We start from the raw sequence: 56,074 nt of genomic DNA on the forward strand, positions 1-56,074 counted from the left end.
CAAGGAAGAGCGCGGCAACAAGGGCGCGGCGCTCACCACCTATCTGAGCCTTGCCGGCCGCTATTGCGTGCTGATGCCGAACACGAGCCATGGCGGCGGCATCAGCCGCAAGATCTCGAACGGCGCCGATCGTAAGCGCCTCAAGCAGATCATGGCCGATCTGGCGCTGCCCTCGACGATGGGCTGCATCGTCCGCACCGCCGGCCTGTCGCGCACCAAGACCGAGATCAAGCGCGACTTCGACTATCTCGCCCGCCTCTGGGACGAGATCCGCGAGAAGACGCTGAAGAGCGCGGCGCCGGCGCTCATCTACGGCGACAGCGACCTTGTGAAGCGCGCGATCCGCGACATCTACAACCGCGATATCGACGAAGTCATCGTCGAGGGCGACGACGGCTACAAGGCGGCGCGCAACTTCATGAAGCTGCTGATGCCGAGCCACGCCAAGCGCGTGCAGAATTATGTCGATCCGGTGCCGCTCTTCCAGCGCTTTGGCGTCGAGGACCAGCTTGCCGGCATGTACCAGCCGCTCGTCCAGCTGAAATCCGGTGGCTATCTCGTGATCAACCCGACCGAGGCTCTGGTCTCGATCGACATCAACTCCGGCCGCTCGACCCGCGAGCACAATATCGAGCAGACCGCCTACGCGACCAACATCGAGGCGGCGAACGAGATCGCCCGCCAGCTGCGCCTGCGCGACATGGCGGGTCTGGTGGTCATCGACTTCATCGACATGGAATCGAACGGCCATGTCCGGAAGGTCGAGAAGGCGATGAAGGAGGCGCTGAAGAACGATCGCGCCCGCATCCAGGTCGGCCGCATCTCTTCGTTCGGGCTGATGGAGATGAGCCGCCAGCGCCTGCGCACCGGGGTGCTCGAAGCGTCGACCAAGCCCTGCCCGCATTGCGAGGGCTCGGGCCTGATGCGCACAGCCTCTTCGGCGGGCCTGTCGGCGCTGCGTATGCTGGAGGATGAGGCGGCGCGGGGACGCGGCAGCCGCATCGTGCTGCGCGCAGGACGCGAGGCCGCCATCTACGTGCTCAACCGTAAGCGTCACGAGATCGCCGAGGTCGAGCAGCGCTACGGCGTCATGGTCGAGGTGCTGATCGACGAGAGCTTCGAAGGCGCCAAGATGAGCGTTGAGTCGCTCGGGCCGCCGCCGCTTCAGCGGCCGCGGATCGAGGCGCCTGTCGTCGACGAGGAGGAGGATCTCGCTCCGGAGGTCGACGAGGAGGAAGAAGAGGAAGAGGACGAAGAAGACGAGCAGGAGGAGGCCCGCGAGGAGCGGCGTCCCCAGCAGTCGCAGCAGCCTCGCGAACGCTCCGACGAGGAAGGCGATCGCGGCCGCAAACGCCGCCGCCGCCGCGGGCGCAGGGGCGGCCGGCGCAGGGAAGGCGAAGGCCGCGAAGAAGGCGGTCCTGAGCAGGGCGAGGCGGAGGTCGCGGCCGATGCGGCCGAGGTTCAGGCCGATCAGGAGCCCGGCGGCGAAGCGCCTGCCCCTGAACCTCAGCCGGACGAGGAGGGCGAGGATAAGCCGCGGCGCGGCCGTCGCCGCCCGCGTGCCCGCAAATCGGACGTCCAGCCCGAAGCGGTAACTGCGCCGGTCGCCGAAACGGCATCCGAGGCGGCGCCCGCTCCCGAGGCTGCGGCTCAGCCCGAACCCGAACCGCAAGTCGCAGAAGAGGCGCCCAAGCCGAAGCGGGCGCGGCGCCGCAAGGCGGATGCCGAGGCTCCGGCCGCGGAGGAGAGCGCGGCTCCGCAGGCGGCGAACGATCAGGATGGCGGTGAGCCGCCCAAGCCGCGCGGCCGCAGGCGCAAGGCTGCGGAGCCGGTGGAAGCCGCCGCCGCCCAGCCTGCCTCACCCGAAGCGCCCGTGCTCGCCCGCGAGAGCAACGGCGACACGTCTGCGGACGACGCCGCCGACGAAGGCGATGCCGGCCCGCCCCGCCGGGGCTGGTGGCAGCGCACCTTCGGCGGCTAAGATGTTGATCCTCCTCCCGCTTGGGAGCGGGAGGAGGACTTAATGGGGGGTTCAGGCGCGGTTGGAGAAAAGCGTGCGCATGGCTGAAGCTTCCCGACCGAGCCGCCGGATCAGCAACCTGCTCGCCCGGCTGGCGATGCTGATCGCCTTGAGCTTCACTGCGGTCTTGCATCCCGCGGCGGCCCAGTCGATCCTCCGCGATGCCGAGACCGAGGCGCTGTTCCGCGACATGTCGCGCCCGCTCATCGAGGCCGCGGGTCTGCGGCCCGAGAACGTCCAGGTCGTGCTGGTCGGCGACAAGTCGATCAACGCCTTCGTCGCCGGCGGGCAGATCGTCTACATCCATTCCGGCCTGATCACCGCCGCCGACACTGCCAACGAGGTGCAGGGCGTGATCGCCCACGAGCTCGGGCATATCACCGGCGGCCACGTGATCAGCGGCAGCGAGGGCGCCAAGACCGCGACCGGCATCATGCTGCTGTCGGTGCTGCTCGGCGCCGCTGCGATGGCGATGGGCGGGGGCGAGGCCGGGGCGGGCATCATGGCGGCCGGCCAGCAGGCCGCGCTCGGCAAGTTCCTCGCCTTTAACCGCGTGCAGGAGTCGGCGGCCGACCAGGCCGGCGCGAGCTTCCTCACCAAATCCGGGATCAGCGGCAAGGGATCGCTGTCCTTTTTCGAGAAGCTGCAGAACCAGGAGTTCCGCCTCGCCATCCCGCAGGAGGACAGCTACGCGCGCACCCACCCGCTGACCGGCGAGCGCATGGCGATGCTCGAAAATCTCTACCAGGCAGACCCCGCTTGGGAGAAGCCGACCGATCCGGCGCTCGAGGCTCGCTTCCAGCGGGTGAAGGCGAAATTGTTCGGCTACGTCGAGGATCCGAAGCGGACGCTCGTCAAATATCCGGAGACCGACAAGAGCATCCCGGCCCGTTATGCGCGGGCCTATGCCTGGCACAAAAGCGCCTATCCCGACCGTGCCAATGCGGAGGTAGAGGGCCTGCTCAAGCTCGATCCGCGCGATCCTTATTATCTCGAGCTCAAGGGCCAGGTGCTGCTCGAATCCGGCAAGCCCAAGGAGGCGCTGGAACCGCTTCGCCAGGCGATCGCGATTGCGCCGGACCAACCGCTCATCTCGGCCCTGTTCGGGCACGCCCTGATCTCGACCGAGGACAGCGCCAATTTCGAGGAGGCGAAGCAAGTGCTCCGCTCGGCCATCGGCCGTGACAACAGCAATCCGTTCGCCTGGTATCAGCTCGGCATCATCTACGACCGCGAAGGCGATCGCGCCGGGGCTGCGCTGGCGACGGCTGAGCGTCACAGCCTGCAGGGCAATGCGATGGCGGCGATGGCCAGCGCGCGGATGGCGATGGCAGGTGCGAAGCCGGGCACGCGCGAGTGTCTGAGGGCCACCGATATCGCAATGGCGTCGCGCGCGCTGCTCGAGCAGGACAAGTCGACCGCCAAGCAACTCGAGCGGTCCGACAAGCGCGTGCCAGCGGTGACCGCGTGCGGGGGCGCAGGATGAATCGTGCAGCCCTGCTCGCGGGTGCGGGCGGGATCCTGATCGGGGCGTCGGCCATGGTGATCGCCGGCGGCAGCGGTTTCGGGCCGCGCAGCGAGCGCGCCGAGATCGAGGCGATCGTCCACGATTATATCCTCGCCAATCCCGAGATCCTCCCCGACGCGATGCGGCGCCTTCAGGATCGCGAGGTCGCCAAGGTGGTGGACGCGAACCGGCAGGCGCTGGAGACGCCGTTCGGCGGAGCCTGGGCGGGGGCGAAGGATGCGGACGTCGTGCTGGTCGAGTTCTTCGACTATGCCTGCGGCTTCTGCCGCAAGAGCAATGCCGACGTCGAACGGCTGCTCGACGAGGACAAGAAGCTCAAGGTCGTTTGGCGCGAATGGCCGGTGCTGGGCCAGGACAGCCTCGCCGCGGCGGAAGCCAGCCTAGCCGCCGCGAGCCAGGGACGTTTCCGCGACTATCATGACCGGCTGTTCGCTCAGGGCCGCCCGACGCCCGGCGCTGTTGCTGCGGCCACGACTGGAGCCGGCGTCGCGCACGCCCATGCTTCGCCCGAATATCGCCGCGAGATCGAGAAGAATTACGAACTCGCCCGCGGCATCGGCGCGACCGGCACACCGACCTTCGTGGTCGGCAACAAGGTGCTGCAGGGCGCCGTCGGCTATGACGCGCTCAAGGCCGCGATCGCGGAAGCGCGTTCGAGCAGCTGATCAGCCAGCGCGTTTGTTTCGCATCGCCGCGACGATCTTGAGTCCTTCGCTGGCGACCAGACGATCGTATTCCTCGCTGCCGCGGGCAACGAGCGCGATCCGTTCTTCGGCATCGTGGTGGATGCCCCAGCCGAATCTCTTCGCCAGCGGAGATGCCCTGAGACAGGCCTGGGGCTTGGCGAAGAATGCCTCACGCTCCTCGGTCGTCCCCGCCAGTCCCTTTCGCTGTTTCTCAGCCTCGAACAGCAGATCGTCGCTGGTCATCGAATAAGGCGGCCGCTGCGCGAGGATTGCATGCTGGATGCCCGCTATGCCTTTCGTGGGCTCCTCGCCGATCTGGGCGGGACAATCCGCTGCGGCGGTGATGAAGGTGCTGCGGTAATTGGTGCTGCCCATCAGTCGTCGGAGCGTCCCTTGAAGCCTTGAGCCACTACATACCATTCGCTCGAGCCCTTGCGGCTGGCGGGCGGCTTGGCGTGCTTCACCGTTGCGAAGTTCTTCTTGAGCGCCGCCACGAGATCGTTGTCGGCGCCGCCTGCGAGCACCTTGGCGACATAGGCGCCGCCGTGGCGCAGCACTTCTGTAGCAAATAGCAGGCCCGCTTCGACCAGCGCCATCGTGCGGAGATGATCGGTCTGCGGATGGCCGACAGTGTTCGCGGCCATGTCGGACAGGACGAGGTCGGCAGGGCCGCCGAGTTCCTCCTTGAGCCGCTCGGGCGCGGCATCGTCCATGAAGTCCATCTGGAGGATGGCGACGCCGTCGAGCGGGTCGGTGGGCAGCAGGTCGATGCCCACGACGACCGCCTTGGGCGCCTTCTTGCGTACCACCTGGCTCCAGCCGCCCGGCGCGATGCCGAGGTCGACGACGCGCTGCACGCCCTTCAGGAAGCCGAACCGCTCGTCGAGCTCGATCAGCTTGTAGGCCGCGCGGGAGCGATAGCCCTCCGCCTTGGCGCGCTTCACATAGGGATCGTTGAGCTGGCGCTCGAGCCATTTGGTCGAGCCGACCTTGCGCCCCTTGGCTGTCTTGACGCGGGTCCTGAGGCCGCGATCCTGGCTCATATCTTGTGGCCGTCGCGGGCCATCAGCGAGCGCAGGATGCCTTCGCGGATGCCGCGGTCGGCGACGCCAAGGATCCTCGCGGGCCAGATGTCCATGATCGCCTCCAGGATCGCGCAGCCGGCAACCACCAGGTCGGCGCGTTCGAGGCCGATGCAGGGGAGGCCGGCGCGTTCCTCCAGCGTCATCCGCGACATCATGCGGCTGATCTCGCGCATCGATTCCGTCGGCACCATCAGCCCGTCGATCGCGCGGCGGTCGTAGCTCGGCAAGGCGAGATGGACGCTGGCGAGGGTCGTCACCGTGCCGCTGGTGCCCATCAGCCGCAGGTCCTGCTTGTCGCCGGGCAGCTGTTCGGCGAAGCGGCGGAAGGCGTGGCGCACGCGCTCACGCATGCGGACATAGGCCGCGAGATGCTCCTCCGCGCCCTTATGGTCGCGGCCTTCGCTTTCGGTCAGCGAGACGACGCCCCAGGGCGCGCTCCACCAGCTCTTGATGCGGGGCGTGGCGTCGCCGTCCGTGTCGACCAGCACCAGCTCCGTCGAGCCGCCGCCAATGTCGAAGATGAGGGCGGGGCCGTCGCCGGGCTCGAGCAGGCGGTGGCAGCCGAGCATCGCCAGGCGCGCTTCCTCCTGGGGCGGGATGATGTCGAGGGCGATGCCGGTCTCGCGATAAACACGCTCGACAAACTCGCGGCCGTTGACGGCGCGGCGGCAGGCCTCGGTCGCGACCGAGCGCGCGATCGAGACGCGGCGGCGCCTCAACTTGTCGGCGCAGATCGAGAGGGCGGACAAGGCGCGGTCCATCGCCGCATCGCTGAGGCGGCCGCTGCCGGCCAGTCCCTCGCCGAGGCGGACGACGCGCGAAAAGGCGTCGACCACGACGAAGCCGTCATCGACCGGACGAGCCACGAGCAGGCGACAATTGTTGGTGCCCAGATCGAGCGCGCCATAGGTGTGACGTGGACTGTAGCGCCGCTCGGGGCGGGCGGGGGCCGCATGGGCCGGCGTCGGTGCCGGGGCCTGCGGAGCCGTGGCGGCACCTTGCGCCATGCTCGTTCTACACTCTTATGTTCTCGTGAGGCGACGGGAGCCGCCTTTGACCTGAGGCCAAGCTACACGTAAGGCATCGGTGGGGCAAGCAGCGGGGGCCGCGGCGGCGTTGACACTCAAGGCCTCGCCGCCTATCTCGCGCGCCTCACTGCCCGATCGTCTAATGGTAAGACTACGGACTCTGACTCCGTCAATCGAGGTTCGAATCCTCGTCGGGCATCCATCTCCGGCACGTGAAGCGCCCATGTCCCATTTGGGATATGTCCCGCCCGCCGCTCTTCGCGCTATTCGCGCGTGCGAGATGAAGTTCGATGCGACGCACAAGGGCTACGGCATTCGGTTCCGGAAAAGCGACCGCTTGTACGCGTTGATCTTTCGGCCTGGCTATACGCGCCCGCTGAAGGACATTCCCGCCGCCGATCCGGACGAGGGCGACAGCATCCTGCTCGAGCGGGCGCATCAGATCATCGAGCGCGACCTGCGCCCGCAGGGGTAGATTTCGTGCCCGCCCTGCATCAGAGGCGGGACCATGCGCATAGCGGGCGGATGTCATTGCGGGGCGGTGCGGTTCGAGGCGGACGTGCCGCATGAGGTCGAGGTGCTCGACTGCAATTGCTCGATCTGCTCGGCGACCGGCTTCAAGCATATCACGGTGCCGCACGAGCGGTTCCGGCTGCTCTCGGGCGAACAGGCGCTGACCAGCTATCGCTTCGGCACAGGCGCCGCCAACCACCTCTTCTGCAGCGTCTGCGGCATCAAGAGCTTCTACCAGCCGCGCTCGCACCCCGAGGCATGGAGCGTGAACCTCAACGCGCTCGACGATCCGGGCAGGCTCTGCGTGACCATGAGGGCCTTCGACGGCCACGACTGGGAGCGGTCGCGCGAGGGCCTCGACTGAGCCGCAGGCTGCGCCTCGCGGTCTAGGCCACGCTACCCTCATTGCCCGGGCTTCGGCCAAGGCTCGTCCGTGCGATCAGGTAGAGGAGGAGGCCCGCAGGGCCGAACAAAAACGTCATCACGGCGCAGGGGAGCAGCAGCAATGCGGGTATGCCGCGGCGCGTGCCGTCGCGCGCGATCCAGGTGCCGACCACCATGTCGAAGGCGAGATAATGGAGCCAGCCCGCGGCCAGCGCGGCATCGTTGGCGAAGACGCGGCGGATTTCCGCAAGGGAGCCGAAGTCGGTCCCGCCTGCGGCTTTGATGCCGGCCACGATCAGCGCGACATAAGCTATCGCGATAATGCCCGGCACTGCCAGCCCCGTCGCCTGCCATGTCCGCCGCCTCATCGCCGGGACGAACAGCGCGATCAGCAGCGGGATCCAGGCGATGAGGGCAAGCAGGCTCGCCAGCGAGAAAGCAGTGTTTGGATCGATCATCTGTATCCTCCTCGGCGCTTGTCGCTCGATGGCTAACTGGTAAGCTCGCACAAAACAAAGGGGAGGGGCCGTGGCCACGATCGCCGCGACGGGAGAGCATCAGCCGACGAAGAAGGACATCAGGCTCGTCATCACGGCTTCGTCGCTCGGCACCGTCTTCGAATGGTATGACTTCTTCATCTACGGTACGCTGGCGGCGATCGTCGGGCGGACCTTCTTCCCGGCCGGCAATCCTACGATCGAGCTGCTGCTTTCCCTTGCCGGTTTCGCGGTCGGCTTCGGGTTTCGCCCGCTGGGCGCGGTGCTGTTCGGCTATCTGGGCGACAGGCTGGGGCGCAAATATACGTTCCTCGTCACCATCACGCTGATGGGTCTCGCCACCGCCGCGGTCGGCTTCGTGCCCTCGGCCGCGTCGATCGGCTATGCGGCGCCGGCGATCGTGATTTTCCTGCGCATTTTGCAGGGACTGGCGCTCGGCGGCGAATATGGCGGGGCGGCCATTTACGTGGCCGAACATGCGCCGGACGAAAACCGCGGCTTCTATACCAGCTTCATCCAGGCGAGCGTGGCGGGCGGCTTCGTGCTGTCGCTGGCCGTGGTGCTCGGCACTCAGTCGCTGGTGGGCGCCGAGGCGTGGAACGCCTGGGGCTGGCGCATCCCTTTCATCTTCTCGCTGCTGCTGCTCGCCGTCTCGCTCTGGATGCGCCTCAAGCTTTCCGAGAGCCCGGTGTTCAAGGCGATGAAGGAGGAGGGCGAGCTCGCCCGCAATCCGCTGAAGGAGACCTTCACCTATCCGGGCAACGGCCGCCGCCTGTTCGTCGCGCTGTTCGGCATCGCCGCGGGGCTCACCGTGATCTGGTACACGGCCATGTTCCAGGTGCTCTATATCCTCCAGAACGCGCTCAAGGTCGAGGATGCGATGGCGCAGACCCTGGTCGGGATCGGCGCCTGCGCCGGGCTCGTCTGGTTCGTGCTCTTCGGCCGGCTGTCGGACCGGGTCGGGCGCAAGAAGCCGATCGTGATTGGCTATGCCCTGACCCTGCTGCTGCTCTTCCCGATCTTCTGGCTGATCGGCAGCGCCGCCAACCCGCAGCTCGCCGCCGCTTCGACACGCGCGCCGATCGTGATCGAGCGGCAGGCCTGCGCGTTCAATCCGTTCGCCAAGCAGCAGAAGGATTTCTGCGGCCAGGCCCTCGGAGAGCTCACTCGCCTCGGCGCGCAATACCACTTCGCACCGCGGTCCGGCGCGGCGTCAGCCGAAGGCCTGACGGTGCGCGTGGGGCAGGGGACGCATGCGGTCACCGACGTCAAGCAGATCCAGCCGATTTTGGAGGAGGCCGGCTACCGCTTCGAGAAGGTGAAGCCGCAGGGCACCGCAATCCTCGTCATCCTGATCGGGGTGCTGGCCCTCAGCGCCCTCTCCGGTATGACCTATGGACCCGTCGCGGCCTTGCTGTCGGAGCTGTTCCCGCCGCGCATCCGCTACAGCTCGATGTCGATCCCCTATCACATAGGCACCGGCTATTTCGGCGGATTCCTGCCGGTGATAAGCCAGTATATCATCGCCCGCACCGGCGACCCCTATTCGGGCCTCTGGTATACCTTCGCGGTGGTGGCGCTGGCGCTGGTGGTGACCCTGATCTGGCTGCCGGAAACGGTCGGCAAGAAGTTGCACTGACGGCGCGCCGCCGTCTAACCAAGCGCGTGACCCGACCTCATAGCCCGCTTCGCCTGCACATCGACGGTGCCGCGCTCGTGTCGAACTGGCGCTGGCTCGCCCGGATGAGCGGACCCGCGGCCTGCGGTGCTGCGGTGAAGGCGAACGGCTACGGCCTAGGCGCCATCGAGGTTGTCGAGCGTCTCGGTGAGGCGGGGTGTCGCGACTTCTTCGTCGCGACCTGGACCGAGGCCGAGCCGCTGCTGCCGATCCTCGACGGCGCATCGCTGTCGGTGCTGCACGGCCTGGCCGAGGAGGATGTGCCCAACGCCGCTGTTTCGGCCGCGCGGCCGGTCCTCAACACGCCGCTCCAGGTCGCACGCTGGCGCCAAACGGCGCCGGACCGGCCCTGCGACGTGATGGTCGATACCGGCATGAACCGGCTCGGCCTGGCCCCGCGCGACATCGAGGACGGCCTGCTCGAGGGGCTGCGCATCGAGACCCTGATGAGCCATCTCGCCTGCGCGGACGAGGACGTGGCGATGAACCGGGCGCAGCGGGACGCCTTCGCGGCGCTCGCCGGGCGGACGCAGGCGCGGCGCCTCAGCTTTGCCAACAGCGCCGGCATCTGTCTGGGCCCCGATTATGCGTTTGATCTGACGCGGCCGGGCCTCGCCCTCTACGGCGGCATCCCACGTCCCGAGGCGGAGGGGCATCTTCGTCAGGTCGTGCGGCTGGAGGCGCAGATCATCCAGCGGCGGCGCGTGCCGAGCGGCGGCGCAGTCGGATACAACGCGACCTTTGCCGCCGAGCGGGACATGGAGCTGGCGATCGTCAACCTCGGTTATGCCGACGGCTATCTGCGCGGTTTCTCCGGCAGCGGACGCGCCCGCATCGGCGACGGTTTCGCGCCGGTCGTCGGCCGCGTCTCGATGGACCTTACCGCCATCTGCGTCGACTCCGCGCCGGAGCTGGCGGAAGGCGACTGGATCGAGCTGGATTTCGATCTCGCCCGCGCCTCCGCGCAGTCCGGGCTCTCGCAATATGAGCTGCTGACGACGCTCGGGAAGCGGCACGAGCGGCGCTGGACCTGAGCCGAGGCTTCAGGGGCAGCTTGGCAGAAGCGGCCGCGGCGGCGGGAAGTGGAAGGCCTGCTGCCGGATCCAGCGGGTGGCGATCAGCTTGGTGCCGCCGGTGACCGGAGCACCGACGTGCAGCGCCATCTGGTCCGGGCGGCCGTCTGCCGTAACATTGCGGAAGATGAGCGCGTCGCCGGTGTTGCCGCGGAAGGAGAGGCCGGTGCGTGGGAACTGGGTTTCGCCACCCTGATAGCCCTGGTTGAGGTAGAGCAGCACGGTCAGGATGCGCTGGTTCGGTTCCGAGGCCAGGGCATCCATATGCGCGCGATATTCGGCGCCGCGCTGGTAGCGCAGCATCTGAAGGGGCTCGCCCTGCCTATAGTCCGTCCCCGTCATCGCTGCGATCCGGCGATTGATCGCGCTGACGACGAGATCCTCGATATGGACGCCGAACACCGCCCCGTCCGAGGTGCGGATCGGATGCGGGACGACGCGGCCGGTCGCGGGGTCGACCACTGAGGAAGGCTGGAGAAAGGGGCTCCCGAGGGCGCCGATATACTCGAATTCGTCGCGTGTGGCGAAGGCGTGGCATGCCGAGACCAACGGCCTGTCGCTCAGCGGCCGGGGTTCGGGCGTTGCCGCGGGAAAACCTTGCTCGTCGAGGTCCATGGCATCGAGGAGCCTGAGCTGGGCACGGGCACGCTGCGAACGTGACCTCAGCGCGCGGAGCGAATCGACGGCGGCGGGCCAGTCGAGTTCGCCGCCCGTGCCGCTTGCGAGAAAGGAGGCGTGGAGCAGGGCGGCATCCTCATTGCCGGCCGCGCCTGCCTGGCCGAGCAGGGTGCGGGCCGCCTTGAGGTCGCGCGGGATGATCGTGCCGGCGATCGACCATTGCGCCAGCTCGATGGTGGCGCCGACGTCTCCTGCTCGCGCGGAGGAGGCGAGCAGGCGGGCCGCCTCGGGCACTCGCCGGGCGTCGAGAAGCGCCTGCACCTGCCTGACCGTCGCGTTCGTCGCCATCGGACGTGGTTAGGCGGCCCGAAGTCAGAAGAGAAGGGGCAGGGGCAGCATGCGCCGCTCACCTGCTTGCGCTCGGCGTGGCGGGAGATTAGCCGATCCGGCATGAAGGTGATCGGGAACTATCATGAGGACGGCTACGCGCATTTGCAGGGGCTGATCCCGGCCGAGGTCGCGCAGGCGTTCCTTACGGGCCTCAAGCAGGACATGGGCCCCGATCCGATCCCGCTCAGCCGCGTGCAGAACCATCCCAATTTGCTGCGCCGCGCGGCGTTCGAGGTCTACGGCCATCACTACAAGCCGATGCTCTTCTTCCTGTGGGGCCTGACGCCGATCGTCAGCAATATCGTTGGCCGCGAGCTGCTCCCGACCTACGATTATTTCCGCGTCTATCGCGAGGGCGACGTCTGCCGCGTGCATTCGGACCGCTATTCATGCGAGCACAGCCTCTCGCTGACGCTGGATTATAGCGACGGCGAGCCGTGGGACCTGCAGATCGGCAAGGAGCATGTCGAACCGTCATCCCGCGTCGAGGAAGATTTCGGGTCCGAACCTTATGGATCCCTCGCGATGGCCGTCGGCGACGCGGTCCTCTACCAGGGCGTGAACCATCGTCACGGACGGATGACGCCGAACCCGAACGGCTGGTCCGCGCACCTGTTCCTGCACTGGGTCGACCGGGACGGGCCGCATCGCCAGCACGCCTTCGACGGCAACGCCAACCCCGCCCAGGTGAACTTCACCTTCTCCTGAGGGGGGAAACAGCGGCTATTCGATAGCGGAGCCTGCCAGGAGCAGTCCGACTTCGCGCTTCTCCTGCTCGCTGAGCTCGGGCCGCCAGATGTCGAAGATCAGCACCACGCGATCCCGATCGCTCTCGTTCCACGCTTCATGCTCGATCGTATCGTCGAAGATGAGGAGCTTGCCCTCCTCCCACTCCCGCACCTCGTTGCCGACGCGAAAGCCGCATTTCTCGGGCACGATGAGGGGAAGGTGGCAGGTCAGCCGGGTGTTCAGCATGCCGGTATGCGCGGCGATGCGCGCGCCAGCCCGGAGCAGCGAGAACATCGCGGTCGGCGAGTTGTTAATGCGGGGCAGCGGCGCCGCCTGCACTGCTTCCCACGTGCGCGGGCATCGCGCGATGACCTCCTCCGACATCCTGCCATTCTCGCAGAGGAAGAGAGCGCTCCAGTCGCTGCTGTCGAGGAGGCGGTTTTCGTCGAGCCGCGGCCGATTGGTGTCGCTCTGGATATAGGGACGGAACCCGCGCGTCCCTTCCGCCAACAGCGCCTCGATTTCCTGCCGTATCGCCGGTGTGGCGGCTTCGACGGCCTCGGCCCAGCTGAACTCTCCAGGATCGTAGAACTGGATCTGCGGCAGACCGGGGAAAAAATAGGCGGTCGGCTCCTGCGCGTAGATGCGCTTGCGGCCTGCGAGGATGTCGAGCGACTGCTGAAACCGCGGGCTTCGGAGTTCGGGCGGCAGCCCCCGCGCCGAAAGCGAGCTCTCCCTTTGCTCGGAGACGCGCGCCTCCATCTGCTGCACCGCGGCCTCCGCCCGCCGCAGCTCGCCCAGGAGGTCGTTGGGGAGCTGCTGGCCATCGGCAACCAGCAGTGCGCTCTTGTAGAAGCCGAGCGCCGCACGCTCGTCGCCTGCCTTGAAGCGACAGTCGCCCTTCATGACGAGTCCGCGCACGAGCCGCGGTTCCAGGGCGAGCAGCTTGTCGAGGGCAGCTTCCTCGGCGGCCGGATCCTCCTCAGCGCGGCATGCCGCAGCGAGCAGCAGCCAGATTTGGCCATTGGCTCGGCCCGTCTGCGTCACCGTCTCGAAGCGGCTCCGCGCATCTTTCGTCTGACCCTGGCGGAGCGCGTCGACGCCCTCCCTGACGAGACGTTCCGCTTGCTGATTGCTGAGCTGCATCACGCAACCTTAAAAAGAGTGAGCCGCCTCCGCCACAAATTCTGGCTTTTTGCGCGGGCGAGATCGTGCTTCAGCCGGGCCGCTTCACGTCGAAAGCCACGGTCAGCCGCTCTCCAGCCTCGAACGGCCGCGTGCCGTGCCACATGGTCGAGGGGAACAGCACGAGCCGCCCCGGCTTCGGCTCGATGAGCCGGATCGGCGGCAGGTCGATGCCGAGCTCCTTGACCTCCCCGAGGCTCAGCCATCCCGCGTCGCCGGGCCCGCGCTCCTGTTCGCCGGGCAGGGCGATATACAGGGCCGAACTGAGCCAGCCGGCGGGATGGACATGCTCGACATGCCGTCCGCCGCCGGTCAGCCGCACCGACCAGGAGCCGGCGAAGGCGATCGGCGCCCGCCGCTGCACCAGCAGCGGGTGCCCGCGTTGCGGCGGCGGCAGCTGGGCGACGTGCCTTTCCACCGCCCCGACCACTGCCTGCCGCAGCATCCTGATCTCGGCTTCGATGCGTGGGAAGAGGTGGCCCTCTGTCTGGGTGCCACCGCGCAGCGACTGATCCAGCGGCTGATGACTGGCGCGGTGAAGCCCCCGAAGGCGTTCGGAGAGGGCGGGGAGGGGCGGGAGCCTGTCCGCTATGTCATAGACGCCGATGAAGCGCGGATCGCACTCCAGCCATTCCCAGCGGGCGTCGCCCAGCAACCGCCAGCCGATCGAAAGATAGGGCCAGATCTGGTGGCTCGGATCCCGCGGGGCACTCTTTTCTGCGATGTCCGCCGCCTCTTTCACCCGGCCGGCGCGGAGCAGGTAGCGAAGATAGTGCACGATGAGGGAGACGCCCTTCAGAGGCGCGAGCTTCCGGAACAGCTGACCCGCGGCTTCAAGCTCTCCCAATTCCGTCATTGAGATCGCTTCAGCCGCGTCAAAGCTCTCATGGGGCCCTGCGGCAGATCGCGCCCGCGCTATGACGGAGAGGGCACGCTGGTGGAGATGATCATGGATGAGCGTTTCGATATAGGCCCGCCACAGTGCCACATCCCGCGGGAGAGCGAGCACGGCATGCTCGAAACTGTCGGTGAAAGCATCCTGCTCGCCGCGCATCCAGCGGACGCGCGCCAGTGCTGAATGTCCCTCTACCCAGTGGGGGTTTCGCTGCAACTCCTCCTGGAGCCTCGCAATCGCCAACCCGCCCTGACCCTCAGCGAGCTGAGCGGCTGCATGCTGCAAGCGAAGCTTTGGGTCGGCCGGGGAGAGGCGGATCGCCCGCTCGAAGAAGTCGGCAGCCGGCAGGCCCGCTTCGAAACGGACGGCGGCGTGGCCCTGGGCGATCATCCCGTCTTTGGGGGCGAGCTCAGCCGCGGTCGTGAAGGCCGTAATCGACGAGGCGAGATCATCCAGGTTGCGGTTGAGCAGTCCCAGGAGCTGCCACAAGCGAGGGTCGTCAGGATGTGAGCGAAGTGCGTCCCTCACCGGTTTCAGGGCATCGACATAGGTCCCGGCCCGCAAGGCAGCCGCTCCCGCCCTCAGCATGGCGTCGGCGGCTCCGGATGCGGACGCTTGCTGCAGCAACTGCCGGACCTGCGCCACCTGCGGATCGTCGGATTGGAATTTAGCCATAGCCGAGACTCGCCCCTAGCGCTCCGGCTTCGCCTCGCCAACCGGGGCTACCGGTTTGATGGAACTCACAAAAAAAGGGGCCGGAACATCGTTCCGGCCCCAGATGCGATTTCTGCGTCGCTTAGAAGCGAGCGCGGAAGCCACCGTAGAAGTTGCGGCCGCGGATGCTGTAGATCGCGCTGCCCGCACCGGTGCCCGTCAGGCCGAACGGGGGGTTCCGGTTGAAGATGTTATCGACACCGACGAAGAAATTAAGGTCGCGACCGATTCCACCTTCGTTGTTGATTTTCCAGTCAAAGCGGACGTCGTGATAGAAGACCTCCGGATACTTCTGGATATCCGCGTAATCGGCGTCCTGCGGGGGCAGACCGTTGAGGCTGTTGAAGTCCTCGTAGAAGTTGACCCACTGCGGACCGATGTAGCGCAGCTCATAGCCGAAGGTGAACTCACCCTTGGTGAAATCCAGGTCGAGCCGGAATTCGTCCACCGGATCGCCCAGTTCTCCGAGCAGTCGATTTTCGAAGGTCGGGTCGTTCGGGTTCTGGAAGTTGCTGTTCGTAAGCCCGTGCGAATAGATGATCCGCGAGTCGAACCGGATATCTTCCATCAAGGTCGTGCGGTAGGCCGCCTCGAAGTCGATGCCCTCTCTCACGCGGCTCGCAAAGTTGAGCGGAGCCTGGATGAGAGTGTTGCCCAGAACCTCGCCCGGAGCCTCGCTGAACGGACCGGAGCCGGGGCCCTGGAAACGCTCGAACAAGGCGCAGAACTGGTTGTCCAGGGTCGGCTGGTCGTAGCATCCGTTGACGATCTGCTGCGCAGTCGCCGCCGCGATAACGTTATCCACCTCGATTTTGTAATAATCGACCGAAAGCGACAGGCCGGGGACGAAGCGCGGCTGGATCACCGCACCGATCGTGAGCGAGTCCGAAGTCTCCTCCCGCAGGTTCGGGTTGACGCCGCTCAGCACCTCCAGCGACCGAACATTGGTCCTGATGTTGCCGAGGTTGGCGCCAATAGCAGCCTGGCAGTTCGGGCCACGGAACTGGGTGCCCGCACCGATATTGTTGGAGGCGCAGGGATCGCTGAAGTTAGGCGCGAAATTCGGGATCAACTCGCCGAACGTTTCCGTCTGGTTCGGAGCGCGGATGGCGCGGCCGTAATTTGCACGGAAACGGACGTCGCGGATCGGTGCCCAGTCAACGCCGGCATTGTAGGCGAAGACCGTGCCCGTTGCGCCCTTATAGTCGGCGACGCGGCCCGCACCCGAGACGGTCAGCTCTTCAAAGAAGGGCGTATCGCTCAGGATCGGGATCTGGAGCTCGCCGAAGGCCTCCTTCACCTCGAACTTGGGAGGATCGAAGGTTCCGAGCGACAGATAGTTGGTCGTGCCGGAGGCCGAGAACTCGTCCTGGGCATAGAACGACTCCTGCGTCCGATACTCGGCGCCGAGCGCGAAGCGGATCGGGCCGCCGGGCAGTTCGAACAGCTGGCTCGAGTCGCCAGACATGAAGCCCGAAATCACGATCTGCTCGATGTGAGCTTCGACAGTGGGAGAGGCGAGGAAATACTCGCCTGCCAACCGGTTCTGCTCCGGATTCGCGCCGAACGGATCGTAGGGCACGCAGGCGGCGATGTCGGCCGCAAGCCGGGCAGGGTCTCCGAAGACGGATCCAGTGGCAGAAGCCGGATCGAACTTCGCGCGGCATTCGATCGCCCCCGTGGTCGGGTTGATGCCCGAGTCGAGCGCCAGCTGGAAGCGCTGGACGTCGACGAAGCCCTGGGCTTGCGTGAACTCCTCGGTCCGGCCGTAATTGCCGGAGAGCTCGTAGCTCCAGTCGTCGTTGAAGCTGCCACGGATGCCGGCGACGATGCGGTAGGTCTCGCGCTTGAACTTCTCGTCACGCGCGCCGATGTCGCCGATGTTGCGAAGGATCGGGAAGCGGAAGGTGCCCGCCGCGATCTGCGCACGCTGCGCGTCCGTCAGGTTGCCCGTAATGAACACCGGGGCCTCCGCCGTTCCGACATTGGTCTGGTTCGGACAGGGTGCGTTGATCGAGGGCACGCAATTGGACGCCAGGATCGCGTTGGCGATCGTCTGACGAGCGGCAGGGTCGAGGAACGGGTTGTCGAGACGCGGGCGAATGCGCGTGTCGAACTGGCCGGTGATACCCTGAATGCCGAACGGCCCGAGGTTCGATCCCAGCACGTTCACGCGTGAATATTTCGCTTCCACGAACGCTTCGAGCGCGTCCGAGAAGGTGAAATGCGCGAGCAGGTTGGCGTTGTAGCGCTCATAGCCCGGCAACACCGAGAACAAGCCGCGCTCACGGCCGGTCTGGAGATTACCGCCGCCGGCGCTGGCGCCGATCTGGCTGGAGCCGAACGGACTGCCTTCCACGACAGGCGTCAGCGTGCCGGTCGGGTTGAAGAGCAGGAGACAGTTGAACGGCGCACCGTTCGTGCCGGTCGCGGTGATCGCCTGACCGCAGGCCGCGCTACCCGGCCGTTGGGCGATCGGGACAAGGCCGAACCGATTGATGTTGCGCGCGCGGACGTCGCGAACGAAAACGCGATCGGGAACGCCGTCGCTGCCGCTTGGCGAGCCCGCCGGATCGACGTCGACGACAGACAGGACGTCGTTCTGGCGGAGGAACGGAACATCGGAGGTGAAGACGCGGCGCTGGTTGGCATATTCGCCGTGCAGCGTGACATTCCCGCGGTCGTCGGCGAAGTTCATGCCGTACATGGCCGAGACATACTGGTTGCCGCCATAGCCCTGCTCGGAGATGCCGGCGTTGCCGCGGATCTGCAGGCCTTCGAAGTCGCGACGGAGGATGAAGTTGATGACGCCCGCGATCGCGTCAGAACCGTAAATGGCCGAGTTGCCGCCGGTCACCACGTCGACGCGCTCGATGAGATCGTTCGGGATGGTGTTGACGTCGGGCGAGACGGCGTTGTTGAGGATGTCCGCCGGGACGTGACGGCGGCCGTTGACCAGCACCAGGGTGCGCTGCGTGCCGAGGCCGCGAAGGTCGAGCAGGTTGAGGCCGGCGATGCCGACGCCGAGGCCCGGGTTGGACTGCGCGAAGGTGCTACGAAGCGCCGGCAGCTCGTTCAGCGTTTCACCGATGTTGGTGGAACCCTGCTGGAAGAATTCTTCGCCGCCGATCGACGTGATCGGGATGGTCGATTCGAGGTTCGGCCTGCGAATGCGCGAGCCGGTGACGGTAATCGCCTGACCTTCGGCCGATTCGCCCTGCGCACCGGAGGTGGCATCCTGGCCGGATTCGACTTCCGCTTCGCTCTGCAGCGTCTCAGGCGGATCCTGTGCGGTGGAGGCGGTATCCTGCGCCATGGCGCCGGTCGCGAACGTCGCCGCAAAACCAATGAAAACAGCCGAGCGCAACGCGCTCGAGCCGAGCAGCCCAAATTTTCTCATCCCTAATCATCCCTTTGCGAGGCCACGAGTGCGGCGTGCAGTGCCCCGCCTCCTACGGGAAGGCCGTCGGTTCAAGGGAAGCTGACCGTACGTTCATCGAATATTCAGCGCCTGTAACTTTTCTGCAACAGCGCGAAGACTGGTCCCCTACCGATCAAAACCGGCGTCCAGCCGTAACTTTGAGCAGTCGAAGCCTGCTGGCCGATCGGGATGAATGGACGCTCGCCTTTCGGCTGCGGACTCAGGCGTCGACAGGAGGAAGAGCGGGCCGGAGCTTAGCTCCGGCCCGCTCTCCGTTGCTCTTAGAACCTCGCCCTGAAGCCCGCATAGAAGGTGCGGCCCTGCGTCTCGAAGATAGCTGCGCGAGACGGAGTGGCTCGGTCATTGCCCGCGCCGAAGTCTCCGGTTCCCGTCATGCCGTAGGGCGGGAACGTGTTCAGGAGATTGTCGACGCCCGCGTAGAACCGGAGCCCGTCACGACGGCCGTTTACGTCCGGAATGTTCCACTCGAAGCGGATGGCGTGGTAGAATGTCTCCGGAGTGCGCAGGTTGGTCGCATAATCCGCGTTCTCCGGCGGGTTGCCGTTGGCCGAGTTCACGTCCTCGAACGTGTTCACGAACATCGGGCCGATATACCTCAGCTGATAGCCGAAGGTGAAATCCCCGAAGGTGAGGTCGGTGTCCCACCGAAACTCGTCCTTGGGATCGCCGAGCTCGCCCAGGATCACGTCCGCGAAGTCGGGGCGCTGCGGATCCTGGAAGTCGGTGATCTGGAAATTGTGGACGTAGATCAGGTTGGTGTTGAGGCGGGTATTGGCGCCGAGATCGGTGCGGTACCCGAGGTCGACGTCGACGCCGCGGCGCTTGCGAGCCGCGAAGTTCAGGCCGGACTGGAGCAGCGATCCGCCGAGGATCTGACCCGGTGTCTCCTGCGTCGGGCCAGTGCCAGGACCGCGGAAGCGCTCGAACAGCGGGCAGAAGGGATTGTCCAGCGTCGGTGAGTCGTAGCAGTTGTTCGCGATCTGCTGCCCGCCCAGCGTGACGATCACGTCTTTGACGGTGATGTCGAAATAATCGGCGCTGAGCGAAAGACCCGGGATGAAACGCGGCTGGATAACGACGCCGGCGGTGTAGGAGTCCGACTTCTCCTCGTTGAGGTTCGGGTTGCTGCCGGTGATCACCGGAAGCGACGGCGCGCCCAGGGTTGCGAGGTTGGCCAGCAGCTCCGGCCCGAGATCGGCCAGGCAGTTCGCGGCGCGCGTCGCCGATCCCGCACCGAGGCCGTTGCCCGAACAGGGGTCGACGAAGCCGGGCGCGAAATTCGGGACGATCGGGAACGAGCTTTCCCGCGCGTTGGGCGCACGGACCGAGCGGCCGTAATTGGCCCGGAAGCGGATATCGCGGACCGGCACCCACTCGATGCCCGCATTATAGGCGTAGACCGTGCCGATCGTGCTGTAGTCCGAAACGCGGCCGGCGCCCGTGATCGTCAGCTCCTCGAAGAAGGGCGTGTCGGCCAGCAGCGGCAGCTGAAGCTCGGCGAACCCTTCCTTGACCTCGATCGCGTCGGGATTGGCATCGCCAAGCACGACGTTGTTGGTCACTGCCATGACGTCGAGCGTGTCGTCGTCATAGAGGGCCTTCTCCCGCCGATACTCGCCGCCAATGGCGAAGCGAGGGGCGCCGCCTGGAAGCTCGAAGAACTGGCTCGTGTCGCCCGAGACGAAGCCCGAGATTACGAACTGCTCGAGTTCGGCGCGGTCGCGGGTGCTCGCCACGAAATAGTCCGCAGCCGCCGCATTGCCGGGGCGATCGACGCCGAACGGATTGTAGGGGACGCAGGCGTCGATATCGGCCTGAAGACGCGCCGCGATGAAGGCATTCTGCTCGGGCTGCAGGGTTGCGGAACTGAAGGGAGTGCGCGCCGCCGGATCGAACTTGGCTCGGCACTGGACGCCTGCGGCCGGGTTCGCCGGATCGATGCCCGCATCGAGCGACAGCAGGAAACGCTGCCGGTCGACATAACCCTGGCTGAACTGGTTCTCCTCGAACCTGCCGTAATTGGCGGAGATCTCGTAGCTCCAGTCGTCATTGAACTTGCCGCGCAGGCCGCCGACGATGCGGTAGGTCTCACGCTTGAAGATCTGGTCGCGAACGCCAAGGTCGACGAACTGCTTGCCAATCACGAATCGGTACGTTCCGGCGTTGATCTGCGCGATCTCCGCCGCCGACAGCCGAGTGCCGCTGGCGGCGCCGGTCGCGGTGGTGGAGGTGCAGGCCGCGCCGGTGATGGTGGGATCGCAGCCCGAAGCGAGGAACGCCGCGCGCAGCGTCTCTCGATCCGCAGGGTTCAGGAACGGATTGTCGAGGCGGATGCGCTCGCGCACCGCATCGAACGAGCCGCCTTGAGTGAAGGTCGCACCGGCATTGTTGCCGGCCACGTTGATGCGGACATACTTGGCTTCCAGGAAGGCTTCCGCGGCCTCGCTGAACTCGTAATGCGCGAGCAGGTTGGCGGCGTAGCGCTCCGTGCGCGGCAGGATCGAGAGGATGGTTTCTTCACGTCCCGTCTGTCCATTGCCGCCGAGATAGGAGCCGTTGATGGTGGTGCCGATGCGCGTGCCGTTTTGCTGAACCAGGCGGCCGTCACGATCGAAGATGAACGTGCAGTTGAACGGCGCCGGCGACTGAGTCGCGCCGGCATTGTTCGGGGTCGGGTTGATTGGCAGGCTGGTGCTGGTGCCGCACGGCGCGCCGCCGCCGACCAGCTGGGTCACCGGAACCAGACCGTAGCGGTGGATGGTCGCGCTCCGCACGTCACGCACGAAAGTACGATCGGGATTGTTGTCGCTGCCGGCCGGATCCACGTCGACCACGACATGGCCGTCCACCTGGCGGTAACGCGGGATCTCCCTGCCGTACAGCCGGGCCTGGTTCGCATATTCGCCCTGCACGGTGATGTTGCCGCGGCCGCCGCCGAAATTCTGGCCATACATCGCCGAGACGAACTGCTCGGCGCCGTAGCCTTCCTCCGCGATGCTGGCATTGCCGCGAACCTGCAGGCCCTCGAAATCGCGACGCAGGACGAAGTTGACCACGCCCGCGATCGCGTCCGAACCGTAGATCGCCGACTGCGCGCCGGTGACGATATCCACCCGCTCGATCAGATCGTTCGGGATGGTGTTGATGTCGGTCGAGGAGGCGTTGTTCCGGATATCGCCGCCGACGTGACGGCGACCATTCACCACCACCAGGGTGCGGGAGGTGCCGAGGCCGCGAAGGTCGAGCAGGTTGAGGCCGGCGATGCCGATGCCGAGGGACGGGTTCTGCTGAGAGAAGGTGCTGCGAAGCTGCGGCAGCTCGTTCAGCGTCTCGCCGACGTTGGTGTCGCCCTGCTGGATAAATTCGTCGCCGCCGATCGAGGTGACCGGGACCGCCGAGTCGAGGTTCGGGCGGCGAATGCGCGAACCCGTGACGGTAATCGACTGGCCCTCTGCAGACTCGCCCTGCGCTCCGACGTTCGCGTCCTCGCCGGATTCGACCTCTTGCTCGCTCTGCAGGGTCTCGGGAGGATCGGCAGTCGTGTCCTGGGCGTGAGCCGGCGTCACGCAGGCGAGCACGGCTCCGAAAGCAACGGCAGAGCGGAAGGAAGCCGAACGCAACGCGCTCGTGCAGAACAAACGTGATTTGGGCATTGGGGATGCATCCCTGGTCAGTATGTCATCCCTGCGAGCCCTCCTAACGGGGCTCCGGCTCGGCACAAGCCGGGCCGAACCGTTCAGATAGTATTCAGTCTCCGCTGTAGCAATTTTGCCACATAAGAGGCTCTGGCCGCTACCGCTCTACGCAGAGTGCGATGCCCATGCCGCCGCCGATGCAGAGGGTGGCGAGGCCTTTCTTCGCGTCGCGGCGCTGCATTTCGTAAAGGAGGGTGGTGAGGACGCGCGCGCCCGAGGCGCCGATCGGGTGGCCGATCGAGATCGCACCGCCGTTGACGTTGACGCGCTCCGCATCCCAGCCGAGCTCCTTGCCGACCGCCAGCGCCTGGGCGGCGAAGGCTTCGTTGGCTTCGATGAGGTCAAGGTCCCTGATGTCCCAGCCGGCCTTCTCGAGCGCGCGCCGCGAGGCGGGGACGGGGCCGATGCCCATGATCGACGGATCGACGCCGGCCGAGGCGAAGCTCTTGATGCGGGCGATGACGTTCGCGCCGCGGCGCTCGGCATCCTCGCGGCTCATCAGCACCAGGGCGGCCGCGCCGTCGTTGAGGCCGGAGGCGTTGCCGGCGGTAACGGTGCCCTCTTTCTTGAAGGCGGCGCGCAGGCCGGCGAGGCTCGCCACCTGAACGCCTTCGCGGATGAACTCGTCCTGCTCGACGATAGTGTCGCCTTTGCGGCCCTTCACAGTCACCGGGGCGATCTCGTCACGGAAGCGGCCTTCGCGGCGGGCGGCCTCGGCCTTGTTCTGCGAGGCGCAGGCGAACTCGTCCTGCTGGTCGCGGGTGATCTGATATTGCTCGGCCAGGTTCTCGGCCGTGATGCCCATGTGGTAGCCGTTGAAGACGTCGGTGAGCCCGTCCTTGATCATCGTGTCGACGAACTCGAGATTGCCCATCTTGGTGCCCCCGCGCAGGTTCTGGGCGTGGGCGGAAAGGCTCATGCTTTCCTGACCACCGGCGACGACGACCTTGGCGTCGCCCGCGATGATCGACTGGGCGGCGACGGCGACGGCGCGCAGGCCGGAGCCGCAGACCTGATTGAGGCCCCAGGCCGGCACTTCCTTGGGAACGCCGGCGGCCATCGAGGCCTGCCGGGCCGGGTTCTGGCCCTGGGCGGCGGTCAGCACCTGGCCGAGGATAACTTCGGACACGTCCTCGGGAGCGACCCCGGCCTGGGCGAGCGCCGCCTCGATGGCAACGCGGCCGAGCTCGTGGGCCGGTGTCCCGACGAAGGAGCCGAGGAAGGCGCCGACAGGGGTGCGCTTGGCGGCGGTGATGACGACTTCGGTCATGGCGGCGGTCTCCTGGGGCAAGGGGTCGGGCGAGCCCCTATCAGCTAGAGCGGGAGCGGGAAAGCCAGTGCTCCAGCGGCTCCCAAAGCACCTCCTTCGCGCGTCTGCCGACGACCATGCCGACATGGCCGAGGGAGAGGTCGAGACGTTCACCGGCAGGCGCCGCCGTGGCCGCCGGCACAATCCGGTCGCTGTTCGAAACGATGTTGAGGAGCGGGCAGGGGAGGGCCGCGGGATCGACCTTCACGCCGCCGACGCTCCACGCGCCGCGGCCTGGCAGGTCCTCGCAGAAGAAGCTCTCGAATAGCTCCCGGGCGGCCGCCTCGCTGATCGGCGGGCCATCATTCGCCCAATCCTCCAGTGTGACGAAGGTGCGGGCCTCTGCGCTCCCCGGCTTCATTTCACCGAAGGCTTCGAACTTGGCCACGGTCCTCGTCGGATCCAGGCTCCAGAACGCGCTCTGCAGCACCTCCATCGGCAGCACGCCGAGAGCGTGTGCGGTTGGCTCGGAGCGACGCCAGAGATCGGCGAGCATCGCCCGCGCCTCACCCGGAAAGCCGGAGAAGCGCCAAGGCGCGGCTATGGCGGCGACGCTGCGTAGCGGCGTGAGCGCAGCCGCCGCGATCGCCATCGTGCCGCCGAGGCAATAGCCGACGAGGGAAGGAGGCTCGCCGAGGTCGCGCGCCAGCGGCACGACGATCTTCTCGACATGATCCGCGATGTCCATGCCGCGCCTGGCCTCGGCGTCCCAGCCCCAGTCGAGCATCAGCACCCGGTGCCCGCGGCCGGCAAGCCAGCGCAGAAGCGAACGATCACCGAGGTCGAGCACGTTGGGCGGGTTGATCAGCGACGGCACGAAAAGGACTGCGGGACCGCTCCCGCCATAGTCGCGTAGCATTGCTCCGCAGGCGCTCTCGACGATCGGCATCGGTTCCGGCGGCGGCTCTCGGGGGGCATCCTGATACGCGCGCAGACCGGCCAAAGCACGCGCCATGCGCTGCGGCTCTGCTGCGGTCTCGCTGCGCAGCATTTCCAGGAAGAGGGTTAACGGCCGGGGCTTGTGTTGCGGTGCGGCAAGCTTTGGTGTTAGGGCCGAATCCACGTCATTCTGGGGACTGTCCATGGCCTCCGCGCCCGCTGGCGACGACGTCGTCATCATCAAGAAATACGCCAACCGGCGGCTCTATAACACTGAAAGCTCGACCTACATCACCCTTGAGCATCTTGCCGAGATGGTGCGCAAGAAGCGCGAGTTCAAAGTGGTCGATGCCAAGAGCGGCGAGGACATCACCCACAACGTCCTCACCCAGATCATCATGGAGGAGGAAGCGCGCGGCACGACCATGCTGCCGGTCAACTTCCTCAGGCAACTGATCGCGATGTACGGCGATTCCATGCAGGCGATGGTGCCGCAATATCTCGAGGCCTCGCTCGACGCATTCCAGCGCAACCAGACCCAGTTCCGCGACGCCATGGCCGGCGCGCTGGCTGGCGGCCCCTTCGCCGATCTCGCCAAGCGCAACATGGATCTGTTCACCGCCGCTTCGGCCGGCAAGGGCGCCAAGGCGGAGCCCGCCCCGGCCAAGGCGCCAGACGACGAGATCGAGCGGCTGAAGGCGCAGCTCGCCGATCTCCAGGCCAAGGTCGAGAAGCTCGCCAAGTAGAGGCGTTGCATTCCCGCGCCGCGGCAATAGGCTGGCGCAAAAAGGGGACGCTTCGATGCGCTTGATTGCCTTTCTCGCCGGCGTCGCGGCCGTTATGCCGGCTGCAGCCGCTGCTCAGGCCCAGCCTCAGCAAGTCACCGTCATCCATGCCGGTCAGCTGCTCGACCGGCCGGGTAGGGCACCGCGCGGGCCGTCCACGATCATCGTCAGCAACGGGCGCGTCGCGGAGGTGCGGGACGGTCACGTCCCCGCACCGGCGGGCGCGACGCTGATCGACTTGTCCGACAGGTTCGTGCTGCCGGGCCTGATCGACAGCCACGTCCATCTCGACTCCGATCGGGCAGGCAATGAGGGCCTGATTGCTGGCTTCACCGAGAGCGAGGAGCTGAGCGCCTACGAGACGCTCTGGAACGCGCAGAAGACGTTGAATGCGGGCTTCACGACCGTCCGCAATTTGGGCGATCCCGGTGGGACGCTGGCGCTGCGCGACGCGATCGCCCGCGGCTGGGCGACGGGTCCCCGGATCGTCGATGCCGGTCAGTCGATCTCGACCACCTCCGGGCATATGGACGCACGGCTCGGCGTCGAAGAGGACCTGCACGCGGCCATTCCGCACGACAATCTCTGCGACGGTCCGGAGGAGTGCCGCAAGGTCGTGCGCCGGCAGATCGGCCGCGGCGTCGACGTCATCAAGATCGCCACCACCGGCGGCGTCAACAGCCGCATCGGCGCGGGCCTTGGCAAGCAGATGTTCGACGACGAGGCCAAGGCGATCGTCGACACCGCTCATCTCTACGGGAAGAAGGTGGCGGTCCACGCCCACGGCGCTGATGGCATCGTGACCGCACTGCGGGCGGGCGCGGATTCGATCGAGCACGGCACCCTGCTCGACGCGGAGGGCATCCGTCTCTTCAAGCAGACCGGCGCCTACTACGTGCCGACGCTGTCGACGGTGAACGGCTATCTGGAGCGCATCGCCGCCAATCCCAACGCCTACCCGCCGGACGTCCGCGCCAAGATCGACTGGCGGATCAGCATCACCGGCGACGCGCTGCGCAAGGCGGTGCCGGCCGGGGTCAGGATCGCCTTCGGCACCGATGCCGGCGTCTCCAAGCACGGCCGCAATGCCGACGAGTTTGAGCTGATGGTCAAGCACGGCATGACCCCGGCGACCGCGATCCAGGCCGCCACCGTCAACGCCGCCGACCTGCTCGGCCTCGCCAGGGAGATCGGCACGATCGAGCCCGGCAAGGAGGCCGACATCATCGCGGTTGCTGGCGACCCGCTGCAGGACGTGACCGTGCTGAAGCGCGTCGGCTTCGTCATGGCGGACGGCCGCGTGCACAAAAGCGAACGCTAAGGCAGCTTCGACTTGAGCTGATCAGTCACTCCGTTCGCTTCGAGCGAAGTCGAGAAGCGCTCTGCTCCCGGCCAATGTTTCTCGACTTCGCTCGAAACGAACGGTGACTCTGGCGGGGAAAAATCCTTAGCGCATGATCGCGTTGGCCGTCGCCGGCTTCACGAACTTCAGCGTCATGCGGTCGCTCTCGCCGATGGCGAGATATTTGTCGCGGTCGACGTCGCCCTTCCGAAGCACCGGCGGGAGCGTCCACACGCCGTCGGCCCAGTCGGCCGTGTCCTTCGGATTGGCATTGACCTCTGAGGAGGCGACGAAGCGGAAGCCGGCCTCCTCGGCCAGGCGCCGCACGGTCGATGTCTTAAGATAGCCGCTCGACCGCTCGCGCGCGGCATCGGCGCTTTCCGGCAGGCGGTGGTCGACGATGCCGAGCACGCCGCCCGGCTTGAGCATCCGGTAGATCTGGCGGAAGGCCTCGGGCGCCACCGGCTGCGCGCCTTCCGAGCCCATCCAGTTGTGGACGTTGCGGAAGGTGAGGACGACGTCGGCGCTGCCCTCCGGCACGGCCGTGCCGCCGGCGGCGAGTAGCGGGAATGTCGCCATCTTCGCCTTGCCGTAGGCGTCCGGCTTGCCGGCGATGAACTGCTGGAAGCGCTCGGTGCCCCGGCCGGCGGGAGCCGCGCCATAATAGGTGCCGCTATTCGCCAGATAGGGAGCCAGGATCTCGGTATACCAGCCGCCGCCCGGCCAGATCTCGACGACCGTGTCGTCCGGCTCGATGCCGAAGAAGGCGAGGGTCTCGTACGGGTGCCGGTAGCGATCGCGGGCGACGTTGGCGGCGGTGCGCTGATCCGAGGCGATCGCGGCGCGGAGCGACTCGTGCCAGCCGCCGCGCTTGGCGGCGGGCCGGTCCTGCTGCTGAGAAGCGGCCGGGGCGGCAACCAGCATCGCGGTTGCCGCGAGCATGGCGAGCTTCAGGGTCTGGCGCATTCTTGTCCTCTCCTCCAAGGGCGTGTCGCCATGTTCATGACCCAGAGCCGATGACCACGCAAGCCGCGCTCTGGACCGGCGCCGGCACGGCCGCAGCGGTGGCGCTGGTTGCCGCGCTCGCGGACCGCCGCCGCACGCGCCGCCGCGACCTCGATCGGCCGGGGCTGGTGCCGTGGCCGCTGGTCCAGATCCTGGCGATGCTGATCGCCGCTGTGGTTGCCGCCTTCGCGCTGAAAGCGTGAGGAATTCAGCAGCGGGAGGGCATTAGTGGATTAGAGCGTGGTGGGACTTGCTTCCCCACATCGCGCTTCGGCCTGCCGCGTGCGGATGCGCCTTAGAGGCACGCCTCCAGATAAGGCTGGTCGAAGCCGAACTGCTTGGCTTTTTCGAGCGTGTAGGGGCGCAGGCCCATCGAGCGGTATTCGCCGATGATCTTGCCATCGGCGCTCTCGTCCAGATACTCGAACTTGAACAGCTCCTGGGTGACGATGACGTCGCCTTCCATGCCGATCACTTCGGTGATGTTGGTGGTGCGGCGGGTGCCGTCGCGGAGGCGCTTCACCTGCACGATGAGGTCGACCGAGTCGGCGATCTGGCGGGAGATGGCCTCCTTCGGGACCTTGATGTCCGACATCATCACCATGTTCTCCATACGGGCGAGGCACTCGCGCGGGGAGTTGGAGTGGAGCGTGCACATCGAGCCGTCATGGCCGGTGTTCATGGCGGCGAGCATGTCGAAACACTCGGCGCCGCGGATTTCGCCGAGGATGATGCGGTCCGGGCGCATACGCAGCGCGTTGACGACGAGGTCGCGGATGGTGATCGCGCCCTGGCCTTCGAGGTTGGGCGGGCGGGTTTCGAGCGGCAGCCAGTGCGGCTGCTGCAGTCGGAGCTCGGCCGCGTCCTCGATCGTGATGACGCGCTCGCCCGGGTCGATCAGCTTGGAAAGGGCATTGAGCATAGTCGTCTTGCCCGAGCCGGTGCCGCCCGAGATGACGATGTTGAAGCGGCTGGCGCCGGCGATCTTCAAACAGGTCGCCATCTTGTCCGACATCGAGCCGAAGCCCTTCATCATATCGAGCGTGATCGGCTTCTCGGAGAACTTACGGATCGAGATGGCGGTGCCCTTGAGGCTCAAGGGCGGGACGATGACGTTGACGCGGGAGCCGTCCATCAGGCGGGCGTCGGCGAGCGGGGTGGTCTGGTCGACGCGGCGGCCGACCTTGTTCACGATCCGCTGGGCGATCTGGAAAAGATGCTCCTCGTCGCGGAACTGGATGGTCGCGAGGGTGAGCTTGCCCTTCCTTTCGATGAAGGTCTGGTTGGGGCCGTTGACCATGATGTCCGAGACTTCAGGATCGTTCAGCAGCTCTTCCAACGGGCCGAGGCCCAGCAACTCGTCGACCAGCACCTTTTCGAGCGCGAACTGCTCCCGGCGGTTGAGGTTGATCTTGAGCTCGGCGAGCACCTCGCCGATGATCGGGCGGAATTCCTCGGCGAGCTCATCCTTGCTGAGCGTCGCGGCGGCTTCGGGATCGACGCGTTCCAGGAGGCGGGGAAGCACCTGCTCCTTGATGCGGTGGATCGAGGCTTCGAAGCCCTCGGTCTTGGACAGGCCCTGATCGGCCGGTGCAGCCATGCGGTCGTGGAGACGCGACATGGCATCGCCCGGAGCAGGCTCCAGCGCGCCAATCTCTTCGGGCAGGCTCTCGATCGGCGGGAATTGCTCGCCGCCGGTGATTTCGGCGGTCGGCGAGGCAGGCGCGGGGGCGCCGCTCTTCATCGGACGGGCGACGCCGAAGGAAGGGCGTTGACCTGAGGATCCACCGGCTCCGGGCCGCCGTCCAAAAGCACTCATGTCGCGCTGACCTCGCTTATCCGCCTGAAATCACAGTTGCGAAGGTGAATAAGAGGGAAACTTTGACAATGTCCTAACCCGCCCGAGGCCTGCGCTTGCCTCGGCCTGCCATCCCCGCGAAAGCGGTGCCCGGCGATACGAGGGCAGGTAGCGGGTATCCCGCTTTCGCGACGGTGACGGAGAAGGGTTAAGGGTGCGGCAAGGCGGCGTCGGGACATCCTTGCTGATGGCGCTGACCGGGTTCACGATCATGTCGGTCGGCGACGGGATCGTGAAGTCGATGGCCGGGCAGTGGCCGGCGCCGGCAGTCTCCGCCTTGCGTTATTCGTTCGGCGCACTCGGCCTGGGGGTCGCGGTGGCGATCATGCATGGACGCGCGGGCTTCCTCCTGCCGCGGCCTTGGCTGCAGGTGGGTCGCGCCGCGGCGGTGAGCCTGGCGACGATCTGCTTCTTCCTCGGCGTCATGTCGATGCCGCTGGCCGACGCGACCGCGATCCAGTTCACCAGCCCGATCATGACCGCCCTGCTGTCCGGGATCGTGCTGCGCGAGCGGGTGCCGATGGCGGCGGCGGGCGCTACCCTTCTTGCCTTTGTCGGCGTGCTGGTGGTGCTTAGGCCCAACGTGCTGGAGCTCGGCGTGACCGCCTTCTACCCGCTCGGCGCGGCGTTTGGGATGAGCTGGCTGATTATGTTCAACCGAAAGACGGCGGGTGACGCGCCCGTGCTCGTGATGCAGTTCGTGCTTGCGATCCTCGCGGCGCCCTTCCTGATCCTGGCGGCCACCTTTCTGTCGCTGACGGCAGGCCCGGGCTTCGCGGTGCCGGCACCGAGCGCAGTAATCGTGCTGAAATGCGCGGCGGTGGCCTGCCTCGCGTCGGTCGGTCACCTGCTGCTCTATGCGGCGACGGTGCGGGCGAGCGCGGCGGTAATCGCGCCGACGACATATGTGCAGATCATGATGGCGACCCTGCTCGGCTGGCTGTGGTTCGGCGACGCTCCCGACACGGTGACGCTCGGCGGCGCAGCGCTGATCATCGCCGGCGGGTTGTGGCTCTGGCGAAGCCAGAGGGCGCCGCGGGCGGCGGAGGGCACGCCCGACTGACTCATGCTATGTGGCGGCGAGGGGAGGACGTACGATGCGCACGATCTTCATTGCCGCCGCCTGGCTCGCTCTTTCCGCCCAGGCCGCGGCGCCCGAGGTCAAGGATCTTGCCTGGCTGAGCGGCGCCTGGGTGAGCCGCGACGGCGACCGGTGGACCGAGGAATGGTGGACGCCGCCAAGAGGCGGAATCATGATCGGGGCCGGCTTCTCAGGGCGCGGCGACAAGGCCGGCGCGTTCGAGCACATGCGGATCATGGCCGATAAGGAGGGAAAGATCGCCTTCTTCGGTATGCCGGGCGGCGCACCGGCGGTGCGCTTCGCGCTCGTGAAGGGCGGCAAGGGGGAAGCCGTGTTCGAGAACCCGGCGCACGACCATCCGCAGCGGATCAGCTATCGGCTGGAGGGGGAAGCGCTGGTCGCGACCGTATCGTTGCTCGATGGCAGTCGCGCCCAGAGCTGGACGTTCAAGCGGCCTTAGGCAGGAACGTCGGCGCGCTCAGCCAGCACCGTAAGGCCACGGTCGTTGACTTCGGCGAAGCCGCCTTCGATCGCGATCCGCTCAGGCTCGCCGCTCATGCCGGCGCGGTAGATGGCGAGCTCGCCGTTGCGGATCGTCGACATGAAGGGGGCGTGGCCCTCCAGCACGCCGAAATCGCCCTCGCTGCCGGGGACGACCACCATGTGGACGTCCTCGGAGCGGACGAGGCGCTCGGGCGTGACCAGCTCGAAGTGGAGCGGCATGCTTATGCCGCTTCCGCCGCGAGGCGCTGGGCCTTCTCGACCGCCTCTTCGATGCCGCCGACCATGTAGAAGGCGGCTTCCGGGAGGTGGTCATATTCGCCGCTGACCACCGCCTTGAACGAGCGGACGGTGTCTTCCAGCTGGACGAACTTGCCCGAGATGCCGGTGAAGACCTCGGCGACGTGGAAGGGCTGGGAAAGGAAGCGCTGGATCTTCCGCGCGCGGCTGACGGTCAGCTTGTCCTCTTCGCTCAGCTCGTCCATGCCGAGGATGGCGATGATGTCCTGCAGCGACTTATATTTCTGCAGCGTCTCCTGGACGGCACGCGCCGTGTCGTAATGCTCCTGGCCGACGGTCCGCGCCGTCAGCACGCGCGACGTGGAGTCGAGCGGATCGACCGCCGGGTAGATGCCGAGCTCGGAAATGGCGCGCGACAGCACGGTCGTGGCATCGAGGTGGGCGAAGGAGGTGGCCGGAGCCGGATCGGTCAGATCGTCCGCGGGGACGTAGATCGCCTGCACCGAGGTGATCGAGCCCTTGTTGGTCGAGGTGATCCGCTCCTGCAGCGCGCCCATGTCGGTCGACAGGGTCGGCTGGTAGCCCACCGCCGAAGGGATACGGCCGAGCAGCGCCGACACTTCCGAGCCCGCCTGGGTGAAGCGGAAAATGTTGTCGACGAAGAAGAGCACGTCCTGGCCTTCGACGTCGCGGAAATATTCCGCCTGGGTCAGACCCGACAGGGCGACGCGGGCGCGGGCCCCCGGCGGTTCGTTCATCTGGCCGAACACCAAGGCGACCTTCGAGCCTTCAGGGGTTGGGTTGCCGGCCTCGTCCTTGGCGATGACGCCGGCTTCGAGGAACTCGTGATAGAGGTCGTTGCCCTCGCGAGTGCGCTCGCCGACGCCCGCGAACACCGAGGTGCCGCCATGGCCCTTGGCGATGTTGTTGATCAGCTCCTGGATGAGCACGGTCTTGCCGACGCCGGCGCCGCCGAACAGGCCGATCTTGCCGCCCTTGGCGTAGGGGGCGAGAAGGTCGATCACCTTGATGCCGGTGACGAGGATGGCGGTCTCGGTCGACTGGTCGACGAAGAGCGGGGCCTCGGCGTGGATCGGGGCGGTCTCGCTGTGGCCAATGGGACCGCGCTCGTCGATCGGCTCGCCGACGACGTTCATGATTCGGCCGAGCGTCATCGGGCCGACGGGGACGCGGATCTGCGAGCCGGTGTCCATCACGGCCTGGCCGCGGGTGAGGCCGTCGGTCGAATCCATTGCGATCGTGCGAACCGTGTTCTCGCCGAGATGCTGGGCGACCTCGAGGACGAGACGGCTGCCGTTATTGTCGGTCTCGAGCGCCGAGAGGATCTCGGGCAGGTTGCCGTCGAAGCTGACGTCGACGACGGCGCCGATCACCTGGCTGACGCGGCCGACATTGTTGGTGGTGGCCGGAGCGGACTTGCGCTCCATGGTGACGACTTCAGGCTCAAGCATTTGCGTTTCCTTGCCTTCTGATTCTTAGAGCGCTTCGGCGCCGGAGATGATTTCCACCAGCTCGGTCGTGATCGCGGCCTGGCGGGTGCGGTTGTACTGGATCGACAGCCGGTTGATCATGTCGCCGGCGTTGCGGGTCGCGTTGTCCATTGCGGTCATGCGGCTGCCTTGTTCGGACGCGGCATTTTCGAGGAGGGCGCGGAAGATCTGCACGGCGACGTTGCGCGGGAGGAGTTCGGTCAGGATCTCCTCTTCGCCCGGCTCATATTCGACCGCTGCGCTGACGCCTGAAGCTGACGAACCTGACACCTCCCCGCCAAACGGCACCGGGATGATCTGCTGCTGGGTCGGTTCCTGGACGAGGGCCGACTGGAAGCGGGCGTAGAAGAGGTGGACGACGTCGATGCCGTCGGTCGTGTAGCGGTCGACGATGTCGTTCGCGATCGCCTGGGCGTCGGCGAAGCTCACCTGCTTTATCGCGCTGGTGTCGTATTGATGGACGATCTGCTTCGGGAAGAGGCGCTGGATGACCGCGCGGCCCTTGCGGCCGACAAGGTAGAAATAGACCGTCTTGCCCTGGCGCTGGAGCTCGTCGGCGGCCTTGCGGGCGGCGCGAACGATGTTCGAATTGAACGCACCCGCGAGGCCGCGGTCGGAGGTGGCGACGACGAGCAGGTGCGTGTCCTGCTTGCCGGTGCCGGCCAGCAGCTTTGGGCTTTGCGGGCCGATCACCACCTTGCCGGCGAGGCTCGCCATCACGCCTTCGAGGCGCTGCGCATAGGGGCGGCCGGCCTCGGCCGCCTGCTGGGCGCGCCGCAGCTTGGCCGCGGCGACCATCTTCATCGCCTTGGTGATCTTCTGCGTCGACTTGACCGACGCGATCCGCCCTTTGAGCGCCTTGAGGCTGGCCACGTCCCGCTATCCCTTAGCCGAACGACTTGGCGAAATCGCCGACGATGGTCTTGAGCTGACCGGCCGTGTCGTCGTCGAGCGTTTTGGTGTCGCGGATCTTGCCCAGGACCCCAGCATGCTCGTTGCGCATGTGGCTGAGCAGCGAACTCTCGAAGCGGACCACCTGGTTGACCGGCACCGTGTCGAGGAAGCCGTTCACGCCCGCGAAGATCGAGACGACCTGCTCTTCGACCGGCATCGGGTTGAACTGCGGCTGCTTCAGGAGCTCGGTCAGGCGCGCGCCGCGGTTGAGGAGGCGCTGAGTCGAGGCATCGAGGTCCGAGCCGAACTGGGCGAAGGCGGCCATCTCGCGATACTGGGCGAGCTCCAGCTTGATCGAGCCGGCGACCTTCTTCATCGCCTTGGTCTGCGCGGCCGAGCCGACGCGGCTCACCGAGAGGCCGACGTTGATGGCCGGGCGGATGCCCTGGTAGAAGAGCTCGGTCTCGAGGAAGATCTGGCCGTCGGTGATCGAGATGACGTTGGTCGGAATGTAGGCCGACACGTCGCCCGCCTGCGTCTCGATGATCGGCAGCGCGGTCAGCGAGCCCGATCCGTTATCCTCGTTCATCTTCGCGGCGCGTTCGAGCAGGCGCGAGTGGAGGTAGAAGACGTCGCCCGGATAAGCTTCGCGGCCCGGCGGACGGCGCAGCAGCAGCGACATCTGGCGGTAGGCGACGGCCTGCTTGGACAGATCGTCGTAGACGATGACGGCGTGCATGCCGTTGTCGCGGAAATACTCGCCCATCGTGCAGCCGGTGTAGGGCGCCAGGAACTGCAGCGGGGCCGGCTCGGACGCGGTCGCGGCGACGACGATGGAATATTCCATCGCGCCATTCTCTTCAAGCGCGCGAACGATCTGGGCGACGGTGGAGCGCTTCTGACCGACGGCGACGTAGATGCAATAGAGCTTCTTCGACTCGTCGTCGCCGGCATTGGCCGTCTTCTGGTTGATGAAGGTGTCGAGCGCGACGGCCGACTTGCCGGTCTGACGGTCGCCGATGATCAGCTCGCGCTGGCCGCGGCCGACCGGGACGAGCGCGTCGAGCGCCTTGAGGCCGGTCTGGACCGGCTCGTGCACCGACTTGCGCGGGATGATGCCGGGCGCCTTCACCTCAACGCGGCGGCGCTCGGTGGACTCGATCGGGCCCTTGCCGTCGATCGGGTTGCCAAGACCGTCGACCACGCGGCCGAGCAGGCCCTTGCCGACCGGAACGTCGACGATGGTGCCGGTGCGGCGAACGGTGTCGCCTTCCTTGATGGCGCTGTCATTGCCGAAGATCACGGCGCCGACATTGTCGGCCTCGAGGTTCAGGGCCATGCCCTGGATGCCGCCGGGGAAGGCGATCATCTCGCCGGCCTGAACATTGTCGAGGCCGTGGATGCGGGCGATGCCGTCGCCGACGGAGAGCACGGTGCCGACTTCGCTGACCTGCGCTTCGGTGCCGAAGCTGGCGATCTGGTCGCGGATGACCTTGGAAATTTCTGCGGCGCGGATGTCCATTTTCAGCCTTTCATCGCGTGAGCGAGGGAGTTCAATTTGGTGCGGATTGAGCCGTCGATCATCTGGCTGCCGATCTTGACGACGAGGCCGCCGAGAATGGCGGGATCGACGCTGAGATCGACGGCGACGTCGCGGCCGATGCGGGTGCGGAGATTCTGCCGGAGCGCCGCGACCTGGTCGTCGCTGAGCGGGTGGGCGGAGGTGACTTCGGCCGTCGTCTCGCCGCGATGATTGGCGGCGAGCATGTTGAAGGCGCGGATGACCTGAGGGAGCTGCGCCAGGCGGCGGTTCTGGGCGAGCACGCCGACGAAGTTGCTGGTGATCGGATCGAGCCGCATCGACTTTGACGTCGCCGCAACGGCGGAAGTCGCCTGGTCGCGCGACACCAAAGGACTGGTGGTCAGCTCGCGGAAATCGTCCGAATCGGCGAGCGCCTGCCGCAGCGTCGCGAGGCTCGCGCCGACCGCTTCCAGCTGCTTCTCGTCACGCGCCAGCTCGAACAGAGCGGTCGCGTAACGACCCGCCAAACTTGCCTGAATGCCGCCGGAATTCTCCACGCGCGCCCTAACTCCCAGATCGGATATTTGCCCATGCGAAAAGAGGCCGCTGCGGGCCTCCTGTGGGTCGGCGCGCCGTTAGCAGGGGCTTCCACCGGATGCAACCGCTGCGGAGCGCCGCAAATGCTTTGAAAGCAAGGCGCGGGACGCGACGGCTATCAAGATGCGTCATCAGGGCGGCGGAAGGATTTGGTCATGGCCTACAGAATCTCAGGATTGGCACGGCAGGAGTTCGAGCCATTGTTCGAGCTTGGCGAGGAGGAGCTTGCCCGGCGCAACGCGCGGAGGGTGAGGGCTGATTCGCCGACAGGCTTTCCGTGCCGGGTGACGCTGGAGGATGCGGAGCCCGGAGAGGGCCTGATCCTGCTCAACTATGTCAGCCATGACGTGCCGACGCCGTTTCGCACGGCTTACGCCATCTACGTGAGGGAGGCGGCGGGGGAACCGCCATGCTATAGGGATGAGGTTCCGGCTTTGCTGGACAAGAGGACGCTGGGCCTGCGCGGGTTCAATGCCGAGGGGATGCTGCGCGGGGGGCTGCTGGCGATGCCGGGTGAGGCCGATGCGCGGATCCGGGAGCTGTTCGAGCGGCCGGAGATTGCGAGCATCCACGCGCATAATGCGGCTGTCGGCTGCTTCCTGGCGCGAGTGGAGAGGAACTGACGATGGCGACTGCAGCAAGGCCGCAGCTCTCTCCGATCGACGAGGAGTTGGCCTGGACTCGGGTGATGGCGCGCGACCGGGCGGCGGACGGCAGGTTCGTCACCGGCGTGCTGACGACCGGCATCTATTGCCGCCCCTCCTGCGCGGCGAGGCATCCGAAGCGCGAGAATGTGCGCTTCTTTGCCACGGGAGCGGAGGCGGCCGCTACCGGGCTGAGGCCGTGCCTCAGGTGCAGGCCGGATGAGGTCAGCCGTGAGGCGGCGGCGCTGGACAAGGTGTTCCGGCTCCTGGAACGGGCGGAGGAGCCGCCCCCGCTGGAGGCGCTGGCGGAGGTCGCCGGCTATTCGCCGCACCATTTCCATCGCCTGTTCAAGCGCGCGACCGGAGTGACGCCGGCGGCGTATGCACGCGGCAAGCGCGCCGAGAGCATGGCCCGCAGCCTCGAGCAGAATGGGAGGGTGACCGATGCGATCTATGACGCCGGCTATTCAGGGCCGGGGCGCTTCTACGCCGATGCGAAGGCGCGGCTCGGCATGACGCCGACGGCCTGGCGCGACGGCGGGCGCGACGAGACGATCCGCTGGGCGACGGCGGAAACCTCGCTGGGCACGATGCTGGTGGCGGCGACGGAGCGCGGCATCTGCCGGCTTTCGTTCGACGAGGGCGAAAACGAGCTTCGCGCCCGCTTCCCCCACGCGACGATCGAGCGGGGAGGCGAGGCGATGGCGGCTTTGGTGGCAGGCGCGGCGGCGGCGGTCGAGGCGCCGGAGCGACCGCACGACCTGCCGCTCGACGTGCGCGGAACGGCCTTCCAGCAGGCGGTGTGGCGGGAGCTGAGCCGCATTCCTCCGGGCGAGAGCCTGAGCTATGCAGCCTTGGCGGTGCGGGCGGGCAAGCCGGGCGCGGCGCGGGCGGCGGGTTCGGCCTGCGGCGCGAACAACATCGCCGTGCTCATCCCGTGCCACCGCGCCCGCCGCGGCGACGGCTCGCCGGGCGGCTTCGCTTACGGGCTGCAGCGAAAGGCGGCACTGCTCGAGCGGGAGGGCTGGGAGGCCGGCTCCGACGCCTAGGCAGGGTCCTTCGCAGCTTCTTCTTCGGAAGCGGGTGTATCGAAGCGCTGGAGCGCCGCCGCGGCGCCGCCCTTGTCGAGAGAAGCGATGATCGCCGCGGCGACCGCGCCCATGCCGCCCGAATGCGGATCGAAGGCGATCGGCCCGAGCACGTGGCGCGCCTCCTGGGCCTTGCCGTCGACGAGATACTGGCGCGCGACCATCATCCTGAGGCCGCGGTCCTGGGGCGCGAGCTGGAAGGCATGGTTCAGCCCCATCACCGCATTGGCGGTGGGCTTCGCGTCGCCCGCGAAATAGCTGTTGTAGAAGAGGATCAGCGGCTCCGGATCGTCCGGGTCGAGCCGATTGGCGGCGGCGAACAGCTTGCGCGCCTCGGCGACGGCCTTCGCCTTCTCGCTTGAATCCCTGGCCAGCGCCAGCATCGCCCGGCCCTTGTAGAGCAAGGCGTCGATCGACTTCGGGTCGGCCGCCAGGGCGCGGTCGGCGGCGGCGATCGCCTCCTTATACTGGCCAGCGTCGAACTCCGCCTCCGCCAGCGTCACCTGGACCGCGGCATCGTTCGGGAAGGGCGCGGCGGCCTTGCGCATCAGCGGCAGCAGCTCGCGCGCCTGCTTGTCGTCGACGCCGCGCCTGGAGCGGATCTTGAGGTCCATAACGGCGTCCTCGCCGGCGCTCAGTTCACGCACGTCGATCCGGCCGGTCTTCAGCTTCGCGGGCGGGATCTTCATATACGACATGCGCCGCTGCATCATGTATCTGTCGACCTCGCGCTGGAGCAGCTGGAGGTCGCCGAAAGCGGCGGTCGCGGCTTCCGTCCCGGTCTTGCCGCTGTTCAGCGCCTTCAAATATTTGCCGAGCTGCGGCCGGCGCTGCTCGTTGAAAGTCAGATAGTGGGTGAGCAGCCAGCCGCGGCCGTAAATGGCCTCGAGCTGATCGGGCCGCAGCCGCTCGTTGCCGAGCGCCATCATCTTGTCGAGCGGCAGCGGATTGCCGCTCATCAGGCCATAGGCACGGTGAAGGGCCGGGCGGCCGATGCCGACGCTGCCGTCATCCTCGAACTCGGAGGTTGCGTGGAACTCGGCGAAACCCTCGATATACCAGGACGGGAAGGCGACCGGATAATTTTCGAACATGAAATGATGGGCATATTCGTGGCGCAGCACGCCTTCCTCGTCGAGGGCGTTCTGGCCGCCGCCGAGGCCTCGCCTGGGCACGATCGCGATCGATCCGCCGGCACGCGGAACGTAGAAGCCCGCGATGCTGCCGCTCCCCCTGCCGTGCAGCCGCCGCACCGTGCCGAGGTCCGGCACGACGTAGATGGTGAGGCGGTTGGCGGCGCCGGGGTCGTAATCGGCGAGCCCGCGGATGAAGCGCATCGCCGAATCGTAGCGCTCGAGCCGCTCGGCGAACTTCCTGAGCGAGTCCGGACTTTCCTCCGAATAGATGACGAAGTGCGTCGAACTCGCCTGGCGCCACTTCGCCTCACCGACGGCTGGAAAGGCCAGTGCGAGCAGCAGAGCTGCGATTCCGAATAGCATCCTCACTGTATCACTCATCCCGATGGAGCTGTAACATCTATTTGCACTCCGAACCTAGGCGGTCCCGGAGCATCATTCTCACACGCACGGCCGCGGCAAGCGCCCGCGAGATCGGCCGTCAGGCGGCCTTATTCTGTGCGCGCTTGCCTTCCAGCCGCCGCAGCATGTCGCGTGCGGTCTCGCGCTTGACCTCGCCGGCCCCCCGATATTTTTCTTCGAGCTCCAGGCGTCGCTTCCGCTGCTTTTCGGTTTCGCGATGCGGCAGCCTGTAGGCCGCCGGACGGATGATGGCGATCGCATCTTCGATCATGTTTCGCTGCTCGAAATCCGCCGCCACCTTGTAGCGCAGATCGGCATCGCTCGGCGCGAGCTCCATCGCCTGGTAGAGGGCTGCCTGCGCGTCGTCCGGAGCGAGCCTGCCGGGGCCGGCATGGCTGTCATAGAAAGCCTCAAGCGCGATCGGATCGTTGGGCGCCGCCTTGACGGCGCGCACCAGATACTGGCGCGCTGCGGTCCAGGCCTGGGCGTCCGCGGAGGAGGTCGCCTGCAGCCGTGAGACTTCGGCGAGCCCTTTCTGGACCAGACCGCGGGGATCGTTGGGCGCGATCCTGAGCAGCCGATCGGCTGCCTTCGCCGCGGCATCGGAATTGCCGGCCAGGCGCTCCGCCTCCGCCAGCAACGCCAGGGCAAAGGGGTCTTCGGGGAAGCGCGCCGCCGCCTGCCGCACCTCGCCGGCGACCTCCGCCGCCTCGCGCTGGGTTATGCCCCCTGCAAGCTTGATCGAGTGCGCCATCATGGCGTCCTCGGCTGGCGGCAGCTCGCGAACCGCGATCGGACCCACGTCGATCTTCTTGAACGGCAGGCGCAGGATCGAGAATTTGCCGCGCCCGGCATAGCCGAACAGCTCGTCATTATAGGCGCCGACGTCGCCAAAGGCGGCCTTGGCGGCCTGTTCGTAGGTGGCGCCGCCGTTGATCGTGTTCAGATAGACCTGGATCTGCTTGCGCCGCTCAGGATTTTCGAAGGCGTGGCGGAGCATGAGCCACCCTTGAGCGTACAGCAGATCGACTTCGGGCACGTCCGCATAGCTCTGCGCCTTGAGCAGCTTGTCCAGCGGCAGCCAGCGATTGAAGGAGAAGGAAAGAAATCGACTATTGGCCGGAAGGCCGATCTCGACGACATCCTTGTCGAGGATATCGGTCGCGCCCCAGAATTCCGCAAAGCCTTCGCTGTACCAGGTGGGGTAGGTGGCGGGGAAATATTGATACATGAAATGGTGTGTATATTCGTGGAGCAGGATGCCCTCGGCATCGAGCTCGGCATAGGCGCGGGCGGTCCTGGCATCGTTGCCGAGCCGCCGTCCCGTGTCGTGCGTGCCCACCATCATCAGCCCGCGGGCATCGGGAATGTAATAGCCCGCCACGCCGTCGGCGTCGGCCATCCGGCCGACCGCGGCGATTGTCGGCAGCAGGAAGACCTTGAGCTTGATCGGGCTCGGCGGCGCAGTCACGTTGTGATAGGCGCGAAGCACATAATCGAACTTCTCGAGCTTCGCGGCGAATTCGCGCAGTTCCTGCTCGCCGCCTTCGGAATAGACGATGAAATGATTCGTCGTGGCCTCGCGCCATTCGGCTCGAGACATAGCCGGCGTGGCGACGGCCATTAGGAGAGCAGCAAGCTTGATTAACGTCCTCACCGGTTTTCATCCCTTAAAACCAAGCGGTAGCAACCAGTTACACGAAGTCGTCCGGGTTGCAACCTGTGCCTCGCCGCAAGGCTTGGCAGGTTAGAGGAAGCTGTACGGATCCACGTCGACGGCGACGCGTACGCCGCGGGGCCAGTCGAGCTTGCCGAGCCAGTCGCGGATGATGTCCTGCACGGGCAGCGAGCGCGCGGCGTGGACGAGAAGGCGCTGGCGGTGGCGGCCGCGCAGCATGGCGAGCGGCGCGGGGGCGGGTCCGAAGACGGCCATGTTCTCCACCTTAGGTGCGGTGCGGGCGATGAGGCGGGCCGTCTCGGTGGCCTCGCTGAGATCCTCCGACGAGATGATGATGCCGGCGAGACGGCCGAAGGGCGGCATGGCCGCCTCGCGTCGCGCTTCCGTCTCGGCGGCGTAGAAACCCTCGGCATCGCCGCCGACGAGGGCGGCGATGACGGGGGCGGATGGCTCGTGGGTCTGGACGAGGACGCGACCCGGCTTCTCGCCGCGGCCGGCGCGGCCGGAGACCTGGCTGATCTGCTGGAAGCTGCGTTCGGCGGCACGAAGGTCGCCTCCCGAAAGACCGAGATCGGCGTCGACCACGCCGACCAGGGTCAGGTTCGGGAAATGATAGCCCTTGGTGACGAGTTGGGTGCCGACAACGATGTCGATCGCCCCGGCTTCCATTCGGGCGACGAACTCGGCCGCTTTGGCCGGCGACCAGATCGTGTCGGACGTGACGACCGCGGTCCGCGCGTCCGGGAACAGCGCGTGCACCTCGTCCGCGATCCGCTCTACGCCTGGACCGACGGGGACGAGGCTGTCCTCCTCCTTGCACTCCGGGCAGGCGTGGGGCGGGGGCATCATGTGGCCGCAATGGTGGCAGGCGAGGCGGTGGACGAGCCGGTGCTCGACCATCCAGGCGGTGCAGTTCGGGCATTGGAAACGGTGACCGCAATGGCGGCAGAGGGTGAGCGGCGCGTAGCCGCGGCGGTTGAGGAAGAGCAGAGACTGCTCGCCGCGTTCGAGATTGGCCTGAAGCTCGGCGACCAGGGTTGGCGCGAGCCAGCGGCCGCGGGGCGGCGGGTCCTGGAGGAGGTCGATGGCGGCGATGTCCGGCATCTCGGCGCCTCCGAAGCGGGCGGGGAGCTTGACCTCGCTGTAGACGCCGATCTCGGCCATGTGGCGGGTCTCGATGGCGGGCGTGGCCGAGGCGAGGATGACCGGCACAGCCTCAAGCTTCGCGCGCATCACCGCCACGTCGCGGGCATGATATTGGACGCCGTCCTCCTGCTTGAAGCTGGTCTCATGCGCCTCGTCGACGACGATCAGGCCGAGCTGGCTGTAGGGCAGGAACAGCGAGGAGCGGGCGCCGACCACCACCTTGGCGTCGCCGGTGGCGATGGCGCGCCAGGCGCGGCGGCGCTGGGACTGGCGGAGGCCCGAATGCCAGGCGACCGGCTCGCAGCCGAAGCGCGCGGCGAAGCGCTTCAGGAACGGCTCGGTCAGCGCGATCTCGGGCAGGAGGACGAGCGTCTGGCTGCCCATGCGCAACGCTTCGGCAACCGCCTCGAAATAGACTTCGGTCTTGCCCGACCCGGTGACGCCGTCGAGCAGGAACGGCGCGAACTCGGCATTCTGCACCGCCAGCACGAAGTCGCGGGCTGCCTCGCGCTGCGCCTGTTCGAGGCGAGGCGGGTGATGGTTGGGATCGGGCCGGGGGAAGGGGTCGTCGACCGAGACCTCTATCGCTTCGATCGCGCCGGACTTCACCAGGCCGCGGATCACACCGTCGGACACGTCGGCGGCGAGAGCGAGCTCGCGGACCAGCCCCTGCCGGCCTTCGATCCGCTCCAGTGCCTGCTGGCGCTGCGGCGTGAGCCGGTCGGGGACGAGGCCGGTCGAGCGATATTCGGTGACGGTGCGGGCGCCATCTAGCGCGCTGGCCGAGGCGAGGGTCATGCGCAGCACCGAGGGGAGCGGCGCCAGATAATAATCCGACGTCCAGTCGATAAGCCGCCGCAGCGTCTCGGACAGCGGCGGCAGGTCGTAGATCTGGAGCAGCGGGCGCAGGCGGTTGTCGCCGACTTCCTCGGCGCCGGCGCGATCCGGCTCCCAGACGACGCCCGTCATCTGCCGCGGCCCGAGCGGCGCGAGCACGATCGAGCCCGGTTCCGCGCTCATCCCGTGCGGCAGGCGGTAATCGAGCGGGCCGAGCGCTGCATTGAGGAGGATGACGCGGACGCGGGACATAGGGCCGCTAGATCGAGTCTCCGTGGCCAAAAGACAATGACGCGATCTGGGCCGCGGACGAGCAATGGCGTTGAACGGATCGGCTCCGACCTCGTAACGGACGCTTCATGACCAGTCTTTCCCGCCGAACGATCCTCACCGCAGCCCTGGCCGCGCCGTTGCTGGGCCTGCCCGGCTGCGCGACCATCGGCAATCACGCCTATGAGGATGCGGTGCGGCGGTTGCTTGCCATTTCCTCCGAGCGCGCCTTCGCCCGACTGCTCCGGGAGGACGGCTTTTCCGGCGACGACCTGACCAGGATCACGCTGCCGGCGGCGCTTGGCCGGACTGAAAGCGCCGAGCGGCTGCTTCGCCAGGTCGACTATGCCGCCCGGGTGGCGGCGGAACGGGCGCCGACGGTGGTGCGCGACGCGATCGCCAACATGACCATCATCGATGCCGCGGCCGTGTTCGACGGCGGCCCGACGGCGGCGACCGATCTGCTGAGGGGCGAGATGGGCGAAACGCTCTTCACGGCACTCATGGCCGGCGTGGGCGAGGCGCTCCGGATGGGGGACAGCGCGGCCGTCGATCAGGCACTGGCCGCGGAGACGAGCATCAATCTCGAGGGCCTTCGCCTCGAGGTCGCCCGCCAGACGAGCGAAGCCATCTACAAGGCGATCGGCCGCGAGGAGGCGGCGATCCGCGCCGATCCCTCGTCGGTCGGCGACCTGATCCTTCGGTCCTCGCTCCGCTAGGGCCTATTTCATCGTCATCACGGCTGCGATGGCCGCGATGCCATTCCAGAGATTGGCGAGCCGGATATTCTCGTCCTCGGCATGCTGGTTGTTGTCGTGGTTCCAGAGCGCGACGCTGACGTTCGGCACGCCCAGTTCCTGGCGGATGAGGTAGAGCGGCAGGCTCCCGCCCATGGTCGGCAGCAGCACGATCGCGCCATGCTTCCGGAGCGCCGCCGCGACGTCGCGGGCGAGTGGATGATCGATGCTGGTGCGCTCCGCCGGATAGCCGGGCGTGGGCGTGACTCTCGCGACCCTGGCGAAGCGCTGCCGCTCCTCCGCAGTGGGGTCGCGATCGAATACCTCATAGCCTTGCGCACGGATGTGGCGGACCAGCTTCTCGACCTGCCGGTCCGGCGTGTTGCCGAGGACGAGCCGGAGATCGAGCGCCGCCGTCGCCGTCGCGGGGATGACATTGCGCGAATTCGCGCCGACATCGGCGCTCCGCATGCCGTTGATGTTGAGCGACGGGAGGTGGATGAGCTCGGTCAGCCGGGCGCCGCCGCCCTCGGTCGAGCCGAGCGCGAGGTCGGTCTTCAGGGCCTCGTCCGCCACCGGAACCTCGCCGATCGCTCTCCGCTCCGCCTCGGTCAGCGGAACGACATCGTCGTACCAGCCGGCAATGGTCACCCGTCCGGTCTCGTCCTTCATCGAGGCGAGCAGCTCCGCCAGCATCATCGCCGGGTTGGGCGCCCAGTTGCCATAATGGCCGCTGTGGAGCGGACGGGAGGGTCCGTAGACGGTGACCTCGGCATTGACGTCGCCGCGTACGCCGAGCGCGAGCTGCGGCGGCCCAGACTGGTGCGCAGGGCCGTCGATGATGACCCAGCCATCGGAGGCCAGCGTAGTCTTGTGACGGCGGAGCAGGGCTGCCAGATTCGGTGAGCCAGCTTCCTCCTCGCCCTCGAACAGGATCTTTAGGTTGAAGGCGGGCCGTTTCCCTTCCGCCTTCAGTGCATCGACGGCGGCGAGGATCGCCATCACGCCCGCTTTGTCATCCGATGCGCTGCGGCCGTAGATCCGCCAGTTGGGATCGACCTCACGCTCCGTTATCCAGACGGAGAGGGGCTTTCCGCCCTTGTCGTGCCTTGCCGAGAGGAGGAGCGGCTCGAACGGCTTGGTCACCGTCCAGTCCTCCGCCGTCACCGGCTGGCCGTCATAATGAGCATAGAGGATGAGCGTCCGCTCCGCTCCCGGCACTAGCCATTCGCCATAGACGAGCGGCGGAGACTTGCCGTCCTCGCTCTCCAGAAGCCGCGGCGAGAGGCCGCGGCGCTGCATCATGGCCGAGATGTGCTCGGCGTTGCGGCGGATGTTGGGAGTGTCCGAGGCGACGTTGGGGATCGCGAGCAGGTTAACATATTCTACGAGGAGCGCGGATCGGTTGGCCTCGACCCAGCTTTCCGGGCTGGCGGCGGCCGGAGACGAGGCGAGCATTGCCAGCAGAGAGGCGGTCCAGCGCATCCTTTTCTCCTTTGCCCCGTCGAGGGCGATCAGGCTAAGCCGCCGCGACCCTTTTGCTCAAGGACTCGATTTCGCATGAAATTCTTCGTCGACACCGCCGACATCAACGACATCCGTGAGCTGGCGGAGACCGGCTTGCTGGACGGCGTGACGACCAATCCGTCGCTCGTTCACAAGGCCGGGCGCAATTTCCTCGAGGTGGTCGAGGAGATCTGCCGGGTGGTGCCGGGACCGGTCTCGGCCGAGGTGGTGGCCACAGAGCATCAGGAGATGATGCGCGAGGCCGAGGTCCTTCGGAAGATCGCGGACAATGTGACTGTGAAGGTGCCGCTGACGATCGACGGCCTCAAGACCTGCAAGGCGCTCACCAGCGACGGGACGATGGTGAATGTCACCCTCTGCTTCACCGCCAACCAGGCGCTGCTCGCGGCCAAAGCTGGCGCGACCTTCATATCGCCGTTCGTCGGGCGGCACGACGATATCGGCTTCGACGGCATGGAGATCATCTCCGATATCCGTCTCATCTACGACAATTACGACTTCCAGACCCAGATCCTGGTCGCCAGCATCCGCCACCCGGTGCACGTGCTGGAAAGCGCCAAGATCGGCGCCGACGTGATCACCGCGCCGCCCGCTGTGATCCGCCAGCTCGTCAAACATCCGCTGACGGATCGGGGTCTCGAAGCGTTCCTGGCGGACTGGCAGAAGACCGGGCAGCAGATCGGGTAAGAGGCGGGCGCCGCGGCAAAGCCGCGTCCTCGATCGCTCTGCCCGGGCAGGTGGTCGGCCGTGTGTGGGCTGCTCGGCCCCAAGTTCGAATCGCTCCGCAATCCCCTCCTTCGATCACGGGCGCCTCCGCAATCGTTTCACCATCGCATCTTAACCTTATTCGGGTTAAGCTCACTGCGATGGGAACGGTGATCAACTTCGAGGAACGGGCGGTCGCCAACCTGCGTGCGCGCTGCGTCGCGGCGGAGGAGGCCAACCAAGACCTGATCGCCTTCGCGCGCGGCCATTCGGGCGCGGTCGCTTCGATCCATGAGGCGGTGCTGGCCGCGGTCGAAGCGGAGGGGTTCGATCATCTCATTCATGTCGTGACGCAGGACTGGCCGCAGATCCTCGGCCTCGACGCGGTCGCGCTGGCGCTCTGCGCGGGCGACAAGGGCATGCGCGCCGACGCGTCCGGCCTCCAGTTCGTCGATCCGCGCGTCATCCAGAAATCGGTCGCTCGCTTCGAAGGCGTCGTGTTGCGCGGCGTCAAGCGGGGCCATCCGCTGTTCGGGCCGGCCTGCACCCTGATCCGTGCCGAGGCCCTGATCCGGCTCGACAGCGAGGCGCCGCTTCCCAGCGGCTTGCTCGCGCTCGGGCAGCGCGAGGCACAGGGCTTCGAGACCCGCCATGGCTCCGAATTGCTCGTCTTCCTCGGGCGCGTGCTGACGCGCTGCATGGGACGTTGGCTCATCCCGGGTGGCTGATCCGCTGATCGACCATCCCGCTCGCGCCGCGATTTCGCGGTGGCATGACCATCTCGCACATGACCGACGCCGGTCCGCCCATACGGTGCGCGCCTATGTGGCGACGGCGCACCGGCTGGTGGAGTTCCTCGGCAAGCATCTCGGGGCTGAGGTCGATGTGGAGGCGCTGCGCGCTCTCACCTCGGCCGATCTCAGGGCCTTCCTCGCGGTCCGCCGTGCGGAAGGGCTCGGCAACAGTTCGGCCGCGCGGGAGCTGTCGGCGGTGCGGACTTTCCTCGCCTTTGCCGCCGGAGGCACCCGGCCGCGCGTCAAGTCGCCGAAGCGGCCGCGCAGCGTGCCGCGGCCAGTCTCGCCCGATGAAGCCGTCTCGCTGAGCGAGGAGGTGGGCGAGGATGCGAGCGCGGAGTGGATCGCGGCGCGCGATCAGGCCGTGCTGCTGCTGCTGTACGGAAGCGGCCTGCGGGTGGCCGAGGCGCTGGGCCTGACCGGCGGCGCCTTGCCGCTCGGTGAGGCGCTGACCGTCACCGGCAAGCGCAACAAGACGCGGATCGTCCCGCTGCTCGATCCCGTTCGGCAGGCGATCCAGACCTATCTCGACCTCTGCCCGTACGGCATGAGCAAGGACGAGCCCCTGTTCCGCGGCGCGGGAGGCGGGCCGCTCAACGGGGAGATGATCCGCCGGGTCGTGCGCCGGGCTCGGGTGCGGCTGGGGCTGACCGAGCGGACGACGCCGCATGCGCTCCGGCACAGCTTCGCGACGCACCTGCTCGGGCGCGGGGCGGACCTGAGGTCGATCCAGGAGCTACTCGGCCATGCGAGCCTGTCTTCGACCCAGATATACACTGCCGTGGATATGGCGCATCTGATGGATGTCTACCGCACGGCTCACCCCCGCGCCTGAGGCTCCTCGGCGGCGGGATGGCGCTTTCGCCAGGTGAGCTGGCGCCAGAGATAGGTGGCGATGATGAAGCCGATCACCGCCAGCGACAGCGGTCCAAGCACATCCTCGATGCGCGCGAACTGGCGGCCGAGCACATAGCCCGCGACGGCGAGCGCCGAGCTCCACCCGGCGGTGCCGATCGTCGACCAGATCAGGAAGCTCTTCAGCCGCATGTGGAGCAGGCCGGCCGGGATCGACACGACGGACCGCACGGTCGGCAGCATCCGTCCGACGCCGACCACCCAGCCGCCGTGGCGGCCGAACAGGCGCTCGGCCTTCTCGACGTCCGGCCAGTCGATCGTCAGCCAGCGGCCGTGCCGATCGATGAACGGGTGAAAGCGCTCCATGCCGATGACGCGGGCGAGGAGATACCAGAAGAAATTGCCGAACATCGCCCCGGCCGTTCCGCTGACGATGACGCCCCAGAGGGTCATGTGCCCGCGTGCGGCGGAGAGACCGGCGATCGGCATGATCACTTCGGAAGGGATCGGCGGAAACACCGTCTCGAGGAACATGAGCAGGAAGACGCCGAGATAGCCGGCCTGCTCGATGAGGGTGATGACCCAGTCCGCCATTTACAGTTTCGCCTCGATCGCGTCCCAGATGCGGGCCGGTGTGTCGGTACCGTTGAACTTGTCGATCGCGACGATGCCGGTGGGGGAGGTGACGTTGATCTCGGTCAGCCATCGGCCGCCGATAACGTCGATGCCGACGAAGAGCAGGCCGCGCTTCTTGAGCTCCGGGCCCAGCGCCGCGCAGATCTCATGCTCCCTGTCCGTCAGCTCGGTCTTGGCAGCCGAGCCGCCGACCGCCAGGTTCGAGCGGATCTCACCTTCGCCCGGAAAGCGGTTGATCGCGCCTGCCATTTCGCCGTCGACGAGCACGATGCGCTTGTCTCCTTCCGCGATCTCGGGGAGGAACTTCTGCAGCATGTGCGGCTCGCGATAGGCGGTGTTGAACACCTCGATCAGCGAGGAGAGGTTGGCGCCGTCGCGACCGATCTTGAAGATCGCCTTGCCCCCGTTTCCGTGCAGCGGCTTGACGACGATCTCGCCCTGTTCCTCCAGGAACTTGCGGGCGAGGCCCAGCGAGCGCGTGACGAGCGTCGGCGGCATGAAGCGGGCGAAATCGAGCACCCACACCTTCTCCGGCGCGTTGCGGACCGAGGCGGGGTCGTTGACCACCAGGGTCTCGCCGGCCAGGCGCTCGAGCAGATGGGTGGCGGTGATGTAGCTGAGGTCGAACGGCGGGTCCTGGCGCATCAGGACCACGTCCGCGTCGTGGCCGAGGTCAAGGATCACCGGCTCGCCGAGCGTGAAGTGATTGCCCGGCTCGCGCCGCACCTCGACGGGCTGCGCCATCGTCACGACCCGGCCCCCATGATAGCTGAGCGCATCGACGGAGTAGTGGAACAGCCGATGTCCCCGCGCCTGCGCCGAGAGCATGATCGCGAAGCTGGAATCACCGGCGATGTTGATGCTTTCCAGCGGGTCCATCTGGACGGCGACGCGAAGCGACATTGATAACCCTGCTCAGTTGCGGTGCATGCGCCCCTAGGTGGCGCCGGCTGCTTTGTCACGCGGCGCCGTCACGTTGCGTTCAGCCGGCACTCTGGTAGAGAGACCGCAGTTTCTTTGAGGGATGATCAATGAAAACAAAGGCTTATGCGCTCCTCGCGAGCGCCGCACTGTACGCTGCGCCGGCGATGGCCGAAGAAGGCATGTGGCTGCCGCGCCAGACCGCGGGCATTGCCGACGAGCTTCGCGCCGCGGGGCTGCAGATCGATCCGGCTCTGCTCGGCAACCTCAAGGCCGCGCCGCTTAACGCGATTGTTTCGCTCGGCGGCTGCTCGGCGGCGTTCCTCAGCCCGCAGGGGCTGGTCGCGACCAACCATCACTGCGTCTACGGCTCGATCCAGTATAATTCGAAGCCGGGACAGGATTTCCTCACCGACGGTTTCCTCGCCGCTTCGCTGACCGACGAGCTGCCGGCCGCTCCGGGGAGCCGCATCTATGTGATCGAGGACCTGCGCGACGTCACCCAGCAGATGAACAAGGGCGTCACCTCCAGGCTCTCGGGCCTGCAGCGCTACGAGCAGATGGAGAAGAACCGCAAGTCGCTCGTCGCCGCGTGCGAGAAGCAGGCGAGCCGGCGCTGCGACGTCCGCGCCTATTTCGGCGGGGCGACCTATTATCTCCAGCAGCAGCTCGAGATCAAAGACGTCCGCCTGGTCTATGCGCCGGCCGGCGGCATCGGCAATTTCGGCGGCGAGACCGACAATTGGATGTGGCCGCGCCACACCGGCGATTTCGGCTTCTACCGCGCCTATGTCGCGCCGGACGGCTCGTCGGCGCCTTATGCGGCGAACAACGTTCCCTACCAGCCCAAGGCCTGGCTCAAGGTGGCGCAGCAGGGCGTGAAGGACGGCGACTTCGTGATGGTGGCGGGCTTCCCCGGCACCACCAGCCGGCTCGTCACCGCCAATGAGGCGCAGTTCAACTTCGACACCCTCTATCCGGTCCAGCAGACTCTGCTGAACGACTATTCGGACGCGATCACCCGCGCTGTCGCCGGCGATCAGGACGCCGACATCAAATATGCGTCGATCCTGAAGGGCGCCGACAATTACAAGAAGAAGTATATCGGCGAGATGTCCGGCGCCGACCGGATCGGCCTCGCCGCGCGCAAGCAGCAGGAGGAAGCGGCCTACCGCGCCTGGATCGCGGCCGATCCGAAGCGGGCCGCGATGTACGACACTGCCGGGCTGGACGCGCTCGTCGCCGAAGCCAACCAGGCGGCGCTCGACAACGTCCGGATGGGCACCCTGTCGCGCGCGCAGCTCCTAGCTGCCGCGCGCAACCTCTATCGCTGGTCGAAGGAGCGGCAGAAGCCCGACGCCGAGCGCGACAGCGGCTATCAGGACCGGGACCGGCTCGCGACCGAGCAGAGGCTGACGACGATCGAGCGCCGGTTCGCGCCCAAGGTCGACCGCGTGCTCCTGGAGCAGGCGCTGACCGAGTATCGCAAGGTGGACGCCGCCCGCCGCGACGCCGGTCTCGAGGCCAAGCTCGGGCAGATTGGCATGGACCGCCTCTATGCCGAGACGAAGCTCGGCGACACCGCGACGCGCCTCGCCTGGCTGAACAAGAGCCCGGCCGAGTTCGAGGCTTCGACCGATCCGTTCATCCAGCTCGCCGTCGCCATGTATCCGGCCGACATCGCCCGCGAACGCGCGGCGAAGGATCGGGCCGGCCGGCTGCAGGCGGCGCGCTCGGCCTATATGCAGGGCATGCTCGCCTTCGCCGAGCAGCAGGGCGAGACGCTCTACCCGGATGCCAACGGCTCGCTCCGCTTCACCTACGGCAAGGTGACCGGCAAGAATGTGGACGGCGAGAGCTGGCAGCCCTTCACCACGGCGGAAGGCCTCGTCGCCAAGCAGACCGGCAAGGGCGAGTTCGACGCGCCGGACAGGGCGATCGCGCTCATCAGGGCGAAGGATTACGGCCGCTGGGCCTCGCCCGAACTCGGCACGCTGCCGGTCGACTTCCTGTCCACCGTCGACATCACCAACGGCAACTCGGGCTCATCGACGCTGAACGCGCGCGGCGAGTTCGTCGGCCTGGCATTCGACGGCACGCTGGAGGGCGTGGTCTCCGACTGGTCCTACGACCCAACGATCAACCGCACCATCCACGTCGACAGCCGCTTCATGCTGTGGACGATGGACAAGGTCGATAACGCCCAGCGGCTCCTCCAGGAAATGGGGGTGACGCAGACGGCGAGCCGCTGACAACTCTCTCTTCCGGCCAGTTCGGGAGGGGAAGTCAGCTCGGGCGTGTCGCAGCCAAAGAGGGCCGGTCCCGCACTGTCGCCAGCCAGGCGGCGAGGCGGGGGCGGCTCTCTTCACTTTCCGAATAGACGTTGCGAAATGCCAGCCATTCGATCGCGCAGGCGAGGGCGAGATGGCCGATGTTGAAGGCGCCGGAGAGCAGTTCCGGCTCTGCCTCGACCGCATCGAGCCCGTTTCTGACCTTGCGCAGATGCGCCTCGATCCACTCGTCCCAGCGCTTCTCCTCGGTGCGGAGGCTCTCGAGCCGCACCGCCACGCCGGCGTCCATGATCCCCTGCGCCAATGCATGGAGCTTCAGCGACGGCCATCGCCGCCCGCCCTTCGGGAACAAGGTGCCGCCTGCCAGCGCGTCCAGATATTCGGCGATGACGATGGAGTCGAACAGGGGCCTGCCGTCGTCGGTCACCAGCACCGGCACCTTCTGGAGCGGGTTCTGACGCTGGAGGTCGGGAATATGGTTCGTCGGATGGGTGAGGGTGGTGACCTCGAAGAACTCGATCCGGTCCTCCAGCCCCAGCTCGAGCGCGGCCGCGCGCGCCTTGCGGGCGTAAGGGGAGGGGCGGGTGTAGAAGAGCTTCATCAGGACCTCCTTTCAGCCGTGCCACACGTTGGTGACGTGCTTGGGCAGTCTCCATGGCACGACGAACATGGCATCGATCCTCATATCGTCGCCGGCGCGAACGAAGCGCGGGCCGAGCGCGCCGGCTGCCGCGGCGACGCGCCGGAGGCGGAACTCGTCGAGCGAGAGAGCGGCGTCGGCATCGGTCGCGCGCGCTTTCACCTCGACGAACGCCACGGTGCGTCCGCGCCGCGCGACGAGGTCGACCTCGCCCACCGGCGTCCGCACCCGGCGGGCGAGGATGCTCCAGCCCTTGAGCTGCAGGAACAAGGCGGCCAGCGTCTCACCTCTCCGGCCGCTGCGCTCGGCCCGCTGCCGTTTCACTTCAGCGCCAGCGCGCGTTCATAGACGTCGCGCCTCGGCAGCCCGAGTGCCTGTGCGACCTCCGCGGCTGCGCGGGACGGGGAGAGGCGGGTCATAGCCTCGGTGAGGGCCGCATCGATCTCGTCCTCGCCCGCGGCTTCGGCTTCGGCGGGGGGACCGACGACGATGACGATCTCGCCTTTGGGCGGTGCATCGGCATAGCGGGTGGCGAGCTCGGCCAGCGTGCCGGTGACGGTCTCCTCGAACTTCTTGCTGATCTCCCGCACGACCGCGGCATCGCGGCTGCCGAGGCCGTCGCGCAGGGTTGCCAGGGTCGCGCCGAGGCGTGGGCCGCTCTCGTAGAGGATGAGCGTAGCCCGGATCGGCGCGATCTCAGCGAGCGCACTCGCGCGCGCTCCTGCCTTGGCGGGAAGGAAGCCGAGGAAGAGAAAGCGGTCGGTCGGGAGTCCGGCGAGGGTCAGAGCGGCGACGGCGGCGCAGGGCCCGGCGACCGTGTGCACCTCCCGGCTGGCCGCGCGTGCGTCGCGGACCAGCTTGTAACCGGGGTCGGAGATGAGCGGCGTCCCGGCGTCGGAGACCAGCGCGACCGCTTTCTCCGCCATCTGGGCGATCAGATCCGGGCGGACACGATCGGCATTGTGATCGTGATACGGCGTCATGGGTCGTTTGACGCCGATATGGGCGAGTAGTTTTGCGGTGACGCGGCTGTCTTCCACGGCCAGCACGTCGGCTCTCGACAAGATGTCCGCGGCGTGGGGGCTCAGATCGGAAAGATTGCCGATCGGGGTAGCGACGATATAGAGGCCGGGCGCAAGTCGTTCGCTCATCAAGGGTTCGTCATGGCAGAGCCGCTCCATCGCCCGCAACCCCGCCGCGCCTTCCTTGGGACCGCAGCGGGGATGGCCATGTCCGCGTTGCTAGCGGGATGCCAGATCATTCCCGATCCGGGCGCCCCACAGGCGCGCGCCGAGCCGGAACCACTTCCAGTGCCCACTCCGACTCCCACGCCTGAGCCTGGAGCACCTGTTCAGGATCTGCGCAACAAGGTCGCCGTGCTGGTGCCGCTCACCGGCGAGAATGCCGGCGTCGGCAAGTCCATCGCCAATGCCGCCAACCTCGCCTTGCTGGACAGCGGCGGCGAGCGGATCCGTCTGACCGTCTACGACACGGCCCGCGGCGCGGCGGCAGCGGCCAACCAGGCGCTGGCGGAGGGCAACCGCCTGTTCCTGGGACCTTTGCTCGCGGAGGACGTGCGCGCCGTCGCGCCTGTGGCCAGCCGTGCCGGCGTTCCGGTCGTCGCCTTTTCCAACGATGTAAGCGTCGCCGGCGAAGGCATCTATCTGATGGGCTTCACCCCCAGCCAGTCGATCGAGCGCGTGGTAGGCCATGCGCGGTCGCAGGGGCTGGAGAGGTTTGCCGGCCTCGTGCCCGGTGGGCTTTACGGCCAGCGTTCGGGGCAGGCATTGATTCAGGCAGTCGAGCAGGCGGGGGGGCGTATGGTCGCAATGCAGACCTACGACCGCAGCCCTACCGGGCTCCGTAGCGCCGTCGGTCGGCTCAACGGCCAGTCGGGCTACGATGCGGTGCTGATCGCCGACAGCAGCCGCATTGCCGCCACCGCCGCGCCTGCGATCCGCAGCGGGCCGTCCCCCGAGGCCCGGATCCTCGGCACGGAGCTGTGGGCAACCGATGCCAATCTCTCGGCGATGACGCCGCTCCGGGGCGCCTGGTTCGCGACCGTGCCCGACACCATGTTCGATCAGCTGCGCGGCCGCTACCGCACCCGCTACGGCACCGCCCCCTACCGCCTGGCGAGTCTTGGCTATGACGCGGTGCTTCTGACGATGCGGATTGCCGCGGAGTGGCCGTTCGGGCGTCCGTTCCCCGCCGCCAAGCTCCGCGACGCGGAAGGCTTTATGGGCATAGACGGCGCCTTCCGCTTCGGCCGCGACGGCATCGCGGAACGGGCGCTGGCGGTGCAGCAGGTGAACGCCGCTACTCTTGAAACCGTCTCGCCGGCGCCGCGCGGCTTCTAGGCGACGATCTCCGCAAGGATCGCGTCGAGCAGCAGCATTCCGGCGGGCGTGACGCGTAGACGCTGGCCCTCGCGGAGGATCAGGCCCTGATCCTGAAGCCTGGCGACCGCGGCGCCATCCACAAGCTGTTCGGCGTCTCGCTCCGACAATTGCGCGATGCGGCCGAGATCGACGCCTTCTCTGAGGCGGAGCCCCATGAGCAGAGCCTCGACGCCCTTATCGGCAGGAAGGATCGCCGTTTCCTCGACGATGCCGTGGCCGTTGCGAGCGAGGGCGGCCAGCCAGTTCTCAGGCTTCCTGTGGCGCTGGGTGACCGCACCGCCGCGCCGGCCATGTGCACCAGGTCCGATGCCCAGGTACGGCTGGTAGCGCCAGTAAGCCAGATTGTGTCGGCTCTCCTCGCCCGGGCGGGCGTGGTTGGAGATTTCGTAGGCCGGCAGTCCAGCGGCTTCCGTCAGCGCCTGCGTCAGCTCGTAGAGCGACGCGCTGTGATCGGGGTCGGCTTCTGGCAGCTCGCCTTTCGCCGCCAGAGCGGCGAAGCGGGTGCCCGGCTCGATCGTCAGCTGGTAAAGCGAGAGATGCCCCGTGCCGAACGACAGGGCGCGCCGAAGCTCGGCCTCCCAGCCTTCCTCGGTCTGGCCCGGAAGCGCGTAGATGAGGTCGAAGCTGACCCGGCCGAACGCCGCCTGCGCCGTGTCGAGCGCGGCCAGCCCTTCCTCCACGCCGTGGGCGCGCCCGAGGAAGCGCAGCGCCTTGTCGTCGAGCGATTGGAGGCCCAGCGAGACGCGGTTCACCCCGGCCTGGGCGAGATCCGCGAAGCGGGCCGCTTCGACGGACGAGGGATTGGCTTCGAGCGTGATCTCGATGCCCGGAGCAAAGCCCCAATGCGCCTCGGCCGCCTTGATGATTGCCGCCACCGTCGCGGGCGGCATCAACGACGGCGTGCCACCGCCGAAGAAGATCGAACTGAGCCGTCGCGCCGGCTCCTGCGCCGCCTCATGAGCGAGATCGGCAAGTAGGGCTTGGCACCACTGATCCTGATCCACCGATGCGCGGACATGGCTGTTGAAGTCGCAATAGGGACATTTTGAGACGCAGAACGGCCAATGGACGTAGAGGGCCAAACCGTCTCCAGAGCCACCGTTCGCCCTGAGCCTGTCGAAGGGCTGTCCTTCTCTTTCGGCGCTGGAAGAAGGACAGGGCTTCGACAGGCTCAGCCCGAACGGGATGTTCATTGAAGCAAGGCAGCGACCAGCTTGCGGAAGGCGTCCGCGCGATGGTCCATGGCATATTTACGATGGGATCCCATTTCCCCGAAGGTCTGCTGCTCGCCGATCGGCTGGAACATCGGGTCGTAGCCGAAGCCGTTCTGCCCGCGGGGCGGCCAGACGATCAGGCCGTCGACGCGGCCTTCGAAAATCTCGCACTGGCCGTCCTCCGGCCAGCAGACGGCGAGGGCGCAGACGAAATGGGCGCTGCGGCCCGCTTCCGGTCCCTGCGCCAGCAGCTCGTCATTCACTCGGCTCATTGCAAAGCCAAAGTCGCGCTCCACCCTTGCTTCGCCGGGCTCCGCCTCGGGCGGCACCTCGATCGAGCGTTCGGCCCAGCGCGCGGAATAGATGCCGGGCTTGCCGTTCAGCGCATCGACGCAGAGGCCGCTGTCGTCGCCGATCGCGGGCAGTCCGCTGAGGTCCGCCGCCGCCCGCGCCTTCAGCTGTGCATT

At 67.0% G+C, this 56,074-nt stretch carries 50 protein-coding genes and 1 tRNA gene (2 of these 51 running past the window's edge); 22 read left to right on the forward strand and 29 right to left on the reverse strand.

Annotation, left to right across the window (positions count from 1 at the left end):
- The 3 genes from AC5JBD_RS09055 to AC5JBD_RS09065 form a co-directional block, all read left to right on the forward strand.
- Positions 1-1,981 carry the 3' portion of an Rne/Rng family ribonuclease gene (locus tag AC5JBD_RS09055; protein ID WP_495721469.1) on the forward strand. 587 nt of this gene lie to the left of the window's left edge, so 1,981 of the gene's 2,568 nt are visible here — the last part of the coding sequence; its start codon lies off the left edge, out of view; it ends in the stop codon at positions 1,979-1,981.
- A gap of 79 nt (positions 1,982-2,060) precedes the next feature.
- Complete coding sequence (locus tag AC5JBD_RS09060; RefSeq protein WP_495721470.1) at positions 2,061-3,506, forward strand: M48 family metalloprotease; 1,446 nt, start codon at positions 2,061-2,063, stop codon at positions 3,504-3,506.
- Positions 3,503-4,213: a DsbA family protein gene (locus tag AC5JBD_RS09065; RefSeq protein ID WP_495721471.1), complete on the forward strand. Its 711-nt coding sequence runs from the start codon at positions 3,503-3,505 to the stop codon at positions 4,211-4,213. The genes AC5JBD_RS09060 and AC5JBD_RS09065 overlap by 4 nt, the downstream gene beginning before the upstream one ends.
- On the opposite strand, the gene AC5JBD_RS09070 is transcribed toward AC5JBD_RS09065, so the two are convergent.
- Genes AC5JBD_RS09070 through AC5JBD_RS09080 form a run of 3 tightly spaced genes read right to left on the reverse strand, consistent with a single transcriptional unit; the run spans position 4,214 to position 6,326 of the window.
- Entirely contained in the window at positions 4,214-4,609 is a 396-nt protein-coding gene (locus AC5JBD_RS09070; RefSeq protein WP_495721472.1) for a DUF6157 family protein, read from the reverse strand. It lies immediately after the preceding gene.
- On the reverse strand, positions 4,609-5,277 hold the full coding sequence (locus tag AC5JBD_RS09075) for an RlmE family RNA methyltransferase (protein WP_495721473.1): 669 nt from the start codon (positions 5,275-5,277) through the stop codon (positions 4,609-4,611). The genes AC5JBD_RS09070 and AC5JBD_RS09075 overlap by 1 nt, the downstream gene beginning before the upstream one ends.
- Positions 5,274-6,326: a Ppx/GppA phosphatase family protein gene (locus tag AC5JBD_RS09080; protein WP_495721474.1), complete on the reverse strand. Its 1,053-nt coding sequence runs from the start codon at positions 6,324-6,326 to the stop codon at positions 5,274-5,276. The genes AC5JBD_RS09075 and AC5JBD_RS09080 overlap by 4 nt, the downstream gene beginning before the upstream one ends.
- Before the next feature lie 149 nt (positions 6,327-6,475).
- On the opposite strand from AC5JBD_RS09080, the gene AC5JBD_RS09085 reads away from it, so the two are divergent.
- The 3 genes from AC5JBD_RS09085 (at position 6,476) to AC5JBD_RS09095 (ending at position 7,224) form a co-directional block, all read left to right on the forward strand.
- Positions 6,476-6,549, forward strand: a tRNA-Gln gene (locus AC5JBD_RS09085).
- A gap of 21 nt (positions 6,550-6,570) precedes the next feature.
- Positions 6,571-6,822 (forward strand): hypothetical protein, encoded by a 252-nt coding sequence (locus AC5JBD_RS09090; protein ID WP_495721475.1) that lies wholly within the window; start codon positions 6,571-6,573, stop codon positions 6,820-6,822.
- Between the two features lie 33 nt (positions 6,823-6,855).
- Positions 6,856-7,224, forward strand: a complete 369-nt coding sequence (locus AC5JBD_RS09095; RefSeq protein ID WP_495721476.1) for a GFA family protein — start codon at positions 6,856-6,858, stop codon at positions 7,222-7,224.
- A 22-nt stretch (positions 7,225-7,246) separates the two neighbouring features.
- On the opposite strand, the gene AC5JBD_RS09100 is transcribed toward AC5JBD_RS09095, so the two are convergent.
- Positions 7,247-7,702: an ABA4-like family protein gene (locus AC5JBD_RS09100; RefSeq protein ID WP_495721477.1), complete on the reverse strand. Its 456-nt coding sequence runs from the start codon at positions 7,700-7,702 to the stop codon at positions 7,247-7,249.
- Between the two features lie 70 nt (positions 7,703-7,772).
- On the opposite strand from AC5JBD_RS09100, the gene AC5JBD_RS09105 reads away from it, so the two are divergent.
- Entirely contained in the window at positions 7,773-9,380 is a 1,608-nt protein-coding gene (locus AC5JBD_RS09105) for an MFS transporter (RefSeq protein WP_495721478.1), read from the forward strand.
- A 26-nt stretch (positions 9,381-9,406) separates the two neighbouring features.
- Entirely contained in the window at positions 9,407-10,453 is a 1,047-nt protein-coding gene (gene alr, locus AC5JBD_RS09110) for an alanine racemase (RefSeq protein ID WP_495721479.1), read from the forward strand.
- A 9-nt stretch (positions 10,454-10,462) separates the two neighbouring features.
- Here the strand turns inward: alr and AC5JBD_RS09115 are convergent, their stop codons facing one another.
- Positions 10,463-11,458 (reverse strand): 2OG-Fe(II) oxygenase, encoded by a 996-nt coding sequence (locus AC5JBD_RS09115; protein WP_495721480.1) that lies wholly within the window; start codon positions 11,456-11,458, stop codon positions 10,463-10,465.
- Positions 11,459-11,560: 102 nt separating this feature from the next.
- Between AC5JBD_RS09115 and AC5JBD_RS09120 the strand changes: the two genes are divergently transcribed.
- The gene (locus AC5JBD_RS09120) at positions 11,561-12,208 is read left to right on the forward strand and encodes a hypothetical protein (RefSeq protein WP_495721481.1); all 648 of its coding nucleotides are present in this window, start codon (positions 11,561-11,563) and stop codon (positions 12,206-12,208) included.
- A 15-nt stretch (positions 12,209-12,223) separates the two neighbouring features.
- Here the strand turns inward: AC5JBD_RS09120 and AC5JBD_RS09125 are convergent, their stop codons facing one another.
- From AC5JBD_RS09125 to AC5JBD_RS09150, 6 genes are all read right to left on the reverse strand, one after another.
- Positions 12,224-13,375, reverse strand: a complete 1,152-nt coding sequence (locus tag AC5JBD_RS09125) for an aspartyl/asparaginyl beta-hydroxylase domain-containing protein (protein ID WP_495721482.1) — start codon at positions 13,373-13,375, stop codon at positions 12,224-12,226.
- Between the two features lie 70 nt (positions 13,376-13,445).
- A complete protein-coding gene (locus tag AC5JBD_RS09130; RefSeq protein WP_495721483.1) occupies positions 13,446-14,984 on the reverse strand; it encodes a putative 2OG-Fe(II) oxygenase in 1,539 nt (512 codons plus the stop codon).
- Positions 14,985-15,105: 121 nt separating this feature from the next.
- Positions 15,106-18,423: a TonB-dependent receptor domain-containing protein gene (locus AC5JBD_RS09135; protein ID WP_495721484.1), complete on the reverse strand. Its 3,318-nt coding sequence runs from the start codon at positions 18,421-18,423 to the stop codon at positions 15,106-15,108.
- A 302-nt stretch (positions 18,424-18,725) separates the two neighbouring features.
- Complete coding sequence (locus AC5JBD_RS09140; protein WP_495721485.1) at positions 18,726-22,118, reverse strand: TonB-dependent receptor domain-containing protein; 3,393 nt, start codon at positions 22,116-22,118, stop codon at positions 18,726-18,728.
- A gap of 139 nt (positions 22,119-22,257) precedes the next feature.
- On the reverse strand, positions 22,258-23,430 hold the full coding sequence (locus AC5JBD_RS09145) for an acetyl-CoA C-acetyltransferase (protein ID WP_495721486.1): 1,173 nt from the start codon (positions 23,428-23,430) through the stop codon (positions 22,258-22,260).
- Between the two features lie 40 nt (positions 23,431-23,470).
- Positions 23,471-24,424, reverse strand: a complete 954-nt coding sequence (locus AC5JBD_RS09150; RefSeq protein WP_495721487.1) for an alpha/beta fold hydrolase — start codon at positions 24,422-24,424, stop codon at positions 23,471-23,473.
- A gap of 127 nt (positions 24,425-24,551) precedes the next feature.
- Here AC5JBD_RS09150 and phaR point away from each other — a divergent pair, with 127 nt between their 5' ends.
- Entirely contained in the window at positions 24,552-25,094 is a 543-nt protein-coding gene (gene phaR, locus AC5JBD_RS09155) for a polyhydroxyalkanoate synthesis repressor PhaR (RefSeq protein WP_495721488.1), read from the forward strand.
- Between the two features lie 55 nt (positions 25,095-25,149).
- Entirely contained in the window at positions 25,150-26,454 is a 1,305-nt protein-coding gene (locus AC5JBD_RS09160; RefSeq protein ID WP_495721489.1) for a metal-dependent hydrolase family protein, read from the forward strand.
- A gap of 126 nt (positions 26,455-26,580) precedes the next feature.
- Here the strand turns inward: AC5JBD_RS09160 and AC5JBD_RS09165 are convergent, their stop codons facing one another.
- Positions 26,581-27,441: a class I SAM-dependent methyltransferase gene (locus AC5JBD_RS09165; RefSeq protein WP_495721490.1), complete on the reverse strand. Its 861-nt coding sequence runs from the start codon at positions 27,439-27,441 to the stop codon at positions 26,581-26,583.
- A gap of 50 nt (positions 27,442-27,491) precedes the next feature.
- Here AC5JBD_RS09165 and AC5JBD_RS09170 point away from each other — a divergent pair, with 50 nt between their 5' ends.
- Complete coding sequence (locus tag AC5JBD_RS09170) at positions 27,492-27,683, forward strand: hypothetical protein (protein WP_495721491.1); 192 nt, start codon at positions 27,492-27,494, stop codon at positions 27,681-27,683.
- 92 nt (positions 27,684-27,775) lie between these two features.
- Here the strand turns inward: AC5JBD_RS09170 and AC5JBD_RS09175 are convergent, their stop codons facing one another.
- Positions 27,776-29,299, reverse strand: coding sequence for a TadA family conjugal transfer-associated ATPase (locus AC5JBD_RS09175; protein ID WP_495721492.1), 1,524 nt, complete (start codon positions 29,297-29,299; stop codon positions 27,776-27,778).
- Between the two features lie 226 nt (positions 29,300-29,525).
- On the opposite strand from AC5JBD_RS09175, the gene AC5JBD_RS09180 reads away from it, so the two are divergent.
- Both AC5JBD_RS09180 and AC5JBD_RS09185 read left to right on the forward strand, forming a co-directional pair.
- Complete coding sequence (locus tag AC5JBD_RS09180) at positions 29,526-30,401, forward strand: DMT family transporter (RefSeq protein ID WP_495721493.1); 876 nt, start codon at positions 29,526-29,528, stop codon at positions 30,399-30,401.
- Between the two features lie 34 nt (positions 30,402-30,435).
- Positions 30,436-30,879, forward strand: coding sequence for a DUF6265 family protein (locus AC5JBD_RS09185; protein ID WP_495721494.1), 444 nt, complete (start codon positions 30,436-30,438; stop codon positions 30,877-30,879).
- Here AC5JBD_RS09185 and AC5JBD_RS09190 read toward each other — a convergent pair.
- From AC5JBD_RS09190 to AC5JBD_RS09210, 5 genes are read right to left on the reverse strand one after another with little or no spacing between them, the layout of a single operon-like run.
- Positions 30,876-31,142 (reverse strand): ATP synthase F1 subunit epsilon, encoded by a 267-nt coding sequence (locus tag AC5JBD_RS09190; RefSeq protein ID WP_495721495.1) that lies wholly within the window; start codon positions 31,140-31,142, stop codon positions 30,876-30,878. The genes AC5JBD_RS09185 and AC5JBD_RS09190 overlap by 4 nt on opposite strands.
- A gap of 2 nt (positions 31,143-31,144) precedes the next feature.
- Positions 31,145-32,608 carry a F0F1 ATP synthase subunit beta gene (gene atpD / locus AC5JBD_RS09195; RefSeq protein WP_495721990.1) on the reverse strand — a complete coding sequence of 488 codons (1,464 nt, stop codon included), beginning with the start codon at positions 32,606-32,608 and terminating at the stop codon, positions 31,145-31,147.
- 48 nt (positions 32,609-32,656) lie between these two features.
- Positions 32,657-33,544, reverse strand: a complete 888-nt coding sequence (locus AC5JBD_RS09200) for a F0F1 ATP synthase subunit gamma (RefSeq protein WP_495721496.1) — start codon at positions 33,542-33,544, stop codon at positions 32,657-32,659.
- 13 nt (positions 33,545-33,557) lie between these two features.
- Positions 33,558-35,087 carry a F0F1 ATP synthase subunit alpha gene (gene atpA / locus AC5JBD_RS09205; protein ID WP_495721497.1) on the reverse strand — a complete coding sequence of 510 codons (1,530 nt, stop codon included), beginning with the start codon at positions 35,085-35,087 and terminating at the stop codon, positions 33,558-33,560.
- 2 nt (positions 35,088-35,089) lie between these two features.
- The gene (locus AC5JBD_RS09210; protein WP_495721498.1) at positions 35,090-35,644 is read right to left on the reverse strand and encodes a F0F1 ATP synthase subunit delta; all 555 of its coding nucleotides are present in this window, start codon (positions 35,642-35,644) and stop codon (positions 35,090-35,092) included.
- Positions 35,645-35,839: 195 nt separating this feature from the next.
- Between AC5JBD_RS09210 and AC5JBD_RS09215 the strand changes: the two genes are divergently transcribed.
- Together AC5JBD_RS09215 and ada are read left to right on the forward strand one after the other, a co-directional pair.
- Positions 35,840-36,307, forward strand: a complete 468-nt coding sequence (locus AC5JBD_RS09215; protein ID WP_495721499.1) for a DUF1203 domain-containing protein — start codon at positions 35,840-35,842, stop codon at positions 36,305-36,307.
- A 2-nt stretch (positions 36,308-36,309) separates the two neighbouring features.
- The gene (gene ada, locus AC5JBD_RS09220; protein ID WP_495721500.1) at positions 36,310-37,377 is read left to right on the forward strand and encodes a bifunctional DNA-binding transcriptional regulator/O6-methylguanine-DNA methyltransferase Ada; all 1,068 of its coding nucleotides are present in this window, start codon (positions 36,310-36,312) and stop codon (positions 37,375-37,377) included.
- On the opposite strand, the gene AC5JBD_RS09225 is transcribed toward ada, so the two are convergent.
- From AC5JBD_RS09225 to AC5JBD_RS09235, 3 genes are all read right to left on the reverse strand, one after another.
- Positions 37,374-38,915 (reverse strand): tetratricopeptide repeat protein, encoded by a 1,542-nt coding sequence (locus tag AC5JBD_RS09225; RefSeq protein ID WP_495721991.1) that lies wholly within the window; start codon positions 38,913-38,915, stop codon positions 37,374-37,376. The genes ada and AC5JBD_RS09225 overlap by 4 nt on opposite strands.
- Before the next feature lie 118 nt (positions 38,916-39,033).
- Positions 39,034-40,557, reverse strand: a complete 1,524-nt coding sequence (locus tag AC5JBD_RS09230) for a hypothetical protein (RefSeq protein WP_495721501.1) — start codon at positions 40,555-40,557, stop codon at positions 39,034-39,036.
- Positions 40,558-40,701: 144 nt separating this feature from the next.
- On the reverse strand, positions 40,702-42,867 hold the full coding sequence (locus tag AC5JBD_RS09235; protein ID WP_495721502.1) for a primosomal protein N': 2,166 nt from the start codon (positions 42,865-42,867) through the stop codon (positions 40,702-40,704).
- Between the two features lie 107 nt (positions 42,868-42,974).
- Between AC5JBD_RS09235 and AC5JBD_RS09240 the strand changes: the two genes are divergently transcribed.
- Complete coding sequence (locus tag AC5JBD_RS09240; RefSeq protein ID WP_495721503.1) at positions 42,975-43,604, forward strand: DUF4197 domain-containing protein; 630 nt, start codon at positions 42,975-42,977, stop codon at positions 43,602-43,604.
- Positions 43,605-43,607: 3 nt separating this feature from the next.
- Here the strand turns inward: AC5JBD_RS09240 and AC5JBD_RS09245 are convergent, their stop codons facing one another.
- Positions 43,608-45,107, reverse strand: a complete 1,500-nt coding sequence (locus tag AC5JBD_RS09245; RefSeq protein ID WP_495721504.1) for a M20/M25/M40 family metallo-hydrolase — start codon at positions 45,105-45,107, stop codon at positions 43,608-43,610.
- A 75-nt stretch (positions 45,108-45,182) separates the two neighbouring features.
- On the opposite strand from AC5JBD_RS09245, the gene fsa reads away from it, so the two are divergent.
- From fsa to AC5JBD_RS09260, 3 genes are all read left to right on the forward strand, one after another.
- A complete protein-coding gene (fsa, locus tag AC5JBD_RS09250; RefSeq protein ID WP_495721505.1) occupies positions 45,183-45,836 on the forward strand; it encodes a fructose-6-phosphate aldolase in 654 nt (217 codons plus the stop codon).
- Positions 45,837-45,898: 62 nt separating this feature from the next.
- Entirely contained in the window at positions 45,899-46,582 is a 684-nt protein-coding gene (locus AC5JBD_RS09255; RefSeq protein WP_495721506.1) for a DUF484 family protein, read from the forward strand.
- Positions 46,575-47,483 (forward strand): tyrosine recombinase XerC, encoded by a 909-nt coding sequence (locus AC5JBD_RS09260; protein WP_495721507.1) that lies wholly within the window; start codon positions 46,575-46,577, stop codon positions 47,481-47,483. The genes AC5JBD_RS09255 and AC5JBD_RS09260 overlap by 8 nt, the downstream gene beginning before the upstream one ends.
- Here AC5JBD_RS09260 and AC5JBD_RS09265 read toward each other — a convergent pair.
- A complete protein-coding gene (locus AC5JBD_RS09265) occupies positions 47,468-48,097 on the reverse strand; it encodes a DedA family protein (protein WP_495721508.1) in 630 nt (209 codons plus the stop codon). The genes AC5JBD_RS09260 and AC5JBD_RS09265 overlap by 16 nt on opposite strands.
- Entirely contained in the window at positions 48,098-49,042 is a 945-nt protein-coding gene (gshB, locus tag AC5JBD_RS09270) for a glutathione synthase (protein ID WP_495721509.1), read from the reverse strand.
- A 128-nt stretch (positions 49,043-49,170) separates the two neighbouring features.
- Between gshB and AC5JBD_RS09275 the strand changes: the two genes are divergently transcribed.
- Positions 49,171-51,312, forward strand: coding sequence for a S46 family peptidase (locus AC5JBD_RS09275; protein ID WP_495721510.1), 2,142 nt, complete (start codon positions 49,171-49,173; stop codon positions 51,310-51,312).
- A gap of 34 nt (positions 51,313-51,346) precedes the next feature.
- Here the strand turns inward: AC5JBD_RS09275 and AC5JBD_RS09280 are convergent, their stop codons facing one another.
- The 3 genes from AC5JBD_RS09280 to rsmI are packed head-to-tail and all read right to left on the reverse strand — an operon-like array spanning position 51,347 to position 53,142.
- A complete protein-coding gene (locus tag AC5JBD_RS09280; RefSeq protein ID WP_495721511.1) occupies positions 51,347-51,952 on the reverse strand; it encodes a glutathione S-transferase family protein in 606 nt (201 codons plus the stop codon).
- A gap of 12 nt (positions 51,953-51,964) precedes the next feature.
- Positions 51,965-52,315, reverse strand: coding sequence for a YraN family protein (locus AC5JBD_RS09285; protein ID WP_495721512.1), 351 nt, complete (start codon positions 52,313-52,315; stop codon positions 51,965-51,967).
- Positions 52,312-53,142 (reverse strand): 16S rRNA (cytidine(1402)-2'-O)-methyltransferase, encoded by an 831-nt coding sequence (gene rsmI / locus AC5JBD_RS09290; protein WP_495721513.1) that lies wholly within the window; start codon positions 53,140-53,142, stop codon positions 52,312-52,314. The genes AC5JBD_RS09285 and rsmI overlap by 4 nt, the downstream gene beginning before the upstream one ends.
- 78 nt (positions 53,143-53,220) lie before the next feature.
- Between rsmI and AC5JBD_RS09295 the strand changes: the two genes are divergently transcribed.
- A complete protein-coding gene (locus tag AC5JBD_RS09295) occupies positions 53,221-54,351 on the forward strand; it encodes a penicillin-binding protein activator (protein WP_495721514.1) in 1,131 nt (376 codons plus the stop codon).
- On the opposite strand, the gene hemW is transcribed toward AC5JBD_RS09295, so the two are convergent.
- On the reverse strand, positions 54,348-55,475 hold the full coding sequence (gene hemW / locus AC5JBD_RS09300; protein WP_495721515.1) for a radical SAM family heme chaperone HemW: 1,128 nt from the start codon (positions 55,473-55,475) through the stop codon (positions 54,348-54,350). The two genes, AC5JBD_RS09295 and hemW, sit on opposite strands and share 4 nt — an antisense overlap.
- A 107-nt stretch (positions 55,476-55,582) precedes the next feature.
- Positions 55,583-56,074, reverse strand: the 3' portion of a protein-coding gene (gene rdgB / locus AC5JBD_RS09305) for an RdgB/HAM1 family non-canonical purine NTP pyrophosphatase (RefSeq protein ID WP_495721516.1). 156 nt of this gene lie beyond the right edge of the window; 492 of the gene's 648 nt are visible here — the last part of the coding sequence; its start codon lies beyond the right edge, outside the window — the gene reads right to left on this strand; the stop codon is at positions 55,583-55,585.

The sequence above is a fragment of the Allosphingosinicella sp. genome (assembly GCF_059502505.1).

What these genes read in the sequence shown, in the direction of transcription:
- fsa (WP_495721505.1), top strand. Translation starts at nt 45,183, where the DNA reads ATGAAATTCTTCGTCGACACCGCCGACATCAACGACATCCGTGAGCTG.
- AC5JBD_RS09295 (WP_495721514.1), top strand. Translation starts at nt 53,221, where the DNA reads ATGTCCGCGTTGCTAGCGGGATGCCAGATCATTCCCGATCCGGGCGCC.
- AC5JBD_RS09240 (WP_495721503.1), top strand. Translation starts at nt 42,975, where the DNA reads ATGACCAGTCTTTCCCGCCGAACGATCCTCACCGCAGCCCTGGCCGCG.
- AC5JBD_RS09245 (WP_495721504.1), bottom strand. Translation starts at nt 45,107, where the DNA reads ATGCGCTGGACCGCCTCTCTGCTGGCAATGCTCGCCTCGTCTCCGGCC.
- AC5JBD_RS09230 (WP_495721501.1), bottom strand. Translation starts at nt 40,557, where the DNA reads ATGTCTCGAGCCGAATGGCGCGAGGCCACGACGAATCATTTCATCGTC.
- AC5JBD_RS09275 (WP_495721510.1), top strand. Translation starts at nt 49,171, where the DNA reads ATGAAAACAAAGGCTTATGCGCTCCTCGCGAGCGCCGCACTGTACGCT.
- AC5JBD_RS09090 (WP_495721475.1), top strand. Translation starts at nt 6,571, where the DNA reads ATGTCCCATTTGGGATATGTCCCGCCCGCCGCTCTTCGCGCTATTCGC.
- AC5JBD_RS09075 (WP_495721473.1), bottom strand. Translation starts at nt 5,277, where the DNA reads ATGAGCCAGGATCGCGGCCTCAGGACCCGCGTCAAGACAGCCAAGGGG.
- AC5JBD_RS09095 (WP_495721476.1), top strand. Translation starts at nt 6,856, where the DNA reads ATGCGCATAGCGGGCGGATGTCATTGCGGGGCGGTGCGGTTCGAGGCG.
- AC5JBD_RS09150 (WP_495721487.1), bottom strand. Translation starts at nt 24,424, where the DNA reads ATGGCGCGTGCTTTGGCCGGTCTGCGCGCGTATCAGGATGCCCCCCGA.
- AC5JBD_RS09125 (WP_495721482.1), bottom strand. Translation starts at nt 13,375, where the DNA reads ATGCAGCTCAGCAATCAGCAAGCGGAACGTCTCGTCAGGGAGGGCGTC.
- AC5JBD_RS09265 (WP_495721508.1), bottom strand. Translation starts at nt 48,097, where the DNA reads ATGGCGGACTGGGTCATCACCCTCATCGAGCAGGCCGGCTATCTCGGC.
- AC5JBD_RS09235 (WP_495721502.1), bottom strand. Translation starts at nt 42,867, where the DNA reads ATGTCCCGCGTCCGCGTCATCCTCCTCAATGCAGCGCTCGGCCCGCTC.
- ada (WP_495721500.1), top strand. Translation starts at nt 36,310, where the DNA reads ATGGCGACTGCAGCAAGGCCGCAGCTCTCTCCGATCGACGAGGAGTTG.
- AC5JBD_RS09140 (WP_495721485.1), bottom strand. Translation starts at nt 22,118, where the DNA reads ATGCCCAAATCACGTTTGTTCTGCACGAGCGCGTTGCGTTCGGCTTCC.
- AC5JBD_RS09100 (WP_495721477.1), bottom strand. Translation starts at nt 7,702, where the DNA reads ATGATCGATCCAAACACTGCTTTCTCGCTGGCGAGCCTGCTTGCCCTC.
- AC5JBD_RS09060 (WP_495721470.1), top strand. Translation starts at nt 2,061, where the DNA reads ATGGCTGAAGCTTCCCGACCGAGCCGCCGGATCAGCAACCTGCTCGCC.
- AC5JBD_RS09070 (WP_495721472.1), bottom strand. Translation starts at nt 4,609, where the DNA reads ATGGGCAGCACCAATTACCGCAGCACCTTCATCACCGCCGCAGCGGAT.
- AC5JBD_RS09080 (WP_495721474.1), bottom strand. Translation starts at nt 6,326, where the DNA reads ATGGCGCAAGGTGCCGCCACGGCTCCGCAGGCCCCGGCACCGACGCCG.
- AC5JBD_RS09180 (WP_495721493.1), top strand. Translation starts at nt 29,526, where the DNA reads ATGGCGCTGACCGGGTTCACGATCATGTCGGTCGGCGACGGGATCGTG.
- AC5JBD_RS09225 (WP_495721991.1), bottom strand. Translation starts at nt 38,915, where the DNA reads ATGCTATTCGGAATCGCAGCTCTGCTGCTCGCACTGGCCTTTCCAGCC.
- AC5JBD_RS09165 (WP_495721490.1), bottom strand. Translation starts at nt 27,441, where the DNA reads ATGCGCCAGACCCTGAAGCTCGCCATGCTCGCGGCAACCGCGATGCTG.
- AC5JBD_RS09185 (WP_495721494.1), top strand. Translation starts at nt 30,436, where the DNA reads ATGCGCACGATCTTCATTGCCGCCGCCTGGCTCGCTCTTTCCGCCCAG.
- atpA (WP_495721497.1), bottom strand. Translation starts at nt 35,087, where the DNA reads ATGGACATCCGCGCCGCAGAAATTTCCAAGGTCATCCGCGACCAGATC.
- rsmI (WP_495721513.1), bottom strand. Translation starts at nt 53,142, where the DNA reads ATGAGCGAACGACTTGCGCCCGGCCTCTATATCGTCGCTACCCCGATC.
- AC5JBD_RS09145 (WP_495721486.1), bottom strand. Translation starts at nt 23,430, where the DNA reads ATGACCGAAGTCGTCATCACCGCCGCCAAGCGCACCCCTGTCGGCGCC.
- AC5JBD_RS09130 (WP_495721483.1), bottom strand. Translation starts at nt 14,984, where the DNA reads ATGGCTAAATTCCAATCCGACGATCCGCAGGTGGCGCAGGTCCGGCAG.
- AC5JBD_RS09065 (WP_495721471.1), top strand. Translation starts at nt 3,503, where the DNA reads ATGAATCGTGCAGCCCTGCTCGCGGGTGCGGGCGGGATCCTGATCGGG.
- AC5JBD_RS09120 (WP_495721481.1), top strand. Translation starts at nt 11,561, where the DNA reads ATGAAGGTGATCGGGAACTATCATGAGGACGGCTACGCGCATTTGCAG.
- AC5JBD_RS09170 (WP_495721491.1), top strand. Translation starts at nt 27,492, where the DNA reads ATGACCACGCAAGCCGCGCTCTGGACCGGCGCCGGCACGGCCGCAGCG.
- AC5JBD_RS09215 (WP_495721499.1), top strand. Translation starts at nt 35,840, where the DNA reads ATGGCCTACAGAATCTCAGGATTGGCACGGCAGGAGTTCGAGCCATTG.
- gshB (WP_495721509.1), bottom strand. Translation starts at nt 49,042, where the DNA reads ATGTCGCTTCGCGTCGCCGTCCAGATGGACCCGCTGGAAAGCATCAAC.
- AC5JBD_RS09160 (WP_495721489.1), top strand. Translation starts at nt 25,150, where the DNA reads ATGCGCTTGATTGCCTTTCTCGCCGGCGTCGCGGCCGTTATGCCGGCT.
- atpD (WP_495721990.1), bottom strand. Translation starts at nt 32,608, where the DNA reads ATGGAGCGCAAGTCCGCTCCGGCCACCACCAACAATGTCGGCCGCGTC.
- AC5JBD_RS09175 (WP_495721492.1), bottom strand. Translation starts at nt 29,299, where the DNA reads ATGAGTGCTTTTGGACGGCGGCCCGGAGCCGGTGGATCCTCAGGTCAA.
- AC5JBD_RS09280 (WP_495721511.1), bottom strand. Translation starts at nt 51,952, where the DNA reads ATGAAGCTCTTCTACACCCGCCCCTCCCCTTACGCCCGCAAGGCGCGC.
- AC5JBD_RS09190 (WP_495721495.1), bottom strand. Translation starts at nt 31,142, where the DNA reads ATGCCGCTCCACTTCGAGCTGGTCACGCCCGAGCGCCTCGTCCGCTCC.
- AC5JBD_RS09115 (WP_495721480.1), bottom strand. Translation starts at nt 11,458, where the DNA reads ATGGCGACGAACGCGACGGTCAGGCAGGTGCAGGCGCTTCTCGACGCC.
- AC5JBD_RS09135 (WP_495721484.1), bottom strand. Translation starts at nt 18,423, where the DNA reads ATGAGAAAATTTGGGCTGCTCGGCTCGAGCGCGTTGCGCTCGGCTGTT.
- phaR (WP_495721488.1), top strand. Translation starts at nt 24,552, where the DNA reads ATGGCCTCCGCGCCCGCTGGCGACGACGTCGTCATCATCAAGAAATAC.